Origin of the sequence: Microbacterium mitrae (genome assembly GCF_008017445.1) — a bacterium.
In the GTDB taxonomy this organism is placed as follows: Bacteria; Actinomycetota; Actinomycetes; order Actinomycetales; family Microbacteriaceae; genus Microbacterium; species Microbacterium mitrae.
Genome location: NZ_VRSW01000004.1, coordinates 172,735 through 230,405, shown reverse-complemented (window position 1 = coordinate 230,405; position 57,671 = coordinate 172,735). Strand labels below are relative to the sequence as shown.

The window sequence follows — 57,671 nt, the reverse complement described above, 5'->3', positions numbered from 1 at the left end:
GCCGCGACGTACCCGCTATTGGCGCTGTAAAGATCAAAATTGAAAGACATGCCGCCATCGTGCGCGGCTGAAGGGGCTCACGACGCGAAAAAGCAGCGTCTGGGGGAAGGTGCGCCCCAGCCGCGACCGGGGGAGGAACCTTCTCCCGCCGCACTCGCCGCCGCACCCGCGGTTCCGCCCGCAAGCCGCAGGTTCCGCGCCTGCACACACCCGTCGTTACGCCGTCACCAACAATTGAGACTTGCGCCGCAACGCGCCAGCAACAGAATGGAGTAATGGCCCCGCACGATACCCGCTTTCGCGTGGTCTTTGTGTGCACTGGAAATATCTGCCGCTCCCCCATGGCCGAAGTGGTGCTTCGCCATTACGCGCAGCGCGCGGGGCTCTCTCATCGCGTCGCCTCCACGAGCGCCGGAACCGGTGATTGGCATGTTGGGGAACGCGCCGATGAGCGCACGCTTGCGGCACTGCAGGCGCGGGGCTATGACGGAACCACGCATCGCGCCCGCCAGTTCACCACCGCGCAACTGCAGGACAGCGACCTCATCGTGGCGCTCGATCGTACGCACGAGCGGGTGCTGCGCAACTGGGCAACAGAGGAGAGCGACAAAGACAAGGTCGCGTTGCTGCTGAGTTTCGACCCTCACGCCGACGGCACTCTCGACGTGCCTGACCCGTACTACGCCGGGCAAGAAATGTTCGACGACGTGCTGGGTATGATTGAACGTGCGGTGAAGGCATTGTTTCAACAGCTGGAGCCGGCCATCCGCTCTACGTCTTGAACGGGAGAACTACCCTGACTTCTCTGCCGGCACAGCCGCTTAGCCCACTCGACGGACGCTACCGCGCGGCCGTCGCCCCGCTGTCTGACTTCCTCTCTGAGGCAGGTCTCAACCGCGCACGTGTGGAGGTCGAGGTGGAGTGGCTGATCGCCCTCACCGACCGCTCCGTGTTCGGCACGTCGCCGCTGAGTGATGACCACAAGGCGCAATTGCGCGCGCTGTACCTCGACTTCGGCCAGGCCGAGATCGATTGGCTCGCCGAGCGCGAAGCCGTCACGCGTCACGACGTGAAGGCCGTCGAATACCTGGTGCGCGACCGGCTGTCGCAGCTCGGCCTTGACGCTATCGCCGAGCTCACGCACTTCGCATGCACGAGCGAAGACATTAACTCCCTCTCGTACGCGCTCACCGTTAAGCGCGCGACGCTTGACGTGTGGCTGCCCGCGCTCCGTCTGGTGACCGCGAAGCTGTCAGACCTGGCCCGCGAGCACGCCGATGCGCCGATGCTCTCGCGCACCCACGGCCAGCCGGCAACGCCGTCGACCATGGGCAAAGAGCTCGCGGTATTCGTCTGGCGCCTGGAACGCGTCGCGCGCAAGATCGAAGCGAACGAGTTTCTTGGCAAGTTCTCCGGCGCCACCGGAACCTGGTCGGCGCACCTCGCTGCCGACCCGGAGCTGGATTGGCCGACCGTCGCTCGCGAATTCGTCGAGTCGCTTGGCCTGGATTTCAACATCCTCACCACGCAGATCGAATCGCACGACTGGCAGGTGGAGCTGTACGACCTGATTCGTCACGTTGGCGGCATTCTGCACAACCTCGCGACCGACATCTGGACCTACATCTCGCTCGGCTACTTCACGCAGATTCCGGTTGCTGGTGCGACGGGCTCGTCGACCATGCCGCACAAGATCAACCCGATCCGGTTTGAGAACGCGGAGGCAAACCTCGAAATTTCGGGTGCGCTGCTGAACTCGCTGTCGCAGACGCTGGTCACCAGCCGCCTACAGCGTGACCTCACCGACTCGTCAACGCAGCGCAACATTGGTGTCGCCTACGGTCACTCGCTGCTCGCGATCGACAACCTGCGACGCGGCCTCGGCGAAATTCTGCTGGCCCGCGATGTGCTGCTGGCCGACCTCGACAACAACTGGGAGGTGCTCGGCGAGGCGATTCAGACCGTCGTGCGCGCCGAGGTTGTCGCCGGTCGCTCCAGCATCAGCGACCCGTACGCGCTCCTCAAGGAGCTCACCCGCGGCCACAAGGTGGGCGGCGACGAGCTCCGCGCGTTCGTCGCGGGCCTCGAAATCGGCGATGACGCCAAGGCCCGCCTGATCGAGCTGACCCCGCCGACCTACACCGGACTTGCCCAAAAGCTGGTCGACGAGATCTAAACCCGCTTTCACGAACGACCCCGCTGGTTCCGCCAGCGGGGTCGTTTCGTTTGCCCTGGTTCCGCCCCCTTGACGGTCTGTGACACGATGCGCCGAGCGGGGCAGAAAGGGTGCCAGAATGGTGCCATACACTTACGTGCTCCGGGGTCGGTGTAATTCCGAACCGGCGGTGATAGTCCGCGACCCGAGGCCCTTCGAGGCCGAGGTTGATTCGGTGAAATTCCGATACCGACAGTTAAAGTCTGGATGAGAGAAGCACGAGTGCGTTTGCAGAGCGGTCGGCGGCGACCGCAACCGCCGACGTATTTCCCCCGGACACCTGGCTATCCGAAAGGGAAAGACAGTGGATGTCCTGCAATGGTTGATTGACCTCTTCAATTCACAGATCGTGTTGCCCGGCGGGCAAGCGCTCAACACCCGCGAAGTCGTCGGCAATGTCTTTGGCCTGGCGTCTGCTCTCGGCGCGATGCAACGCAAAATGTGGGCCTGGCCGGTCGGCATCATCGGTAACGCCCTGCTATTTACGGTGTTCATCGCCAGCATCCTCGACCCGAGCGCCTCAACCCCGAGCCTGCTCGGTCAGGCCGGGCGACAAATCATGTTCATCGCCGTGTCCATTTACGGCTGGCGACGCTGGCAGCAGTCCAAGCGGTCGGGCGGCGGCGGCGCCGGCGATACCGCCATCGTTCCGCGCTGGGCGGGCCTAAAGGTGCGCATCGGCATGGTCGCGTTCATGGCGATCGGAACCGTGGCCCTCACGCCGCTGTTCCGCGCGCTCGGATCATACGAGCCCGTCTGGGCAGACGCGTGGACGTTCGTCGGCTCGCTTCTGGCAACGTTTGCCATGGCGAAGGGATGGACCGAGTTCTGGCTGGTGTGGGTCGCCGTCGACGTCATTGGCGTACCGCTGCTGTTCAGTGCCGGATACTACGCCACCGCCTTCATGTACCTCTTCTACGGCATCTTCACCGCGATCGGCTTTGTGGTGTGGGCTCGCGCGCAGGCCAGGGAGAAACCATCGGTTGAGACAGCACACCTCGACCCGACGGTCACCAATCCCGACTCGGCAACTCCCAGCCCCTAGGTTCCGAACCCGAGGTTCCGCCCCTCAACGAAGAATCGGGCAGCGTGCTGATGCGCGCGGCCCGATTTCGTTGAGGTGACTACTTGTCGTCTTCTTTGTCGAGCAAGACGGGGCGGTCGATCTGCTTCTTGACGTCGGCAGGGTCGACGGCCAGCAGCAGCATCGACAGCAGCAGCAGCACGACGATAAAAGTGGAACCTGTCATCACCAGAGTGAGAGTCCACACGTTTTCGCCCTGGAACATTCCCGACGACATGGCGGTGACGAAGCCGGCGAACAGCGCAGCACCGAAGGCGATGCTCAGCAACTGCACCGGACGCATCAGCTCGCGGCGCGACGCTTTCTTATCGGTCATGACGAAACCTCCTGCGCAGGCGCCGGTTGTGGCGTGACTACGTCGTTCTTAGGTGAGAACCCGGCGATGCCGAGATACACAGCAATGATGGCCGCGTAGCCACCGAAAACACCGACGGCGATGGTGATGCCGGTCAGGGTGCCGCCCTCTTGGATCGCCTCGTTGAAGTATTCCAGCGCAAAGGTGGGCTGAATAAGAGCAATCGCGATGGCGAGCACCGCGGTGATGATCGCAACACCAAGCGAGTCTTTCGCCTCGGCGGCGTGCGGGCCGCGGCGCTCGTGAAGCGCCCACCAGCCTTCGACAATGGCGGTCAAGGCAGCCCACGTGATCACCATCATGAAGAACATCGTTGTGGTGCGCGCCATCGGCGACGAGGCAATAATTCCCGCGCTGCCGTTGATGAGAGCCAACAGAATCGGAACCGCGCGGCGGCCGGCTGGGTAGACAAGCCACGCCGACAATGCCCACACCAAACCCGTCGCCACGGCGAAACCGCTGAACGCAGCGAGGCCGATTGGGGCGGAGTGATCGCTCGTGAAGGTGATCATGATCGCAGCCATGGCGGCGAAAAGAGCGCGTGCACGCTGAAGGTGACGCACAGTAAACGTCGGGGTCTTGGCGGCGGGCATGTTGTCCTCACGAATCGCGGTCTCTCCAGTCTACCCGCGCCCTCTCTGTACGCTCGCCCGCCAAAATCCGCCTCGGTTTGAGCAGAAGTTTCGATAATTGTGTGGCGAATTGCGAAATGTCCGCCGAAAGGGGGACAGACATTGGGGTGTGAAACTCTCTAAGTTTGTTTGTGGGGGATCAACCGACGCGGTGTCCCGGCCTTCGGGCTGGGCACCGCGTCAGTCCGTTTCGGGGTACTTTTCGCGAAATGGTGCGGCGTAATCAGGGGCATCCCGGAGATAACCCCCACATTGCTGAGACTTTCTGCGCGGCGCCGACACCTACTGTTAGATGGATTCTGTGCGCCCCAGCCGCACCTCGACCACCGGAGCCAAGGACCAACGATGCGTACCACTCGACTTCTCCTCGCAGCTACCGCCACCGTGGCGCTCGCACTTCCACTTGCCGCCTGTTCTGGCGGCGGAGATGGCGGCAACGAGCTCTCGTGGGAAGACTCGCCGCTCGCCGAGTACTGGAACGCGGGCTACGACCCGAACAAGACCGAAGAAGAGATGCAAGCGGAGATGGACGCGCAAAACATCGAGCGTGAAGAGCTCATTGCGCAGTGCATGACCGATGAAGGGTTTGAATACAAGCCCATGGAAAACTCTGGCGGAAGCGTCTCATTTGGCGAGGATGTCGAGTGGGAGCCAGACAAGAAGGAATGGGTCGAGAAGTACGGCTACGGCATCATCAACAGCCCGTACAACGAGCAGATGGCCGAAGAACCCCAGCCCGAGCAGACGGAGTGGGTTGACCCCAACCAGGAGTATCTCGACACCCTCTCGGAGTCTGAGCGGGAGGCCTACTCGGTCGCGCTCTACGGCGAGCCGATGACGGAAGAAGAGATGGAAGAGGCTGCCTCTAGCGAAGACGGCGGAATGGTCGAGTACGACTGGACCCAATACGGCTGCCAGGGTTACGCCGACAACGAGGTGTACGGCAGCTCGCAAGACATTTGGACGCAGTTCGAAGATCTCACCACGCGCATGAGCGAGCTCTACACCAAGGTCGAAGAGTCGCCGGAGATCGAAAAGCTGGAGGCCGACTGGTCTGCGTGCATGGCGGAGGCCGGCTTCGACTTCGCGAAGCAAATGCAGGCTCAGGAGAGCTTCTACGAGGAGCTCAACAAGCTCTACGAGGGCTTCACCGAAGAAGACTGGGCAAACGGTGACCCCATGAAAGACAACAAGGATGCCCAAGAAATCGGAAAGCGCGAAGTCAAGACCGCTCTCGCCGACCTCGAGTGCCGCAACCAGACCGACTACCAAGACACCCGCCTGAAGGCTCAGTTCGCTCTCGAAGAGCAGTTCGTCAAGGAGAACAAGAAGGAACTCGACGAGTTCAAGGCAGCTCAGGAACAGGCCGCTAAGGGATGAGTGCCAAGCGCCACAGTGATGCCGCAGCGCCAGGAGATGGTTCTGACGACGAAACGACGGTGATCGCCGAGCTCGAAGACGACGCGCCGCGCACTGAGGTGTTGGAGTTTGATGAACTCACTGCCGCCGCAGGCGATGCGGAAAAAGGCAAGAAGGGCTCCGGCTGGAGCCGCGTGTTCCGCGGCAACAAGGGCCTGTGGATCAGCGCCGTCGTAGCCATTGTCGCCCTGATCGGCGGGTTGCTCATCGGGCATTTCATCACCTCGCCTGCCGACGCTGCGAACAATGCGAAGGCGCCAGACGCCGGCCTCATCACGGTTCCGGTCGAATACGGCAAGCTCTCCAACGACGTGACGATTCGCTCCGACATCAGCTTCGCCGACTCCGTCGACGTCAAGCTCGACACGTCATCGTTCAGCGGTGGCGCGATCGTGACCGGGCAGGTGCCGGCAGTCGGCACCGAGCTCAAGGCGCTGTCGATCGTCGCCGAGATTTCGGGTCGCCCCGTGTTCGTGCTGCCCGGCGACCTGCCGTCCTATCGCACGCTGCGCATCGGGGTCTCCGGACCAGACGTGCTGCAGCTCAAGCAAGCGCTGGCATCGGTGGGGATTGCTGCGGGCGACGTGAGTAACAACGTCTTCGATCAGGCACTGGCCGATGGCATCGCGGCGCTGTACGCCCAGGTTGGCTACCCGTTGCCTCCCAGCGATGAGGGCGCCGATGACGGCTACCGCGCAGCGCAACAGGCTGTCACCGACGCGCAAACCAACGTCAATCAAGCACAGGCAGCCTATGACAAGGCCGCTTCCGGCACCGTTGACCCGGTCGCGTTGAAGCAGGCGGATAACGCCGTCGCCTCGGCGAAGCGCACGCTGGCCGACCTTGAGGCGAAGACCGGTGAAGAACGTTCCGAGTCGGCAATTGGCGACGCCCGCGACAACCTGGCGCTTGCTCAGCTTCAGCGCGACCAGCTTTTCGTCGCCGCCGACACGTCAAGCGAGTGGTCGGCGCTTGAGTCGGCACGCGCCGGACTGAGCTCCGCTCAGGAGTCGTTGGAAGACGCTCGCCAAGCCGTTCAGCCCTACTTGCCATCGAGCGAGGTGCTCTACCTGACGCAGCTGCCCCGCCTCGTTAACGAGGTGAACATTGCCCGTGGTTCCGCTCCGGAAGGCGTCGCTATGACGGTTTCCGGCGCAACGCTAGAGCTGGCGGGGTCGGTTGCGGCCGCCGATGGCAAGCTGCTCGCCGTCGGAACCGTTGCCACGTTCGCGATGCCGGATGACTCCGAACACACCGCGACCATCACCAAGGTGGAGCCGGGCAAGAACGCTACCGACCGGTGGTCTGTGACGTTGGAGCCGGCACCCTTTACTGCGGAACAGATTCAGCAGGTGCAGGGCAGCAACGTTCGCGTGCAGATTCCGGTGGGCGCGACCGAGGGCGACGTGCTCTCTGTTCCGCCGTCGGCGTTGACCGCGGGCCCCGGTGGCGAGAGCCGCGTCGAGGTTGTTGTTGGTGACCCGCGTGACGGCGAAGACGCTGAAACGCGTCTCGTGACCGTCGAGACCGGCCTTGCCGCCGGGGGCTACGTCGAGGTGAAGCCGATCAAGGGTGAGCTAGAAGAGGGCGATCTCGTAGTGGTGGGTTCATGACCGACCCCGTCGTGGAGATTCGCGACGTCACACGGTCATTTCCCGGGCCGCCCGAGGTTCAGGCGCTCAAGGGCATCAACCTGACCATCGAACCGGGTGACTACGTCGGCATTGTCGGCCCCAGCGGTTCCGGCAAATCCACCATGCTCAACATTCTCGGCCTGCTCGATCGCCCCACCGTCGGTGAGTACAAGTTGTCTGGTGCCCTCACCAGCAACCTGTCTGAAGACGACCGTGCGGCGGCTCGAGCGCGCTTCATCGGCTTCGTGTTTCAGTCATTTCACCTGATGCCCAGGCGCACCGTGCTCGATAACGTGCTGATGCCGATGCTCTATAGCGGGGTTCCGCGTCGCGAACGCGACGACCGGGCACGCGAGGCCCTTGACCGCGTGGGGTTGAGTCATCGCGTCGATTTCTTGCCCGGCTCGCTGTCGGGTGGTGAGCGCCAGCGCGTAGCCGTGGCGCGCGCGGTGGTGTCGCGGCCCAAGCTACTGCTGGCCGACGAGCCGACCGGCAACCTTGACCAGCGCACGTCTGGCGAGGTGATGGAGCTGTTTGAAGAGCTCAACGCCGACGGTCTGACCCTCGTCATCATTACGCACGATCAGCACGTCGCCGATCGTGCGCGCCGCCGAATTGAGATTCGCGACGGCCGACTCACGGAGCTGGCATGATGTGGCCATTCAAGCGCAAGAAGCGTGGCGCCAAGAAGAACGCGGCGACGGAACCAGCGGCTGCGATTGAAGCGTCGCCGCAACTTCTGGAGCCGGTGAAGCGAGCGGATCGCTTTAACTTTCAAGACCTCGTGGTGGAGGCGACGACCGACATTGGTTCTCGCCCCGCGCGATTGTTCATGACGACGCTCGGCACGGTGCTTGGCATTGGGTCGCTGGTGGCGACGCTGGCGTTTGCGCAGACGGCGGCCAACCAAATTGCCACTCAGTTCAACGCGGCGGCGGCGACACAGGTGATCGTGACGCCGGGCGAAGCCAACCGCGGCCAGTCGACCATCGCTACCGGCACCCTGCCGTGGGATTCGCCCTCGCGGGTGGAACGTCTCGTCGGGGTTACCGGCGCCGCACTCACGGCCGATGTTGAGGGCATCACTGCCATCACCGCGGTTCCGATCAACGACCCGTCCGTTGCCGCGAAGACTCCTCCCGGGTTGACGGCAGCGTCGAGCGAGCTGTTGACGGTGCTGGGCGGCACCCTGCAAACCGGGCGAATGTTTGACGAGGGCCACGACGAGCGCGGCGACCGGGTTGCGGTGCTGGGCAAGAACGCGGCCACCCGCTTGGGCATCTCGCGCGTGGAGACGCAGCCATCGATCTTCATCGACGGCATCGCGTACAGCGTGATCGGCATTGTCGACACGCTCGATTCGCGCGGGTCGTTGCTAGAAACCGTGTGGATTCCGATGGGTTCTGCGCGCGAAGACTTCCGGTTGGTCGCGCCCGCGCAATTGCAGATCAAGATCGACTACGGCGCGGGCCCGGTCGTTGCCGAGCAGGCTCCCATTGCGCTGGCACCCGAGAAGCCAGACTCCTTCGAGGTCAAGGCGCCTCAAGGCGCGAGCGATCTCAGCAGCAACGTGCAGGCAGACATCAACATTGTGTTCTTGATTCTGGGTGCCATTTCGCTGCTGGCCGGTGGTCTCGGCATCGCCAACGTCACGCTGCTCAGCGTGTTGGAACGCACCGGCGAGATCGGATTGCGGCGCGCGCTCGGCGCGACGCGAAAGCAGATCGCCGGACAGTTCTTGGTGGAGTCGATCGTGATTGGCCTATTGGGTGGCCTGATCGGTGCGGCGCTCGGCGTCATCGGTGTGGTGATTGTCGCGGTGACGCAGGGCTGGACGCCCGTCGTGAATCCCGTCGTTGCCATCGTTGGCGCGCTTCTCGGCGCGGTCGTTGGGTGGGCATCTGGCTGGTATCCGGCTAGGCGTGCGGCCAAGATCGAGCCCGTCGAGGCACTGCGCTCGACGTAGCCGTGGGGGTGCTGCGCTCGACGTAGCCGTGGGGGTGCTGCGCTCGACGTAGCCGTGGGGGTGCTGCGCTCGACGTAGCCGTGGGGGTGCGCATGAGGGGGCGGGCGCGATCAGGCGCCCGCCCCCTCAGCTTTGCCGTCAGAGGGTGATGATCTTCTCGTTAGAGCGCGATCATCACGAAGTAGGCGGCAAATAGCGCGAGCGGCACAATGCCGCGAGCGCGTGTGGTCTTGCCGCCCCAGAACGCCCAGATGGTCGCTGCAATCATGGCGCCCACCAGCAGCAACTGGGTGAGTTCTGGCGCCAGCACCACGTGTGCCCCGGTGATCTCACCGATCACCAACACCACCGGAATCGTCAGGCCAACCGTCGACACCAGCGCGCCAAGGCAGAGGTTAACGACGCGCTGAAACTCGCCCGCCCTGGCCGCGCGCAGCGTGGTGAGCGTCTCCGGCATGAAGACGATGGCGGCGATCACCACACCAGAAAGCGCCAGCGGCACCCCCGCCTCGGTGAAAGCGGTGTTCATGAGGGTCGACATGTCATGGCTCATGAGAACAATCGGAACCACGGTGGCGACGAGCAAGAGCGTGCGCGCCACGAGTTCGCCGCCGTGGGTGCGCACGACCTCGCGCACATAGCGGTGTTCGTGAGCCGACTCGCCGATTTCGCGATAGTCGGCGGCGTGCGCGCCGAGTTGGCGCGCCAAGAACAGCCCGTAGCCCACGATCGAGACGGCGGCGACAACCAGTGCGAGGGTTCCGGTGTACGTGCCGCCGGGCAAGAAAGACGGAACCACGAAGGCAACCGCTGTCAGCAGCACGATCATCAGCAGGTAGCTGTTGGTTCCGCTCTGCTGCACCCGCGCGCCGCCGCGAGCGCCGACCACGAGCGACAGCCCGACGACCAGACCCAGAATGATCATGGTGACCGCCATCACCGAATCGCGGGCGATGGTGGCGTGCTCGCCGGGGCCGAGCAAGACGGAGGCGATGAGAATCACCTCGACCAGCACGATCGAGATGGTGAGGATCAGCGAGCCGTAGGGGTCACCCAGCCGGTGCGCAAGCGCTTCGGCTTGCGCCACAACGCCGAACGCGGCGACCAGAATGACGGCGACAACGCCGGCGAGGGCAAGCCACGTAATGGCGGGCGGGGCGGCGGCGAGCATCGGGGCGGCGGCCGCGAGCGCGAGCACGCCGAGCCAGCCGAGCGCCAGGCTGGTGAGAGCGCTGGGGGTGAGTACCGTGCGGAGAACAGTCATGAGCATCTTCCGTGCGGTCGTCCGCTGGGGGTGGGGGCGGAACCGGTCGTCCGGGCGCCTGCGATGGCACTAGTTTATCGAGGTGCTTGGCGCCGCTGCCCAGCGGGTGCCCAGGCTCCTGACGACGCTGCGTGGCACGTGGCGCCCGCGTGCTTCAGGCGGGCGCGACCGGTTGGCGAAGAATCGTGCGTAGTTTCTTGGGCGCCGTCTTTCTGGCGTCTGAGAGGTAGATCTCGTGATGCGGCCCGGTCATGCGCAGCCCGGCCGCGGGAATGTACTCGTTGTGCAGGCGCTCCAGCGTTGGCGCCTCATCGTCATACGACCCAATGTGCAAGATTTGCACGCTCAGACCCTCGTCGTACTCGGCGAAGGTCAGCCGATCAATCGCGGGCGCACCCTTTGCCGCGGCACGCGCGCGAGCCTCGTCTACCATGCCCGGCGTGATCCACTCCGGTTGGGCGATCATCATCGTCCAACGCCACACGTCTTTGTCGCGGGTGGTGAAGGCGGTGTAGTCGTCTGCGGTCCACAGGCCTTCCAGCGGCGCGACGGTATGTGTGCGCCCTAACTCCGCTTTCGCGAGCGCGCGCACCGCATAGCTCGTCATATAGAGCGTCTCGATCGCCAACCGATAGGCGGGGGCGGTGTTGGGGTTTCCTTCTCCGCTGATCTGCAAGAACGACATCGGCGGAACAACCACCTGCGCAAAGGCGCGGGCACCGGGCGCGTAGAGGTCGCGACGTACTTTTTTGAGGTCGTAGTTCTCCATGCGCGTCCTGTCGTGTTGCTAGCGTGCGGTGGCCACCCACATTCGGCCGCCACCAGAAATCGTAGCGACGGCGCCGTCGGTGAGGAAGTGCGCGGAACCACGAGCAAGGTGGTGCTCGGAACCAGCGGCAAGGGGGGGCTCGGAACCAGGGAGCGTGAGGGTGAAGTCGCCGTCGGTGACGACGAAAATCGAGGCGGAGGGCAGCGTGAGCGTGGCCTGGGCCGTCACCTCCCAGAGTTCGAAGGGTACGCCCTCGCCCGATGGCACGGATGCCGGTCGGTAGGTGCGTACGCCGTCGGCCAGTTCGATCGGTTGCAGGCGCGGATCGGCGACTTCGTCAAACACCAGCGTGTTCATCAGCTCGGCCTCGTCGATGTGCTTGGGGGTGAGCCCGCCGCGCAACACGTTGTCGCTCGGGCCCATCAGTTCTATGCCGCTGCCGTGAAGGTACGCGTGCACGTTGCCCGCCGGCAGCCACAGGCTCTCCCCTTCGCGGAGCGTCAGATGATTGAGCAGCAGCGCCAACGCGATGCCATCATCGTGTGGGAACGCCCGCTGCACGATGCCGATAACCGGAGCAATGGTTCCATCGACCTGGTCTGCCGCAACCAACGCGGCCACCAGGGTTTGCACGTCGGCTGTGCGAGACAGCGTGAAGGCGACGGTGTTTCTGAGGCCCTCGGTGGTGAGTAGCTCGCGAAACGCGCGCACGGGTTCCGGTTCTGGCGCAATCTCAGCGAGCTGGGTCAGGACCGCGGCGGTCTGGGCGATGGGGCGGAACCCGCACAGCGCTTGGAAGCCGTCGTTCAGCGCGACGATGAGCTCCGGCTTGGCGTACGGGTCTTTGTAGCTGCGATCGAACGCGGTGCGGGCGATGCCTGCTGCCTCTTCGCGGGCGAATCCGGCGGCGGCCTGCGCGGGGTTGGGGTGCGCTTGAAGCGAGAGGGGGTGTGCGGCGGTGAGCACCTTCAGCAGATACGGCAGCGTGGTTCCGCTTTGCTTCTCCCACTCATCGAGAGCCTCGAAGTCGTTCGCTTCGATCGGGCGAGCGGGAGCCGACGGGTGCGCGCCCAGCCAGAGTTCGGCCTGCGCGTCGGTGGTCTCCGGCCACCCCAGTGCTCGCGAGATACCCCCCGGCATGCCCCACGAGGAGGAGACGATGTCGTTGTGGATAGGAATCAAGCGCACAGCACACACCCTTCCATTCTGCCCGGTCGCGACGACCCCACCCGCCTCGCCACGTGCATTCGCATGGGTCTTGAAGCCAGGCGCGAATGGGGAAGCCCCCGAAATTCGGCGACTCCCCCACCGGTGCCGACGATGAGGCGATTCTCCACACGAATGCCACACCGATTGACACGGCATCGCCGAGCACAGGGCCCGGATCGACGCCTTTCCCACCCACCAAGGGAAGGTCTATGTGCAATCACACCACGAGATCGGCCGGATGTGGTGCCAGATTTGCAGTTTCACCGCGACGCGGTGCGCTGGTGTGGCGTGATGTTGTGATGCGGTGGTGTGACGCGGCGCTGGCGGCTAGGCCTCGGCGGTTGCCTGGTGAAAACGTTGTGCCCACCCGGTGGTGGTGCGCACCCAGGTCGAGGAGCGTAGCGCCGGCGTCTCGCCGACCGATCGCCACAGCAGCAGGATCGTGTTGGCGTCGATCTGCTCGGCGCTGATCACCTCGAGCGTGACGGGTGGGTCAAGAGGCGCGATGTGCGCAAGAATCTCGTCGCGGGTGAAGAGTCGCCCCGAGCGTCCGATCTCACGAAACTGCGTGTGTAACAGCGCGGCGACCCGGGTGGGATCGCTACGCACGTCCGCTGTGAGCAGCGCGCGTTCACCCGCGATGACGGTATCGATCGCCGATGCGGCGGGCTCAGTGATGAGGCGGGGTTCGGCGCCGGTGGGTCGGGGTGCGGCGGGGGCGGCCGGCGCGGTAGCCGGCGAATCAAGATCGTCGAACAGCGAGAACAGGTCGGCATCCGCCGGTGCGGGCGCCGCCGCGGGCGGAACCACGGGGGCGGTCGCGGAGGCGGCCGGCATGATCGCCGTGGCGGCCGGAACCTCGGGCGCGGCGCCCGTGACGGGTGCCGCAAATCCCGGGCCAGGGTTCGTGGCACGACCGGCCTGATAGGCGGTGGCCGCGGCGTTAGCGAGGGCGTCGGCCTTCTCGTTGAGGTGATGACCGGCGTGCCCCTTCACCCATTCAAAGGTGACGGGACGGCCAGCGATGGCCTCATCGATGGCCTTCATCAGGTCGACGTTGAGCACCGGCTTGCCGTCTTTTTTCTTCCAGCCGTTGCGCTTCCAGCCGGGCATCCACTTGGTGACGGAGTTAATGACGTATTGCGAGTCGCACAGAATGTGCAGGGTCGCGTCGAGGTGCGCAGTCTGCTGCAGCAAATCCAGCACGGCCATGAGCTCACCCATGTTGTTGGTTCCGTGCGGCCACCCGCCACTCGCCCAGTGTTGCTCGTCGACGTACCATCCCCAGCCCGCCGGACCAGGATTACCGAGTGCCGAGCCGTCTGCCGCCGCAATGATCTTCACCCCTTGATCTTTTCACGCGCATGAAGTCAGCACTGCGTGCACGTTGACGCGGCTCACTAGCCAGAAACTCAACCTGGGATTTTCCTGAGTATTACGATACCGGCGTTATCTAATGGTTCCGCGCGCGTCTCTTAGGCAAACCGTCTATTCAGAGGAACGGAACATGCAGAACAGACTTCTCGCAGCCCGCAAGGGACGAATATTTGCCGCGGCATCCACCGCGCTACTGCTGCTCGTGGGGAGCGTATTTGGGGCAGTAGCCGCAGCGAATGCCGCGCCTGTCGTCACCTACCCAGACGCCATCTCCAACATTGCGCTCGAACGCGATGACAACACTGACGGCCCGCTTCACCAGTGGAACCGCGTCATGATCAGTGCCGATTGGAGCGTGCCGGACGGCGCGATGGAGGGTGAAACCTTCGGGATGACGCTCCCGACGGAGTTTCGCCGCTGGGGTACCGGCGAATTCCCGATCATTGACCCCGTGACGAAGGCCGTCATGGCCAACTGCGTGGTCTCCCAAGACGTCGAAGCCGAGGTCGTGTGCACGCTGACGGCGGAGGTGAACGGCCAAGAAAATGTCGGCGGATCGTTCTGGATGAGCGCGAAAGCCTCCCGCACCACGACCGAAGAAACGGTGCGGTTCGAAGTCGGCGATCAAATTGTGATCGTTGATCTTCCCGGCGAGGGCGGGATCATTCCCGAAGACATGTCTGCTCCGCAGAACCCGTACAAGTACAGCGAACTGACCACTCAGCCTGGTCGCATCTCTTGGACGGTCGGCATCCCCGGAACCTACGTTCACAACGGCACGTTCACCGTCGCCGATCAGCTGGATCTGGAGCAGGAGTACCACTCCTACACGGGCGAGGTCGTGCTGTATCAGCGCGCCGTCGAAAACGGCCAGCTTGTCGGCAACTGGAACGAAGTCGCTCCGTCGAACTACACGATCGAGTTCACCCCCGACATGAAGTCGTTCAACTTTGTGGCCACGAATGTCGCCGAGGGCCCGAATGTCGCCTACCGTCTGCAGTACATGACGGAGGCCGACGGCATCGTCGTCGAGGGGGACGTCTTCGGAAACACCGCCACGGTTGGCACCACGACCACATCATCGACCTCGACCGTGACGCCTGATGGCGGCGGCGTCGGCACCGGCGAGCAGTACACCCGCTTCACGATCACCAAGGCTGTGACGGGTGAGCAGGCGGCGCTGGCGCAGGATGCGACCTTCACGGTTCGCTACAGCGTCAAGGAATCAACGGATGAGGCCAAGACGCTGAACGTTTCGGTTGGTCAGCCGGTGCGCAGTGATCGCATCCTGCTTGGGTACACGTTCGTGATCGAAGAGATCAACCTGCCGTCAATCGCGGGCGTCGAGTGGGGTGCGTGGACGCTGACCGGCGAGGGCGTGGTTCCCGGTGAGAATGGCACGTACGAGGTCACGCCGGGTAGCACGGGTGGGGTCGAGCTGACCCTGACGAACACGGCGAACCCGGTTGTGCAGCCGCTCGGCGCGGTCTCGTGGACCAAGGTCGACCCCGATGGTGCGGCGCTTGCCGGATCGGAGTGGGAGCTGACGGGGCCAAGCGGAACCATCACCGTGGTTGACAACGGCACGAACGACGCAGACGCAACAGTTGGCGCCCTGCAGGTTGTCGAGCTGGCGTGGGGTGAGTACACGTTGCGTGAGACGAAGGCTCCCGCCGGGTATGACCTGGCGACTGGTGCATTCACGGCCGTTGTCAACGCTGAGCAGTTGACGGCAACGTTCGGCGCGGTCACCAACACACCGACGGTGACTCCCCCGGTGACGCCTCCCGTAACGCCGCCGGTCACTCCCCCGGTGACGCCGCCGGTCACGCCTCCGGTGACGCCGCCGGTCGTGACTCCCCCCGGTGGTGTGACGCCGCCGGTCGTGACTCCCCCCGGTGGTGTGACGCCGCCGGTGGTTGTGACACCGCCGGTCACGCCGGGCGGGTCAGACCTTGCGATGACGGGCTTCGAGGCAACGCCAGCAGTGTGGGCGGGCGGCGTGCTCTTGCTCGCCGCGGGCGCCTGCATCATGCTGGGCCGCCGCCGCTCGGCCGTCGCGCACGCTTCCGAGGAGGGCTAGGCCCACCCGCTGAGGCCGACCCCTCGGTGGGGGATGAGCTCGCCCCGGCGAGCTCATCCCCCACCACTTTTTCCCCACCACTTTTCCCCACGCGGCAGCAGGAGATTACGCCCACAGAAGGAGATCTCCACAAGAAACACCTTCCCCCGGCGGAATCTCCTACTGTCGCGTCGGCGCATGACGCGAGGCAGCCAGCCCGAACACCCCGCGCTGGGCCAGCTCGAGGCAGCCACCCCAAACACCCCGGGTTGGAGCCAGGCACGAGGCAGCCAGCCCAAACACCCCGCGTGGGGGATGAGCTCGCCCAGTGAGCTCACCCCCCACCGCTTTTTCCCCCACGCCGCAGCAGGAGATTACGCCCACAGAAGGAGATCTCCACAAAAAACACCTTCTCCCAGCACAATCTCCTGCTGTCGCGTCGGCGTCGGGCGCGAGGCAGGCAGCCAGGCAGCCCAAACACCTACGGCCGGGCCCGGAGGGGCGGGCTACAACGAAACACGCCCCGGCTACAACGATTCACACCCGGCTACAACGAAACACACCCCACTCCTCAGGGGAGCGGTGTGTGTTTCAGCCTGTGGGCTAATACCAGAAGCTCAAGCGGGGCTCGGTGGGGGTACGGAACATCGCGTCAATGCGCCCGGTGACGCTGTCAGGGCCGGTGGCGCCGGCGTCGCGCACGGTCACCCGGCCGGCCGATACCAGCGTTGCGGCGGATGTTCCGCCGATGAACAGCGCCGACAGCTCGACGGTCGTGAGGGTGGCATCAGCCTCGGCCGTCGCATCGCGCGTGACGACTGCCTGGCCGAAGTCGTCGACGTCGATCGCGAAGCGCCCTGCGTCGATTCCGAGTGGATCGGTCACCTCAAGAACGACGCGACCGGCGGAACCATAGGTGCGCGATTGCAGCGCAGTCACGATATTGAGAATGCGCACGTACTGGTGATCGACCACCGTGACAACGGCCGCGCGTTGGTCGGCGAGCATCCATCGCACCGGCTCATCGACGCTGCGCAACGACAGGGTGATGTCACCGATGAGGTCGTGTTCAAACAGGTACCGCCACATCGCAGCGTAGGCCTCGTCGGTCGCCGTCATCAGCAACGAAACGTCAAGAGCCGTCTTGGTGTAGTCGGCGTCGTTCTCGCGCAGTGAATACACGACGAGGCCCTGCACCACGCCGTCGCTGTCGCGGTATTGCACAAACCGCAGCGCCTCGGTGTTCTTCACACCAGGAAGTGTGCCGGCAAAGCGATCCCAGTGCATGCCTGTTGGCACAATCTCGCCTGGCGATGCCAACCGAACACGATCGTGAAGCACGGGCGCGAGCTCGCGAAACTGCTCGCGCGAGAGGTAGTCAAGCCTGCCCGCGGTGGCGGGCGCCGAAAAACCAGCTCGCTTGCGGTCGATAACCCAGGTTGCGGCCGGCGCCGACGGCGCAAAGCCGTAGCGTTGGTAGATCGATGATTCGCTCACCGTCAGCACGGCGACCGAGAGCCCTGCCGCCACGGCGGCGCGCAGCTCACCCTCCATCATTTGGCGCGCAATGCCGCGGCGCCGATGAGTGGCAGCGACCGTCACAGCGGTGATGGCGAAGGCTTCAACTGCCGACTGCCCCGGAACCGTCAGTTGCGTAACGAACGACCCGAAGGTTCCGACCGGCAGTTGCGGCTGCGCGGTTGTGGGGTCGAACACCCCGATGTTTCGCCGTGCGACAAATGCGCCATAGCGCGATGGCAGGGATTTTTCGTCGGGCTCGGCGTCAAGGAAGCCACGCGAGACGCTGCGAAGCCAGTCGGCAAGAGCCACGACCTCAGGAAACTCGCTCGAGATTGCCGGCTCCGCCGGCACGTCATCGGCAGAGGCGGGCGTTGGGATGAGTCGCAGGTCAAGACCGTGCGCGGCCAGCGCTTCGGCTGCCGCAGCGTCTGGGCCAGCCTCGCGCAACGCGCTCTCAAAGTGTTGTTGCGGCGTCTGAGTCACAGTGCCTCCCTGGCCATCATTGATCGGAGAATTCACGCTAGCACGCACCTCAGACACGGCGTTGGGGGTGTCAATTTCGCGCCGCCACTCCTAGACTCACGCATGTGACGACTCTTGTTTTGACTGTTATCGGCGACGACCGTTCGGGCCTGGTGGCCGACCTGTCGGAGATCATCGCGAGCCACGGCGGCAGCTGGGCAACCTCAGAAATGGCGCATTTGGCCGGCAAATTTGCCGGCATCGTGCTGGTCGACATCGCCGACGACAACGTCGACGCGTTGACCGACGCGCTTGCGCCGTTGCAGCAGCACCTCGCCATCACTGTGCAGCGCGGAACGCCGTCACCGATTCCCGCGGTGAACCGCCTCACCATCGATTTTGTCGGCGACGACCGCCCCGGAATCGTGCGGCAGATCACCGATGTCATCAGCACCGCGGGCGCCAGCATTGAAAGCCTCTCCAGCGACGTCGTCGAAGCGCCAATGGCCGGTGGCAATCTGTTTATCGCCACCGCAACCGTGCTGCTCGATGACGCAGAGGCCGACAGCCTGCAGACCAAACTCGAAGACCTCGCCGACGAACTCATGGTGGAATTCACCTTCGGGCGTTAACGCCCCGGGCTTCGGCTGATTAAGAGATCGGCGGAACCATAGCGCCGCGCTCGCGAGGCTGGCTTGCGTGCCGTGGCGCCCTGCCACGAGGCTGGCTCGCGATGCCGCGGTACCGCCAAGACACTACACCCGCGGTACCGCCACAACGCCACACCCGCGCCTCACCCCGTCGTGCCGCGTTACCGTTCCAGCACGACGGCAAGCCCCTGACCAACGCCGATGCAGATCGCAGCGACCGCCACTCCCTCGCCGCGGCGCGCCAATTCGTGTGCGGCGTGGCCAATGATGCGGCCGCCCGAAGCCCCCAGCGGGTGGCCAATCGCGATCGCGCCGCCGTGGATGTTGACCTTTTCTGGGTCAAGCTCTGGCCACAACCGCAGACACGCCAGCGACTGCGCGGCGAAGGCCTCATTGAGCTCAACAACGTCGACGTCTGCCCACGTCTTCCCGGCCCGCTCGAGCGCCCGGTTGGCGGCTTCAACGGGCGCAATGCCGAAAATGTCGGGATCATTGCCAAACGCACCACGACCAGTGATGCGGGCGAGCGGTTCAGCGTCGAGCGCGCCCTCCGAGCCGAGCAGAATCGCGCTGGCACCGTCGTTCAGCGACGACGAGTTGCCGGCGGTGACGGTTCCGTTCGCCGCGAAGGCAGGCTTGAGCGCCGCCAGTGACGCCGCCGTCGAGTCGTCACGAATACCCTCGTCGCGCGTCAGCTCATGTCCGTCAACCTGCACGATTTCGCTGTCGTAGAAGCCGGCAGCCCACGCATCCGCCGCCAGACGGTGGCTACGGGCGGCAAACTCATCCTGCTCTTCGCGAGAGATACCGTACATCTCAGCCAACTTTTCTGCCGACTGCCCGTTGGAAATTGACCACGGCTCCGGCCATACCGGGTTGACCATGCGCCACCCGATGGCCGTGTTCCACATCGTCGCATTGCCGCCCGGAAATGCGCGCTCAGCCTTCTGCACCACAAACGGCGCACGCGTCATCGATTCGACGCCACCGGCCAAGACAAACTGCGCGTCACCGGCGTCGATGGCTCGGGAACCATGAATCACGGCGTCAACGGATGATCCGCACAAGCGATTCACCGTGGTTCCGGTCACGGACGTGGGAAACCCAGCCAAAAGCGCCCCCATGCGCGCAACATTGCGGTTGTCTTCGCCGGCCTGATTGGCGTCGCCAAAGATCACGTCATCAATGCGTGCCGGGTCAAGGCCACTGCGCTCGATCGTCGCGCGCATGACGACGGCCGCGAGATCGTCGGGACGCACGTCAGCGTATGCCTTGCCAAAGCGTGCAAATGGCGTGCGAACGGCGTCGTAGATGACAGTGGTCACGGGTGCCCTTCCGGTGGCGTTGGGCAAACGACGGCGTCTCTGCCTCTCTTATTCGACCCTATGGGTGCATCCGGTGGTGTCAAGATGAAGGCATGGCTTTTGTGATCGAAGCGCCCGAACCCCACTCGCTGCCTGTGTTGGGTTCTGACGAGAGCTTTCCGGTTCGGCGGGTGTATTGCGTCGGGCGCAACTATGCCGATCACGCACGCGAGATGGGGCATGACCCCGACCGCGAGCCGCCGTTCTTCTTCATGAAGCCCGCGGAGGCTGTTGTCGCGTGCCCGCCTGGTTCCGTCGCCGTTGTCGCCTACCCGACGCAAACCGCGAATCTGCACCACGAAGTTGAGCTCGCCGTCGCGATCGGTGCCCGCGCGGCCGCCGTTTCGCCCGCTGAGGCGCTCGACGCCGTGTGGGGTTATGGCGTTGCCGTTGACCTCACGCGCCGCGACATGCAAGACGAGGCCAAGGCGTTGCGGCGCCCGTGGGATCTCTCAAAAGGATTCGACGAATCGGCGCCGATCTCGGCGCTCGTGCCGGCGTCTGCGGTTGGGCATCCAGCCGCCGGCCGCATCACGGTTGCCGTCGATGGCACGACGCGCCAAGACGGCGATCTCAACCAACAGATCTGGACGGTACCCGAGGTAATCGCCGCGCTCTCGCAGGCCATCACGCTACTGCCCGGCGACATCATCCTGACCGGGACCCCCAGCGGCGTCGGCCCGATTGAATGCGGTCAGACGGTAACGGGCAGCATCGACGGCATCGGAACCATCGCCTTCGGCGTCGAGTAGCGGCGGAACCAGGGGAGAGTTGCTAGAACCCCAGGAGGGAGGCGGCGGCGCTGATGGTGGCGAGCACGGCGACAACGGTGGCGAACCGGCGAATCGGTACGTTGTTGAGGGTCGTGGCGAGCACAATCGCGACGAATGAGATCATCAGCACCGCGAACGAAATGAGTGAGAGGCCGATGACGCGCAGCGTTTCAGCGCCAGGGCTGCCGGTATAGACCGTCCATCGCGCGGCACCGAGCCAAACCACGGCGACAATCAGCGCGAGCGTCGTCAGCCACATCGAGACCATGCCGATGCGCCGCCACAGAATCTCGCGCGGCGTTGGCGGGTCATTCGGGTTGCGGTCAAGTCGATTCATCGTGGCAACACCTTACCTGGCGGCACCGCCGTGTACCCGCCGGCACCGAACTCTCTCGCGTCACCCGCTGAAACGTGGCCGCTCGCACGCGCATGCACTCGGTAGGCTGAGGGCACCGAAATCGGTGAGAGTAAGGCGGCGCTGTGCAATACGTATCCACACGCGGAACGGCCATGGGTCCGTACCAAGACGTCATCGTTGAGGGCCTGGCGGCCGACGGCGGGCTTGCCGTGCCCGAGTCGCTTCCGCAGATCGGCGACCGTCTCGAAGAGTTGCGAGCCCTCACCTACCCCGAGCTTGCCGCCACCGTCATCGGCCTGTTCGCCACCGATGTACCGCCGACGGAGCTTGCGCGCATCGCCCACGAGTCGTACAACACCGAGAAGTTTCGCTCGGCTGACATCGTTCCGCTCAAGCAGATCAACGGCGGCATGACGCTGGTTGGCCTGTCTGAGGGCCCAACCCTCGCCTTCAAAGACCTCGCAATGCAGTTTTTGGGCGGCGCGCTTGACTACGTTTTGACGCAGCGCGGCGAGGTGCTCAACATTGTCGGCGCCACGTCTGGCGACACCGGCTCTGCCGCCGAATATGCGATTCGCGGGCGAGACACGCTCTCGGCCATCATCCTGTCGCCGCAGGGCCGGATGAGCGATTTCCAGCGGGCGCAGATGTACTCGCTGCTTGACGACAACATTCACAATGTGGCCGTCGAGGGCAATTTTGATGACTGCCAGCACCTCGTCAAGCTCGTCTCGCAAGACCTCGATTTCAAGCGCAAGCACCATATTGGTGCCGTCAATTCCATCAATTTCGGCCGCATTTCCGCGCAAATCACGTACTACGTGTGGGCGTGGCTGCGCGCCACCGATGCCGTGTCAGCGACCGACCGCGCCGGTTTCGAGGTCTCTTTCGCGGTTCCGTCTGGCAACTTCGGCAACATCCTGTCGGGCCACTACGCCCGCAGCATGGGGGTTCCGATTCGCCGGCTGGTGCTCGCCACCAACGAAAACAACGTGCTGCACGAGTTCTTCTCCACCGGCATTTACCGGCCGCGCTCGGCCGAGCAGACGCCGGCAACCTCCAGCCCGTCGATGGATGTCTCGAAGGCATCCAACCTCGAACGCTTCGTCTACGAGGTCGTCGGCCGCGACCCCGAGCGCACCGCCGCGTTGTGGCGCGAATTGGATGAGACCGGAACCTTTGATTTGTCGAGCGAATTGGCTCGCTTCTCGGAGGAGTACGGCATCGTCAGCGGAACCTCAACCCACGCGCACCGCATTCACACCATGCGTGCGACGTTCGAGGATGCCGGCGTCGTGATCGACCCGCACACCGCAGACGGCGTGTACGTGGCCGCATTCTTCGTGGAGCCTGCCGTGCCGATGCTGGTGTTGGAGACCGCGCTGCCGGAGAAGTTCGCCGCGACCGTGACCGAGGCGCTCGGTGAGGCACCCGTGGTGTCAGCCGAGCATCAGGCGCTGTTGGCGCTGCCGCAGCGCACCACCGATATTGCCAACGATGAGGCGGCGCTGCGCGCGTTTATCGAGGCCAACGCCAAGCACTAGGCGGTAGCGCGCGCCGTGGTTCCGCTTCTCGCGAGTGCCGTTACAGCCAGTGGCGCTTCTTGAACACCACGTACAGGCCGATGCCGAGCGCCGCCATCAGGCCGATCGCGAACGGGTAGCCCCACGCCCAGTGCAGCTCGGGCATGACCTCAAAGTTCATGCCGTAAATGCCGCCGATCAGGGTCGGAGCAAACAAAATGGCGGCCCATGACGAGATGCGCTTCATGTCTTCGGCCTGCGAAATGCTCTGCTCGGTGAGGCGCTTCATTTCGTCGTTTTGGCGCTGCGCGACCAGGGTCGCCTGCACGGCCAGCGCGTTTTCGAGAATCGAGCGGAACGCGCTGGCACGCTCCACAATGCGCAGCACGTGATCGAGCACATCGCGCAGCGCCCGCTGCAGTTCCAGCGGCACTTCGTATTTGTCGGAACCACGCAGCAGGTTTTCGAGCATCGGAACCAGCGGCTGGGTGGCGCGCTGAAAGTTGATGACCTCGCGCAGCAGCTTGTAGATGCGCAGCGAAACGCCCTCGTCACCGGCGAAGAGCTGATCTTCAATCTCATCGATGTCGTTTTCGAGGCCGGCGATAACCGGGGCGTACTCGTCAACAACCTCATCGAGAATCGCGTACAGCACCGCTTCCGGCCCCATCCTCAACAGGTCGGGCGCGGCTTCGAGGCGCTGACGCACCTTGGCAAGGTTGGGCGATTCGGCGTGACGGATCGTCACCACAAAGTCGGGGCCGACGAACACGTGAAGCTCGCCGAACTCAACCTCTTCGACGTCGTCGAGGTATCGGGCGGGGCGAAGCACGACGAACAGTGTGTCGGCGTACCGCTCAAGCTTGGCGCGCTGATGGCCGGCCAGGGCGTCGTCAACCGCGAGCGGGTGCAGCGAAAACTCTTTCGCCAGGCGACGAATCTCGTCTTCATCCGGGCGGTACAGCCCGATCCACGCCATGCCGTCGCGCTCACGCATCAGCGTGAACGTTTCATCCAGGTTGGTGGGGTTGGGCGTGCGGTGCCCAGCGACGTAGACCGCGTTATCAACAATGGCCATCATGTCTCACCTCGAGTTCGCTCGTATTGCGACGCGGAGGCGTCGCAAGAAGGGTGTGCTGCTCACACAGCAAGCCACTGCTCGCGGATGATGACCTAGTTGATGGTCGGGTGCACCACAGGCGAGCCAATGGCGTGGGGACTATCACCACACATCGTGCATCACCTGCTTTCGGTAAATCGGGGCCATTGCCCCGTTTACTTTAGGCCGTGCGTCTGGGGTGCGCCTAATCGGCGCCGCCGGTGTTACGTCTGAGCGAGCTCGGGTGTGATCAGGCCGTGCCGCCGGCAACGAGGAGGCCGCCGTCGAGCGTGAGAATCTGCCCCGTGATCCACGCCGCGTCTGGGGAGGCGAGGAAGGCGACAGCCGCCGCGATGTCGGCGGGGGTTCCGAGGCGCGCCAGAGGATAATCCTGCGTCACCTCTTCTTCTTTGCCCTCGTACAGCGCGCGCGCAAAGTCCGTTTTCACGACGGCCGGTGCGACCGCGTTCACGCGGATTTCTGGCCCGAGCTCGACGGCGAGCGTGCGCGTGAGGTGCGCATTTGCTGCCTTGCTCACGCCGTACCACCCGATTCCCGCCGACGGCACTTGCCCTGTGACCGAGGAGACGCCAACAATCGCACCCCGACGCTCGCGGAACGAGAGACCCGGATGCTTGATGACGTCTTGCACCCATGCGAGCGATGCCACGACATTGACTTCAACGATCTTGCGCGCGGCATCCAGGTCGATATCGACGATCGAACCGTAGACCGGGTTGATTCCGGCGTTGTTTACCAAGATGTCGAGGCCACCCCACTGCTCGGCAACGGTTGCAAGGGCCTCGGCGCGGTGATCCGGGTCGTCCGCCTTGCCAGCGATCGCGAGCACGGTTCCTGGTTCAAACTGGTCGGCTGCCTCGCGAAGCGTTTCCGGCTTGCGGGCGGTGATCACCACGCGCGCGCCCTCCGAGACGAGGCGCTGCGCGATTCCCAGTCCGATTCCGCGGCTACCGCCCGTCACGATCGCGGTCTTGCCCACCAGCCGCCGCGTCGCGCCCGCCAGCGATCCTTCCGCGGACGTGGTTCCGCTCGCGTTGTTCTGCCCCGTGTCACTCATCTCGCTCCTTCGCGCAATGACCATGCCCCGACTCGCAAGGGAGAATCTCGCCAGGAGCGGCATCGGCGCCGAGCAGTGAGACCGCAGCCTTGAGACAGAGCGAGGGTCAATCGACTCGAATCAATAGTCAGTTGGTTTCATCCGATGCTAATCGGATTGCCGGGCCCGCCCGGGCCGACTATAACGGCGATAGCGTCAGCTACTCACGCGTCAGTCAGACGCCATCGCGGCGTCAATCGCGGCGTCGACGTGGAGTGACGTGGTGGGAAACACGGGCGCGGCAACGTCATCGGCACTGATCAGCAGCTCGATCTCCGTACACCCGAGAATGATGCCCTGCGCGCCCCGCGCGATGAGTCGGTCGATGATCTCGACGTAGCGCTGCCGGGATTCCTCACTGACAATTCCGTGCACCAACTCGTCGTAAATGACGGCGTGCACCGCGGCGCGGTCGGCGGACTTCGGAACGATCGTGGCGATGCCGTGGGTCGCGAGTCGTTCGGCGTAAAACGGGCGTTCCATCGTGAATGCAGTGCCGAGCAGGCCAACGGTCGACACCCCCTCAGCGGTGATCGCGGCCGCCGCGGCGTCGGCGATATGCAAAAACGGAATATCGACGGCGGCGGCGATTCGGTCGGCTACGAGGTGCATGGTGTTGGTCGCGAGCACGAGCAGTTCGGCGCCCGCCGCCTCGAGGGCCTGCGCCCGCGCGGCCAGCAACGCCCCCGCTCCGGCCCAGTCCTCGCGGGCTTGCATTGCCTCGATCTCGGCAAAATCCAGTGAATCAAGAATGATACGAGCCGAATGATAGCCACCGAGGCGCGCGGCAACCCGCTCGTTTGCAAGGCGGTACCACTCGAGAGAGGACTCCCAGCTCATCCCCCCGAGGACGCCGATTGTTTTCATGCGCACAGCCTATCCCCCGGTTTCAGCATCCAACGATGGGCCCATTTCGCGCCGGCTCAGGTGCGCGAAACGCGAGGGTCGTTCGGCGGAACATGCGATCCCGGCGAACGGCACCCTCATGGTTCCGTCGGCAACGAGCGCCAGGGCGGCTGCGTCAAGGAGGCGGATCAGTCACCAGATTGCAGACCGAAACCCGCGGTGAAGAGCGGATCGACGGTGTCGAAGGGTACATCCTCACGCGACGCTTCGACGGCCGCCATCGAGACGGAAATGTCGAACGGCAGAGTGCCGGTCCCGCTTGGAGGGACGCGCGCGGCGCGTTCGCGGACTTGCGCAACCCGCCGAACGACGTCAGCCCTCCTCGTCGCTGTCACCTCGCCGTCTTGACTCGTAGGCGAGCGCCCATCGTGTCAGCCGCCCCGTGTTGTTTTCGGCGACCGCAATTCGTCCGTCGGCCAGAATTACTGAACCGCACTCGATTGCGTTCAACACGAGTTCGTCGCCATCGAGGGCCACCAGGTGAGTCCGCAGGAGGCGATCTCATAGTTGAGCGGGAGTAAGACCTCGCTTGGCTAGAAACTCGATTAGCTCGCCATCAGACAAACTGACGCGCCGCCCTTCGCACAACTCTGCGAAGATCACGAATTCGGTGTCTGTTAGAAACGCCGGTTCCCAAGGTGTGTGGCTCGGCGCAGATGCTAGCTGAGCCGTGGACGCCTCGACAACCTCAACATTCCATCCTTCGTTCGTACCTCTGCCGAGGAGTAGAGGATGAGCAGCCTCAAGTTCCAGGTCATTCCCCCAAGGATTGCCCAGGCCGAAGAGGTGATCCAGGCGAGTCCAGATCATTTCGAGCAGGAGCAGGAGGGGGCTCGCCGATGCCGAGAAGAAGAATGGCCAATGTCCATCGACCATCGGCGCCGAGTACGGGTTGCCATTTGCCTTCACGAGCGCGAAGTCGCCCGAGACGATCAATTGCGGCAGCCCGCTCGGACCGAAGCCACGGGAGCCCTTCGTCTTTCTGAGCAACTTGATGAAACCGCTTCGCAAACCCGCCTCAGTTGCGTAACCATGGAAGCCATAGGCGATTCGGAGAACGGAGAACTGCTCCAGGAGCAGAGTGTGATAGACCTGCTGGTCGTGCAGTTCGAGTTTGTGCAGCTCCGCTCGGTCAGGCGCAAGTCGACCGGTCACTTGTGCAAATGATCGAAGCGCGGGCGACGCATCGATCTTGAGGTCAGGCCAGCGCTCAGCCTGCTGTCGGACGTTGTTCAATTCGAGGCTCTTTACTGTCGCAAGCAAAGCAATGCTCTCTGCAAGCTCGGCGCCTTTGAGGGTCTTCTTGACCTCGACTACCGCAATGATGTCTCTCACATGCCAGACGAACGCGCCCGTATAGGGAATTGGCTCCCCGTCCCCGCGGACGAGCATGCGATCGATCTGACCGGATCGGTTTGTACCATCCGTTGCGAACCCCGTGACGACCCGCAATTGGAGATGGCGGGGAAGTCCTCTCGCCAGGATCTCCTCACTTAGCCCTTCATACATGTCGCCGATCGTCGGTCCGTGCGTCACGGAATGGGAATCGAGCTTCGGGAGCTCGATGTCCAGAAACTCGCTCAGCAAGTCCGCCATTGAACGGATCATTTCGCTCCTCCCAGCACGCCAAGATCATGAGAACTCAATAGCTCCCGGGCTACGATAGTTGACCGGTCGGCCGACACCGACAGCCTCATGCAGGGGATCGTCGGGCGCGCCGAGCCTCTCGAGATTGGAGCCGCGTACCATCCCGATTGCCTTGCGGCATCGGACCGGGCGAATGTTGAGCAGCAGCCCGGTCGTCGCTTCCGACATTCCTCGGCCATTGTTGTCTACATCTCGCTGGAGCGTTGGCGTCCGACCGTGGACTGACCGACCTCAAACGCGAGAGTGCGACCAGTTGTGCCGAGCGCGTTATTCTTCCCTACCCAGCAGACCATCTCCCAGAATCGGTCAAGGGCGTCGGCAACGCGGCCTTGGAGCGCGACGTGGAACTCATTCCAAGCTGCCTGGTTTGAGACATCGGCCATAGCCACGGAGTACTTCAGGTTGACGGCTGGGTCAGTCAGGGTGATCGACTCGACCCTCGACCAATAGGCCCAGGGCGGGTCGTCCTTCTGTGTGCGCTCGGCGAGGCGGTCCAGATTATAGAACCGCCCCTCGCGGGCGTATCGGTCGAGGACAGCAATGAGGGCAGGGATGACCGGATCAGCTTCTACGCTGGCGACGTGACCCTGTACGAACTGGCTCTTGTCGAGCGTCCTCGCGCGGATCGCGGTCATAACTCCGTCGTACATAGCCACGATGTCGTGGCCCTTCATCGCCTTGAACGGTGGCCATGCGCCTGTTTCGTCGATGCCGATGACCCCACGGATGAGCTTGAGATGCTTCTCGATGCCAATGGACAAGAGGCTCAGGATTGGGTCGAGCGTCGTTTCGATGAATGGGGCATCCCGGAGGGACTTGATTCCGTAGGCGAGCAGGTTGCGGGTAGACGTCATCTCGTTGATGAGGTCAAAGGTTTGCTCTCGGCTGAGTCCGTCGATGGCCACTCACCCATGCTGGCATGCATCGCTCAATCGCCCGCGTCGGCCGCTGGCGTGCCGTCCAGGTGGCCGCTCAGCTATCGCTCTCCGGCGCGGCATTTCACCCGCCCCGTCGACTCTCTTGACGACGGGCCCCGATGAACGCGAACACGCGCTCATCGGTGAGTTCATCCAAACAGCGCGCACCCGCTACGACAGGTGAAAGGCCCAAGTGTTCGGCAACCACCCGCAGGACGCTGCCATCTCAGCATCGAACCTACACGCGATCCGGCGACATGAAATGACCGTGTGAGCATCAAGTGACAATCCACCCGCCACACGCGCATCTCAAGACCGCCTACGCCCCGTAGGGCGGCGGTGCATCGTACGGGGGTGGCGCGTCGTACGGGGGCGGAGCATCGGAACCATAGGGAGCGGGCGCGCTGGCCGCTCCCCCACCGCCGTAGGCGGGTTCGCCGCCGGCCATGTCGGTGAAGCGGGAGAAGTGACCCTGGAAGGCAACCTCAATCGTTGCCGTCGGGCCGTTACGGTGCTTGGCGACGATGAGGTCTGCCTCGCCCGGGCGCACGTCTTTGTCGTAGGCGTTCTCGCGGTGCAGCAAGATCACCATGTCGGCGTCTTGCTCAATCGAGCCCGATTCACGCAGGTCGCTGATCGCGGGCTTCTTGTCTTGACGCTGTTCCGGACCACGGTTCAACTGCGACAGCGCGATAACCGGAACCTGCAGCTCCTTGGCGAGGAGCTTGAGGGCACGCGAGAACTCCGACACCTCTTGCTGACGCGACTCGACGCGCTTGCCGCTCGACATCAGCTGGAGGTAGTCGATGATGACCATACGCAGGCCCTCGCGCTGCTTGAGACGGCGGCACTTGGCGCGAATCTCAACCAGCGACATGTTGGGGCTGTCGTCAATGTACAGCGGCGCCTCGCTGATGCGGCCGCGTGTGGCGGCAACGGTCGTCCAGTCGCGGGAGTCAAGCTGACCTTTACGAATGGACTGCAGCGGGATTCCGCCCTCGGCGCTGAGAAGACGCATGGCAATCTCGGCGCGACCCATTTCAAGGGAGAAGAAGATGGACGGCATGTTGTGCTTGATCGACGCCGCGCGAGCAAAGTCGAGCGCGAGCGTTGACTTACCCATGGCGGGTCGCGCGGCAACCACGATCATCTGACCGCCGTGCAGTCCGTTGGTCAGCTCGTCCAGGCCGCGAAAGCCGGTCGGAACGCCGGTCATCGCACCGTCGCGACCGCGGGCAGCCTCGATCTCTTCGAGCGCGGCATCAACGGCAACCTCAAGCTGCACGTAGTCTTCTGCCGTCTGCGTGCCGGTCACGCCGTAAATCTCAGACTGCGCCGTGTTCACCAGTTCGGTGACATCACCCTCACCCTGGTAGCCGAGCTGCACAATGCGGGTTCCGGCGTCGACGAGGCGGCGCAACAGCGCACGCTCGGTGACGATGCCGGCGTAGTACCCGGCGTTGGCGGCGGTCGGAACAATGGAGGTCAAGGTGTGCAGATAGTCCGCACCGCCGGCTCGTTGCAATGAGCCCGTCTTGATGAGCTCGTCGGTAACGGCCACGACGTCAGTCGGCTCGCCGTGCGAGTACAGCGACAGAATCGCCTCGTAGATGACCTCATGCTTGGGCACGTAGAAGTCGGTGCCACGTAGCGACTCGATGACATCGGCGACAGCGTCTTTCGACAGCAGCATGCCACCGAGCGTTGACTGCTCGGCCAACAGGTCGTGCGGGGGTGTGCGTTCAGCCTCTCGCCGACCGCCCATGCGCTCGTCCGAGATGTCTGCAATCGACACGAAGCACTCCCCTTTCATCACGGCACAACAAGGCAATGATCCAGAGACGTGCCGCTTTGTTCTCTGGATCGCAGTACACCACGAGCCTCAGACATTGCGTCAAGAATGCGACGCGCGCGGGAGTAGCTGTGGGTGCGCCTCAACGCTATGCCGCCAATGTCAAGCCGTCAAAGAGACGAACCCTCCACCTGTGGATAACTCTGTGGACAGCCTGGGAGGAACTCGGGCGATTTTGTTGATAACCCCTGGGGATAACTGGGGATAACATTTCTAACGTTTGTCGCTTTAACCCGCATGACCTGGGATTAATTCATGCACAAGGCAACAGAATCTATCCCCCTCAACTACACATTTAAGGTTAGCGAGCGACGCGCCCGGGTGTGCACAGTTCGGTGGACAAATGCCGCAATTTGTGGCCTCGGAGGCCTGTACGAAAGCCCCGGCCAGCCTCTACAATCGTTGATCCAGTTTTCTCGGTCACAATTCTTGTTTGGACTTTGTCCATCAAATCGGCGCGCTATTCAACCGCGGTGAGAGTGAACACGTCGGTCATCAGGGAAAAGATCTCCGTCTGTGCCTGCGCGACCGCAGCCGGGTCATCACCGGAGGCCATCACCACCACCGTCAGCGTGGTTCCGTCGACCGCGACAGCCCGCCAGCTTCCGGTCAGCACACCCATCGATGATCCCCCTTTGAACGCAACGTGGGGCCACGCGGCGGGGTCAATGGCGATGCCAGGATTCGCGGTGAGTGCGGCGTTCACTTCGGGGTCATCAAGCTCTGCAAGAGCCTCGTGAACCGCAGCCACGTCTGCCGGCGACGCAAACCAGTCCAGGTCTTGCTGCCAAATCGCCCCCGGGTTGACCGTCGCCAGGTCGATGGCCGGCAAATCGATCGTCAGCGACTCAAGCATCAGTCGACGATCCGCCACCGAACTTGCCGCCCACCGCTCGATCACGGGGTACTCGGTTCCAAACCCCAGCTGAAACATCTCGCGCGTCATCAAGAACGGCGTGAGCGCTGTCGGATCGTGATGACCGCTGTTTAACACGGCGCTCTCGACCGCATCACGGCCGATGCGCTCGATCAGCATGTCGGTTGCGGTGTTGTCGCTGATCGAGATCATCTTGAGGGCAGCTTCACGAACCGTGACCTCGGTGCCGTTGGGTTCGTTCTGCAGCTCACCACTGGGAAGGCTGCGGTTCTCGTCGCTGACCGTGAGCACGTCGTCCCAGGTGATCGTCCCCGCAGACACCTGCTCGTGTACGGCGAGCAACACGTAGAGCTTGAACATCGAGGCCATCGGCGCAAGCGCGGTGGAGTCGTGTTCGAGGAGCACTTCGCTGGCCCCGTCAGGCGAGGTGCGAACGACGGAGTACCGCACGGTGAAGCCCAGGTCATCGAGGCGCTCCTTGACCTCGTCAAGGCTCTGCGCGGGGTCAGGAACCTCCGCCGGTGCCAGCACGAAGCCGTCGATCAGCCCGGCGGCGGTCAGCGACATTTGAATGGCAAAGGGGTCACCGACGGCTCCTGTGACCTGCGCGACTGCCTGCGACTCGGAACCCTCGTACGCGGTGACGACGATGGGCTGCGCGGGGCGAATCTGCACATTGAGCAGTTCGACGACGTCGGGGAGCGCGACAGCATCGGTAAACGTTGAATCGAATGCGCCGTCGAGGTCAGCAACAGTGATGTCTGCGTCTTGATTGATGAGGTCGATCATCCATTGCACGCGCTCGCCGACGGGTGTCGACGGTATCGTCACGGCCACCGGGGGAGTAGTCTCCGGTGGGCTCGGATCAAGCGTCGGCTCGGTGGCGGTGCAGGCCGAAAGTGCGAGCGCCGCGGCTGCGACCAGGGCCACGGCCCCCATCAGGCGTGACATACGGCCAGGTGTTCGAAACATGTATCCCCCTCGTGCGATGGCCAGGCAACGGCCAATGGTGGGGCCTGCGAAGCCCCGCCTCCACCTTCACGTGCGCACCTGAGTGACAGCCGAAAGCTGCGCACATCGGCACGTGGTTCCGCGCGTCGCTGTGCGTGGTTCCGGAACCACGGCGTGCGTCGCCAGCATTTGGTTCCGGAACCACGGCGCTCGTCGCAAGCATTTGGTTCCGGAACCACGGCGTGCGTCGCAATCATGCGGTTCCGCGCACCGGGGTGCAACGCAAAAGGCCGCCCTCCCGAAGGAGAGCGGCCTTTCAGATCATCGCGCCTTACTTGGCGGCGACAACCTGGAGCTTGATCGTTGCCGAGAGCTCGTCCTGCAGGCGGACGACAGCCTCGTGCTCGCCGACGACCTTGATGGCCGAAGGGATCGTGATCTTGCGCTTGTCGAGGTCACCGAGACCAGCAGCCTTAACGGCGTCTGCGACATCGGCGGGCTTGACCGAACCGAAGAGGCGGCCTTCGCCACCCGTCTTGACGGCCAGGCGAACCTTGGTGCCCTCAAGAGCGTTCTTCAGTGCGACAGCCTCTTCGTGGTTGTGGATCGCACGAGCGTCGCGAGCTGCGCGGATCGAGGTGACCTGCTTCTCGCCACCCTTGGTCCATGCCACGGCGAAGCCCTGGGGGATGAGGTAGTTACGGGCGTACCCGTTCTTAACCTCAATCACGTCACCGGCGCTTCCGAGCCCGGTAACTTCGTTCGTCAGAATCAGCTTTGCCATCTTCGTACCCCTTACCGGCCAGCGCCAGCGTAGGGCAGGAGTGCCATTTCGCGTGCGTTCTTGATTGCCTTGGCAATCAGACGCTGCTCCTGAACCGAAACGCCGGTGATACGACGGGCGCGGATCTTCCCGCGCTCCGAGATGAACTTACGAAGCGTTGCAACGTCCTTGTAGTCAATGACGCCAACGCGGATTGCCTTCGCGGGAGCGGCGTTCTTCGCGCCCTTCCGCGGCTTGCGGCGGTCGCCGCTAGACTTTCCAGCCATGGTTTTCCTTAGTCAGTAAACGTTTGTGATGATCGCGTAGATCAGAATGGGGTGTCGTCGCCGTAGGCGCCAGGTGCGCTCCATGCGTCAGCTCCCGCAGAGCCCGGGGTTGCCCACGGCTCCTCTGCGACCTGCTGACGGGGTGCGCCACCGCCGAAGTTGGAACCGCCGCCTGCGCCGCCGCTGGCAGCACGGGTTACCTGTGCCGTTGCGTAGCGGAGCGAGGGACCGATCTCGTCGATCTCCAGCTCAATAGCGGTGCGGTTGTTGCCTTCTTTGTCCTGGTACGAACGCTGACGCAAACGGCCGGACGCGATAACGCGCATGCCCTTGGTCAACGATCCAGCGACGTGCTCGGCGAATTCACGCCATACACTCGCGCGCAAGAACAGCGCTTCGCCGTCCTTCCATTCGTTCGCCTGGCGATCGAAGGTGCGCGGAGTTGAGGCGATCGTGAAGTTTGCCACGGGCAGGCCGTTCTGCGTGTAACGCAGCTCGGGGTCTGCCGTGAGGTTGCCCACGACGGTGATGACGGTTTCGCCGGCCATCGTCGTTACGCGTCCTTCTTAACGGCCTTGGGCTTGCGAGCGGCCTTCTCTTCGGCGCGCTTTGCCTCGGCAGCAACTTGAGCAATAGCCTCTTCAGCGCGCAGAACCTTCGTGCGCATGATGAGTTCGCTCAGCTTGAGCTGGCGGTCGAGCTCGTTGGTTGCCTCGCTCGTAGCGGTGAAGTTAACGACGGCGTAGATGCCCTCGTTCTTCTTCTGGATTTCGTAAGCAAGACGGCGCTTGCCCCAGACATCGACGTTCTCGATGGTGCCACCGGACTCGGTGATGACCTTGAGGAACTTGTCGAGGTTGGGGGCTACCGTGCGCTCGTCAATCTCCGGGTGAAGGATCACCATGAGTTCGTACTGGTGCGTCACTGTCCCACCTCCTTCGGACTTGAACGGCTGTGAGGACTTTCCCCACAGCAGGAGGGTGTGTTGCACGTGTCCGGGCATAGATCTGCCCAGACAACCTGAACAGTCTAGCAAACTCTGCCGGTCACTCATTCCGCGGGGTGGTTTTGGTGTGTGGGTTGGGGTGGTTTGAGGTGCACGGGCATGGGAACGCGCACGGGAGAGCAGGAAATCACGCCGAGAGAAGGAGATACAGCGCATATTCTCCTTCCACCGACGTAATCTCCTGCCCTCGCGTTGCGTGGTTCCGGAACCACGGGCCTCGGAACCGCCGCGGCGCGTGGTTCCGGCGCCGCGGGCCTCGCAACCACGGGGCTGGGTGATCGGCGGTAGCGTGAGTTGCGCTGATTGTGGGGGAGGGCGAAGTTGCTGACTGTGCCGTTTGCTGTGCGCGCGCTCACCGATCCGATCGACCGGTCAGCGGCGCGGGCGTATGCGCAGCGGGTGCGGCCGACGTATCCGGCTGATCTCTACCCGGGCGGTCAGTGGCGTGAGATGCTGGCGCCGATCGCGCTATTGATGAGCAGCGTTGGCGTCCTGGTCGCCGGCTTTCTCTGGGTGACCGACGCCGCGGTTCCGATCATCGGTGGCTGGATTCTGCTGGTGTGGGTGCTCATTCCGGTGTCGCTCGGTTTCGCGATCGCTGCCGCTCGCCGCCGGCTCGCTGGCCGATGGTTCCGATTGCAGCAATTTGCAAACGCGAATCGGCTGCAGTTCACTCCGGCGTCACCCGGCGGTGCGCGGGGTCGTTCCGGGTCGAAGTTTACGGTCGGTGGCGCGCGCGTCGATGTGCTTAATGTTGTGTCGGCGCCCGGCACTCGCAACCTCATGGTTGGCACGCTGCGCGTCGAGACCGGCAGCGCCAAGCAGAAGACGGTCGCCGTGACCGAGTTCGTCAGGATGAGCCTGAGCCGACACCTGCCGCACATCGTGCTCGATGCGAAAAGCAACAACGGCATGGGGCAAAACGGACGCCTTGGGGCAGAATTTGATCGCCACCAGCGCCTGTCGCTCGAGGGCAATTTCGACGACGATTTCACGCTGTATTGCCCTGCCGGGTACGAGGCTGACGCGCTATATCTGTTCACGCCAGACATCATGGCGCGCATGCAGGATCACGCCGCCGACTGGGATGTCGAGATCATCGACGACGAGCTGTACCTCTATTCACCGCGAAGGTCGCTCGGAACCAACCCGCAACGCTGGCAAGAGTTGGGCACCACGGTCAACGCGCTGGCGCAAAAGCTTGACCAGTGGGAGCGGTGGAGCGAATCCCGCGGCGCCGCTCCGATCGACCGTCTCGGCCGCGCTGACCGTACCTTCGTCGCGTACGAGGGTCGGCGTCTGAAGCAGCGGTTTCCGTGGTGGATGTGGATTGCGATTCCTGCCGGCCTGGCGTTGGCGATCTTCGGCGTGGTGCAGCTGGGCATCGACATCGTCGCCGGCATCAGCGACCTCCTGCGCATGCTCTTCGGATAGCGCCCGGCGATCTGTCGGCGCCGGTGGGGGCGGGTTGTAGATGCGGTGGAGGCGAGCTGTTTTGGTGCGGGACGCGAGAGAAGGGGATTACGCCGAGAGAAGGGGATTACGCCGAGAGAAGGAGGTACGGCGCATATTCTCCTTCCGTCACCGTAACCTCCTGCCCTCGCGTCGCGTGGTTCCGGAACCTCGGGGCTTACGGACCGGAACCTCGGGACTTGCGGACCGGAACCTCGGGACTTGCGGAACCATCGGCTGCAGGGGTGAAACCGCGGGACTGCGCACGTGAGACCACGGGACTGGGCGGGTGCCGTCAGCGGGCACGGGAGAGAAGGAGATTACGCCGAGAAAAGGGCGCAAACTGGCTAATCTCCTTCTCTCAGGTGAATCTCCTTCTCCCGCGTCACTCCGAGTCCCGCGTCACTCCGACTGCGGTGCCACCTGGTTCCGGAACCATCGTGGCGGGACTGGCGAGTGCAGCCAGCGGGCACGGGAGAGCAGGAAATTACGCCGAGAAACGGAAAAGCGGCCCACAATCTCCTTCCACCGCCGTAATCTCCTGCCCTGGCGTTGCATGGTTCCGAACCACGGGGCTCGGAGCCGCTGAGATGCGTTGGGACCACGTCGCGCGGTTCCGGAACCATCGGGGTGGAACTGGCGGGTGTCGCCAGCGGGCACGGGGGAGCAGGAGATTACGCCGAGAAAAGGACGCAAACTGGCTAATCTCCTTCTCCCCGGTGAATCTCCTTCCGCCCCGTCACTCCGAGCCCCCCGTCACTCCGAGTCCCCCGTCACTCCGAGTCCCGCGTCATGCTCAGGGCGGCGTTGCCCCACAAAACAAGAGCCCACCCCACAAAACAAAACCACGCCCCACAAAAGATGTCACCGCCGCCCTCGGGGTGGGGCGGCGGTGACTGCGCGGGCGTCGCAGATCGCGACGCGTCACGCGCTTAGTTGGTCGCGGCAGACGGAACCGAGGCCGGGGTCGCGGGCGTCGGCGGCGTTGCAGGCGTCGGTACCGAAGCGACATCGGGAGCGGAGACCGCCGTGGGCGTCGAGTCCACAACCGGTGCAGGGGCCGGAGCCGCGGGGGCGGACGGCGCCGTGACGACCGTGACCGAGGTGGGCGTTGCGACCGATGCGGCGGTGACCGTTGCGGTCACGGCGGCGCTAATCGCGGTGACCACCGACGCTGCACCGTCAGTCACGCGCAGGGTGACGGCACCATCAAGAACCGACTTGCCCTGCGGAACATCAACGCCAGGAATCTGCTGACCGTCGTCATCGCTCAGATCCATCGAGGCGGCAGCCGCGCTCGCACCGCCGGCGATCAGGCCGAGTCCGACGATGCCGGTTGCGCCGAATGCAATCCACTTCTTCTTGTTCATGTCTGTCTCCTTGTTTTGGGCTGTGCGGCCCTGGGCTTGCTGTGTGATTCCACTCTGTCGCGCCGGTCTAAGCGCGATCACAGGCATTCGTGAGACGCCCCTTATGGTTCGCTCGGTTTCTTTAACCGTGCGTCGCCGGCGCCAAAATTGCCCGGAAAATCAAAGATTTCGACCGGTCCAAATCTCCCGACCCTCACAAAAGTTCTTCTGCGATTCGACTGCCTGCCCACCTCGAGACCGACCGCGACTGCGTGCGGAACCAGGGGAGCGGAACCAGGGGAATGGAACCAAGGGAGCGGAACGGCGCGAGCGAGCACCCGAATCACTCGTGGTGGATGTTGAGCGCGGCCGCGCAGCGACCGAGGCGGAACGTGACTGAGTGTTGGTGTGGGTATCGGCGCTGGGTGTGGGTGCGGGCGTTGGGTGCCGGTGCGGCGTTTCGACTCGCTGCGCTCGCTCAACGGGCGGCGGGGGACGGGGTGGACGTTGAGCGAGAGCGCGCAGCGCCCGAGACGAAACGGGGCTGAGCGTTGGGAGCCAGTGCAGGCGCTGGGCGTGGGTGCGGGTGTGGGCGCAAGGGGCAGGTGTGGGCGTTTCGACTCGCTGCGCTCGCTCAACGGGCGGCGGGGGACGGGGTGGACGTTGAGCGAGAGCGCGCAGCGCCCGAGACGAAACGGGGATTGAGCATTGGGTGCTGATACAGGCGCTGGGTGTGGGTGCGGGTGTGGGCGCAAGGGGCAGGTGTGGTCGTTTCGACTCGCTGCGCTCGCTCAACGGGCGGCGGGCGACGGACGACGGGCGACCGTCAACGGGCACCCGACCCGAAATGAACGTGAGGTCGGGGCTATTCGCCGCTGGCGGCGGAGGGCAACGAGATGGGGCTGGCCGGGTCGACCGGAACCGGGGCCGGTCGCTCAGGCGCGGGGGGAGCAGGGGGAGCGGAAGGCTCTGCCGTTGATGATCCCGGAATCGTCGTGCTTGACGGCGAGGGCGAAACAGACGGGGACGGTGTTGCCGAAGGGCTGGGAGTACTGCCGTTGCTGCCAACCAAGCCGATGGTTCCGGCGTCGACACCGCCACCGTCGAGAACGTTGCCGTCGTTGGTGTGGAGTTCCATCGCGGCGGCCGTCAGGGTTGCAGCACCAGCGATCAAGCCGACGCCAAGCGCGCCGCTTACGCCGTACAAGACCCACTTCTTCGTCGCCATCAGATGTCCTTCGGTTGTCGAACTGATACTCAGCATGCCCGGGCGTCGTAAGCCGGGCAAAAGTCAATCTTGAGAGTGTTCTTATTTTTCGAACTTCGCGGGGGCGCCAGCCCATTGTTCCGCCTGCGCGAGCAACCGATGTGCGCGCTCGATGTGACCGCTTTCCAACGCGCTCGTGGCATGTCCCAGAAGTTGGGCGGCAGCCCGCCCGCGCACCGCCGGGTCAGAGCCCCAGCGCGCACTCGCCGCCGCAACCAACTCAGCCAGTCGCCGCACCGCGGGCGAGCCAGCCCCGCCATACGTCGCCGCATCCATCGCCACCGCCGCCGAAACACCCGAAGCTCCCGCACTGGCCTCTACCGCGAGCGCCCACGACGCGACGGCGTGCGACAAGAACGCAGCGGGGTCTTCGGCGACATCGCCCACCCCGAGGGTGTCGACGTCGATCACTCCGGTGATGTCGTCGCCGGCGCCGTTAAGAAAGAGTTGTCCGAAGTGCAGGTCGCCGTGAATGGTCGCCTCACCCGACGACGGCGTCGCCAGCAGCGCGGTTTGAAGCGCCGAAACTCGTTCGGCGAGCGCGGGGTTGAGCGAAATCACCCGAGCGGCGTACCAGTCAACGCGCGACAGGGCGGCGCTTCGAGCGCGGTGCTCGGTGGTGGTCGCGGCGATCGCCACACGCACGCGTTCGACGGCATCAATCAGCCCTTCGGCCGTCCAAACAGCGCTCGTGGCCGGGGTTCCGTTCGCCTCGGCGATCACCAGCAACCCCGTCGGCGACCACGCCCGAACCTGCGGCGCCGCAACGCCAGCATCACGCAACGCGCGATGCGCCGCGACGATGCGCTCGACGTGCCGGGGCCGCACAATCTTGATCCACAGCACCCCCTCGGCACTCGACACCCGCAGCACGGCACGACGCCCGGGGCGATACGCCACCATTTCGGGCTCGCCCACATCGGCGACGCCGAGGCGAGACAGCAGGGTTTGCACGGCGGAACCAAAGGCTGCGGCCGCGAGCGCGGGCAGGTGTGGGTCGGCGGGGTGCGTCCAGATGCGGCCGACGCCTTCCTGCGCCAGCCCGGTTTCTGCCGCCACGGCGATGCCGGACGTATCGACATAAGCCGTCACCGTGTGGGCGCCGTCGTGCACCTGAAAGCCGGCAACGGTTCCGTCGCCCAACGGCTCGCGCGAAAACTCGTGCAGCTGCGATTCGTCAAGCTCCAGTGCTTCGCACAGCAGCGCGGCCTCCGCGCTGAGCTGCGCCGCACCGTTGTCGCGCGCCGCAGCACGGTCGAGCGTCGCACCGTTGTCGCGCGTCGCACCGTTGTCGCGCGTCGCACCGTTGTCGCGCACCGCAGCTCCGCTGAGAGCCGCAGCAGAGGAGTCACCCGGATCGGTCATAGCAATAGTTGACCACGCCCGAATAAGCCGACCATAAGAGTAAGAGCGCTCTTACGATGCACCCCGGTGCGCGCCACAAGTCGCCATACTGGCTGTGTGAGCGCATCGAACACCACGCCGACGACGCCAGGCAAACGCCAGCGTATCGTCTCGGTGCGCACCCGCATTGTCGCCACGATCACCCTCGTTGCGGCCCTCGGATTTCTCGCCGTCGGGGTCACGCTCTACGTCGTCGAGCACGGCAAAATCCTCGCGCAAATTGATGAACGCCTCGAGGCAAACCTCGAATCCGCGCGCTTCATTGTTGAGCAGGGCGCCGTGACCAACGGAACCACGGAGCCGTGGCCAAGTGCCACGGCGGCACTGGAGGCCGTGGTGCAGCGGATGAGCCCAGACGACAACACCGGCGCCGCCGGCATCGTCAATGGTCGCGCGGCCCTGGTTCCGGGCGTTCCGCTCGATGTCGACCTGCTCGTCGCTCCCGGCTTTATCGACCACATCGACGCGACGATCAGTGATCAGCCCCGCCGCGGCACCTACGCCGAGGAGGGCGTGACGTGGCGCTACGTCGGCATTCCGATCACGCTCGCCGGGTCGCCCGCGCCGGAGACGGTCGTGTTCACGATGGTGTACGACGTTAGCGCCGAGCTCGAAGAAATCAACGAACTCGCGGTGCTCTATCTGGTGACGGCTGGCATTGTCTTGGTGTTGACGGCGGGCGCCGCGTGGGTCGTCGCCGGGCGACTGTTGCGGCCGCTGCGTCAGATGCGCCGCACGGCCGAGCGCATTTCGGCACGATCGCTCAGCGAGCGGTTGCCGGTGCATGGTCGCGACGATGTGTCGGAATTGGCCGGAACCATGAATGCGATGCTGGATCGGCTGGATGCGGCGATGGACTCGCAGCGGCAGCTGGTCAGCGATGTGGGTCATGAGTTGAAGACGCCGATGACAATCGTGCGCGGCTATCTCGAAGTGATGGACACCACCGACCCCGCCGACGTGCGTGACACCCAAAATCTGGCGATCGACGAGCTGGATCGCATGGCGCAGCTCGTGCAGGATCTCGCATCATCGGCCCGGCTGCACGGGCCTGCGCCCATCTCACCCGTGGCTACCGACGCGAGCGATCTGCTGCATCAGATCATCCGCAAAGCGGAGGGGATCGATGGCGCGACCGTCACCGCCGGACCCATCGCCGATGTCGTCTTTCCGGTTGACCCGGCACGGATCACTCAGGCCCTGCTGCAGTTGGCGCAAAACGGCGTCACCCACGGTGGCGGTGAGCTCATCATCGGCAGCACGGTACGCGACGACACCGTGCACCTGTGGGTTCGTGACCACGGGCGAGGCGTTCCGCCCGAAGCCCGAGACACCATCTTCGAGCGTTTTCAGCGCTCCGACGCCGGCGGCAGCGGACTCGGGTTGAACATTGTCGACGTCATCGCTCGCGCGCACGGTGGTTCCGCCGGCGTTGCCGACCCTCCCAGTGGTTCCGGCGCCGTCTTCTATTTGTCTCTCCCGCGCCTCGCCTCAGCGACGGCTCCCGCAGAAAGGACTCCCGGCCATGGCGTCGATTCTCATCGCCGATGACGAAGAGCGAATCTCCGGATTCATCAACAAGGGGCTGCGCGCTGCCGGGTTTGCCACGCAGGTCGCCACGAACGGGTTCGATGCGCTCGCGCTCGCCCAAACCGGCGAGTTTGACCTGTTAGTGCTCGATATCAACATGCCGGGCAAAGATGGCTTCGCCGTTCTTGACGAGCTGCGTGGTTCCGGCAACCGCATTCCGGTGATCATGCTGACCGCGCGCGTCGAACTGCACGACACCGTGGCAGGCCTTGAGGCTGGCGCCGACGACTATCTCGGCAAGCCCTTTCGCTTTGATGAGCTGCTCGCGCGCATTCGACTGCGCATGCGCAAGGAGGATCAGACGGTCACGCAAGAGCTGTCGCACCGCGACTTGTCGCTCGATGTGCGCACCCGCCGCGTGCATGTGGGGGAGACGTCGGTCGAACTCTCCGCCCGCGAGTTTGCGCTGGCCGAGGAGTTCATCCGCCACGCCGGGCAGGTCTTGAGCCGCGAACAGCTCCTGAGTCGCGTATGGGGTTATGACTTTGACCCCGGCTCCAACGTGGCCGATGTGTACGTCGGATACCTCCGCCAAAAGATCGGCACCGACCGCATCGAAACCGTGCGCGGCGCCGGCTTCCGCCTGGTGTAGCGCCGCTGGGCGGGCGCGGCGGCGGCGTGGTGCGGCGCGGCGGCGGCGTGGTTCCGAGCCGCGGCGTGGTTCCGGCCTCTCGAGGCGCCAATCTCCTGTTGTGCACGAGGCGAATCCTGTTATGCACGAGTCGAATCCCCCGCGCCCGCGAAACCACGGCGTGTCGCGCCGAATGACGATTTTGCTCGTGCAGAACAGGACGGCGATCGTGCAGAACAGGGGAACGGAACCAGGCGGGCTATCGGAACCAGACGGGCTAACGGAACCAAACGGCGGATGGAACCAAACGGCGTACGGAACCATGGGGTTGCGCACGAGGCGAATCCTGTTATGCACGAGTCGAATCCCCCGCGCCCGCGAAACCACGGCGTGTCGCGCCGAATGACGATTTTGCTCGTGCAGAACAGGACGGCGATCGTGCAGAACAGGGGAACGGAACCACACGGCGTACGGAACCATGGGGCTGTGCACGAGTCGCGCACAGAACGACAGAACCAGGGGCGCCACTCAGGGCACCCCCGGTTCCGGCTGTGAGCGACAGGTACCGCTACGAGGCGATCTTGAGCTCGTTGCCGGGGATTGAGGCGAGCAGGCGGCGGGTGTACGGGTCGCGCGGATTGGTGAAGATCTCTTCACTCGAGGCCGCCTCGACCAGTTCGCCGTCTTTCATGACGCACACGTAGTCGCTGATCAGGCGCACGACGGCAAGGTCGTGCGAGATGAAGAGGTAGCTGAGGCCACGCTCTCGCTGCAGATCACTCAACAGCGTCAAAATCTGATCTTGCACCAGCACGTCAAGTGCCGAGACCGGCTCGTCACAGACGATGAGCTCGGGGTCAAGCGCCAGCGCGCGGGCAATCGCGACGCGCTGACGCTGACCGCCAGAAAGCTCCGACGGATACCGGTGCAACATCGAGTTGGGCAGCGCGACCGACTCCATGAGCTCACGCACCTTCGCGCGCCGCTGCGCCGAGTTTCCGCGCTTGTAGAACTCCAGCGGCTCGGCGATGATGCGCTCGATCGTGAACATCGGGTTCAGACTCGAGTACGGGTCTTGAAAGATCGGCTGCACCTTCTGGCGAAACGAGCGAAGCTCTTTGCCCTTGAGGTGCGCGACATCCTGCCCGTCAAAGCGCATCACGCCCGCCGTCGGCTCAATCACCTTCAGCAGCATGCGCGCGGTCGTCGTCTTGCCCGAGCCCGACTCACCCACGATCGCGACCGTCTCACCGCGCGGAATCGACAGCGACACGTCTTTCACCGCGTAGAAGTCTTCTTTGCTGCCACGCTTGGGGTAAACCTTGGTCAGCCCCTCGATCTCGACGATGTTGTCGATAGGCTTCGCCGTCGCAGAACCACCGGAACCATCAGAGCCCGCGAAACCATCAGAGCCCCCGGAACCATCGGAACCATCGGCCACGCCCCGCTCGGTTGCAAAAACCTGCGGCTGCAGTCGCGCTGCCGCCACCGACGGCGCGGCCTTCACCAACGCCTGCGTGTACGGATGCTGCGGGTCGTTGAGAATCTGCTGCGCCGGCCCCTGCTCCACCACGCGACCGCGGTGCATGACGACGACGCGTGCGGCACGCTCGGCGGCCAAACCCAGGTCGTGCGTGATCAGCAGCACACTGGTTCCGATCTCCTGCGTCATCGTCGCAATCTGATCGAGAATCGTGCGCTGCACGGTCACGTCGAGGGCGCTCGTCGGCTCGTCGGCAATCAGCAGACGCGGGCGGCACGCAAGACCAATCGCGATCAGCGCGCGCTGACGCATGCCGCCGGAGAACTCGTGCGGATACTGCTTGGCTCGGCGCTCGGCGTCTGGCAAACCCGCCGCGGTGAGCGTTTCAACAACCTTTTCGTTCACGTTGTGGCGCGTCGCCTGTCCGTGCGCGAGCAGCGTCTCGGCGATCTGCGTGCCGATCTTCGCCACCGGGTTGAGGTTTGACATCGGGTCTTGCGGAACCATGCCAATTTGATTGCCGCGCACCTTGCGCAGCTCGTTTTCGCTCAACCCGACCAGCTCGCGACCGTCAAACGAAATGCTGCCGTTGGCAACGGTTCCGCCCTTGGCCAGCAGCCCGATCACGGCCATTGCCGTCGTTGATTTGCCCGAACCAGACTCGCCAACAATGGCAACCGTCTCACCGGGGTACACCTCAATATCGACGCCCTCAACGGCATGCACAATGCCGTCTGTGGTGCGGAAGTCGACCGCCAGGTCGCGCACCGTCAGCAGGGGAGAGCGGGTGTCATTTTCGGAGACCGTCATGTCATCGGTCATGCGATCCATCCTTTCGTCATCATGTCGCTCTACCTCGCTCGCGTGCGCGGGTCCATCGCCTCACGCAACGACTCACCAAACAGGGTGAAGCCGAGCGCCGTGATGGCGATACAAATACCGGGCAAGAAGGCGAGCTGCGGTGCGATTGCCAACTCCGCCTGAGCGTAGGTGAGCATGCGACCCCACTCAGCCGTCTCGGGGCGACCGCCACCGAGACCGAGGAAGCTGAGCGCCGCGGCGTCAATCACGGCGGTAGCCAGCGATAGGGTTCCCTGCACGATGACCGGGCCGATCGAGTTGGGCAGCACGTGGCTCATCGTGATGCGGCCACGGCCAAGACCGAGGGTCTGCGCCGAGAGCACGTAGTCACTGGAGCGTTGTTGCAGCATTGAGGCACGCAACAGTCGCGCGAAGATCGGCACCTGGCTGGCACCAATAGCGATCATCACCGCGAACTGGCTCTGCCCGAGGATGGCGGCAATCGACACGGCCAGCAGCAGGTTCGGAACCGACAGCAGAATGTCGACGAAGCGCATCACCAGGTTGTCGACCCAGCCGCCGAACATGCCGGCGATGAAGCCGAGCGCGAGACCACCGAGCAGACCGAATGCCGTCGAAATGACACCGATCATGAGCGACGCTCGCGCACCCCAAATGAGCTTGGAGAGCACGTCACCACCAAAGCGGTCAAGGCCGAGAGGAAACTCCGGAATCTCACCGGGCCCCGGAATATGCGTCGGCGTGATGTACTTCGCGCCGGGCAGTGCCGTCTCGGGGTAGGGCGCAAGCCACGGGGCGAGAGCGGCGATGATCACGAAGATCAGCACGATGGCGGCGCCGATCCAGGCCACCGGGTTGCGACGCAGGCGACGGAAGGTGTCTTGCCAGAAGCCGCCGGTGCGCTCCTTGGTTGCTGCCGTCGAGACCACAACGGTCTCGGGCAGAGTGGGCGTCGAGTCAGGCTCGCCGCCGGGGTGCGGAGGAAGTGTGTTTGTCATGTCGAGCCTCCTTACTGAACGCGCACACGCGGGTCGATCAGGCTGTATGAGATATCAACCAGCAGGTTGATGAGCGCATAAGCGATGGCGATAAAGATGATGAAGCCCTGCAGCACCGGGAAGTCTCTCGTGAAGATTGCTCTCGCGAGGAAGGAACCAATGCCGGGGAAGGCAAACACCGTTTCGGTCAAGACGGCGCCCGAAATGAGCAGGCCGGTCTGCAAACCGATCGTGGTGACCACCGGAAGCATGGCGTTGCGCATGATGAAGCGGTTGCGCAGCGTGCCGGTCGAGATGCCCTTCGCGCGACCCGTCCGCACGTAGTCGGCGTTTTGCACTTCGAGCACCGAGGCGCGGGTGATGCGCACGATGATGGCGAGCGGAATGGTTCCGAGCGCGATCGCCGGCAAGATGAGGTGCAAGAAGGCATCCCATGCGGCGTCGTACTCGCCGGTGATGATGCCGTCCCAAACGTAGAACCCGGTGACGTGAGTCGCATCAATGCGTGGGTTTTGGCGGCCGTCGCTGGGCAGCCATCCCAACTGCACGGCGAAGACGTACTTCAGCATGAAGGCCAGGAAGAACACCGGAATTGTGATGCCGATGAGGCTGAAAATCACGGCGGCGTGATCGCTCATCTTGCCGTGGCGGCGCGCTGCCCAGTAGCCGAGCGGAACGCCAATGCCGACCGCGAAGATCAGGGCAAGGATGGAAAGTTCAATCGTTGCGGGAAAACGGCGGAAGAACTCCTCAACAACCGGGCGACCGGTTCCGATCGAGTTTCCGAAGTCGCCCTGCAGGAGGCGACCCATCCAGGTGAAATATTGCTCGTAGATGGGGCGATCGAAGCCGTACAGGGCGTTGATTCGTTCAACGGCTTCGGGGGTGGCCTTCTCACCGAGAAGGGCAACGGCTGGTCCGCCGGGGAGGGCACGAACCCAGAAAAACAGAAGAAGGCTAAGGCCAAAGAGGGTGGGGACGAGGAGCAGAATCCTCTTGCCAATAGTTCGCAGCACGCAAAACTCCGGTGTTGTGAGGGCTGAATAGTGGTGGGGAGAGCCGCGCGGTCCTCCCCACCACTCCGGCTTACTTAGTCAGGACGATTTCGCTGAAGACCTCGTCGTTGACCGGGCTGGCCGGGAAGCTCTCAACACGGTCGCTGAACGCGAGCGTCGGAGCGGGGTGTGCCAGCGGCACACCGGGGATGAACAGAGCAACCTGCTCGTTGATGTCCTGGTACAGAGCGGTCTGCTCGTCCAGGTCGGCGATGCCACGTGCCTCATCGAGTGCTGCGAACAGCTCGGGGTTGTTGAAGCCCCACTCGCTTGACTCCTGGCCAAAGAAGACGCCGACGAAGTTGTCGGTGTCGTTGTAGTCACCCGTCCACCCGAGCAGGTGGATGCCGTGGTTCGGCGTTCCCGTGGTGAGGTCGAGGTAGTCAACCCACTCGTTGGAAACCGGCGTGGTCTGCACGCCAACCTCAGCCAGCTGGGTCGAGAGAACCGTGAAGATCTGCTCGGGGTCTGGCATGTACGGACGCGAAACGTTGACCGGGTAGTTGAACTCAAGCTGGAGCGGGTTGGCTTCGGTGTAACCAGCCTCGGCCAGCAGAGCCTTCGCCTTCTCCGGGTCGTAGTCATACGTGGTGACGTCATCGTTGTATCCGTTGACGACCGGCGGCATGAACTGCGTTGCCTTCTGGGTGCCCTCGGGCAGAACCTGCGAGATCAGCGCGTCCTTGTCGATGGCGTAAGACAGAGCCTCGCGCACCTTCGGGTCTTGCAGCTCGGGAACGGCCTGGTTGAACGCCAGGTACAGGATCGTGAACGGCGGGCGCGAAACCATCTTGTAGCCCGCGTCTTCGAGTGCCTTCGAGTCGGCCGGACCAACGAGGTCGTAGCCGTCGATGGAGCCCGACTCGAGTGCCTGACGGCGAGCCGTCGGGTCGTCGATGACACGGAAGATGATCTCTTCGATCTGGCCCTTGTCGCCCCAGTAGTCTTCGTTGCTCACCAGGGTGACGTTCTCACCCGGCGACCACGACTCAAACTTGAACGGACCGGTACCAACCGGGTGACCCTCGCCGTACTCCGACATGGTCGGTGCTTCAGCGGTTCCGCCAACATCGTCAGCACCGAACTCTTCGAGAGCCTTCGGCGACTGCATCGAGAATGCGGGCAGGCTCAGCGACGGAACGAAGCCGGCGAACGGCTTTGCCAGGTTGATCGTGACGCTGTAGTCACCATCGGCCTCGCACGATTCGTAAACCGCCTTCGACGGGTCAGACGCGTAGCCCTTGTAGAGCTTGTAGTAGTAGTAACCGAGAGCCTCAGACGCAGCCAAGCCCTCCCAGTCGTACCAGCGGTCAAAGTTTGCGCAGACGGCTTCTGCGTTGAAGGGCTCGCCATCGTGGAACGTGACACCCTCCTTCAGCTGGAACACCGTGCTCAGGCCGTCTTCTGACGTCTCCCAGCTTTCGGCGAGCAGCGGAGCCGGGTCGGCCGTTCCGGGTTCGGTGCCAACCAGACCTTCAAAGATCTGACGTGCGACACGGAAAGTCTCGCCGTCTTGAGCGAAGGCCGGGTCGAGGGTGGCCGGGTCACTTGATGCGGCGAAAACAAACGTGGTGTCAACCGCGGCGTCGCCGCCGTCTCCGCTCGTTCCGCCCGTGTCGTCACGCTCGCTCTGGGCACATGCTCCCAGCGCGAGGGTGATTACAGCCGCTCCAGCGATGACAGCCGCAAGGCGTCCTCGTGATTTTTGCATTTGCTGTGGATCCCTCCTGGCGCGCCTCTTTGCGCACCGTCATGAGTGAGTACCGAACCTACCGGGCGCCCCGGCCCAGCGCCACTAACGACACCGAAGCGATACTCTTTGCGCAGTGCAGGGGCCGGTGCGTGCTCAGAAGCCCAATACCAAAGCCATCTCATGCTCAATAGAGTGAAGGCATGCACTGGCAGTCTGACGTTTCTGTGGCCGACTGGATTTCCCCGCGCCTCAGCGACGACTGGTCACGAGACTTCACGATGCATATGGCCGTGCCCCGCGGCTTTGACGCCTACGCCCGCATTTTTCATCCCGCAACACGGCGCACGGTGCCCGGCGGCGTGGTTCCGTCTGCCGACGACATCGCGCGCATGCCGCACGACGAGGCGATGCGGGTGCTGGAGCAGTTTGTCACCGCGCGGGTGACGTGGGCCGAGACGGCCGAGACTTTCGGAACCACGATGCACGCGTTGGCGCAGTGGCATGCGGTGACGGGGGCGACGGAACCATACGGCGCCGATGGGCGCGTGAATGGCGCCGAGTACCAGGGTGGCGAAGAGGGATTCTTGGAGCCCGAGTTGCTCACGGCCGTGGTGCAGACAGCGGTGGAACACACCACCACGCCGCGCGCGGGGTTTGCCGCGGTGTGGGAGGGGTGGGGGGATCTGGTGGGTTCGATGCGTCAGATCGGCCAACGTGCCGCGAGATTTGGTGATGACGGCGCGATGATCGGCGACATTGAGACCACACCGCATGAGTCGTTTTTGGCGCGCATTCGTAAGTCGATGATGAACAACCCGTTTGGCAAGGAGACCTGGCACCCTGGCATCTTGAGCGACGATATTTCGCGCGGGCCGCGGCTGTCTCTTCCCAACCGCGACTATGTGCTGTTCGCGATGTCGCCGGGGGTGTTTATGTACCCGACCTGGCAGGAGTCGGTGCTGTGGCAACACCCCGATCACACCGCCTTTACGCACGGGCCGGCGCTGTTGTGGCCAGAAGATCGGGCCTGGGTCATTGTGAGCGAGATCGACTGGGATTCGACCGTCGTCGGCGGCAGTGAAGAGCTCATTTCTGCACTCCTCAACGATGACCGACTTGAGGCGTGGCGCCTGCCGGCGGAGTCGCTGTTGACGGCGGATGCGGACGAGATCAACGGCTGATCTTCAGGCTGCTGACTACGATCGAATCGTAGGGGGACACAACATGACACGTGATGAACGCTGGGCTCGCGGCCCGTTGCATCCAGAAATTTTGACCGGAACCATCAGCCCGCAGTGGGTCGCTGAGTTCAAGCAAACGCCGTACGCGCCGACCAACGCGACCGCATGGTGGGCGCTGGGCGCGTTCTTCTTTCTCGGTTTTGGTGGACTCATCGTTGGCGGGGCGCTTTCGCGCGGACACGCCTCGGCAAACGGACTCGGCGCCGGTGTGGTTATGGGCCTGGTTGGCGCCCTGCTTGCCGGACTCGTGGCGTGGTACACGTATCGGATGCGGTTTGATCAGGCCATGCGGTTGTGGGCCTTCGCGCGCGCCAACGACCTGACCTACGTGGGCCGACACACCGACAAGTACAACGGCATGCTGTTCGATGTGGGTGGCGGCCGACTGCACACCAGCGTGCTGCGCACGAACACGGTGCGCCCGGTGGAGTTTGGCAACTATCAGTACACGACCGGTTCGGGTAAGTCGCAGCAGACGCACCACTGGGGCTATGTCGCGGTGCGGTTGGAAAACCTGCTGCCCCACATCGTGCTGGACGCCGAGGGCAACAACGGCTTCTTTGGTTCCAATCTTCCGATCCGCATCGACCGAGACCAGCACCTGAGCCTCGAGGGCGACTTTGATCGATACTTTCGGCTCTACTGCCCGCAGGGCTACGAGCGCGATGCGCTGTACCTTTTCACGCCCGATGTGATGGTGCGATTTATCGACAACGCCGCCGAACTCGACGTTGAGATCATCGACGACTGGGTGTATTTCTACGCAAAGAACCCGCTCGTGGGGCTCGACCCGCGCATGTGGGCGTGGTTGTACTCGGTTGTCGACTCATTCTTGGTGAAGGTTGATCAGTGGGAGCGCTGGCGCGATGACCGCCTGCGCCTCGAAGCCGAGCAGTACGGCGCTGGATATGGCGGGGCTGCGGGTGGCGGGTATGGGGCTGGTGCTGGTGGGCTTGCGGGTGGCGATTTCTCCGGCGGGCAGGTTTCCGACCCGGGCTATGCGCCCGCGCCGTTTGCTGGTTCCGTGCCGCCGGCCGCCGCGTATCAGCCCAACGTTGGCGCAGCCATGGGCATGACGGTGGCGCAAGCCGCGCATATGGTTCCGCCCGGCACACGCCCGCCAAACAACCCGTATCTCGGGCCGAAGGGGGTCGCCATGGGTGGCCGCCGCCTGCGCCGGGGTGTGCCATGGGCATCGGTTATCGTTATCGCCACGATGATCATCTGCTGGATCTTCTTCCAAACCATGATCCTGCGCTAACCCGCGGTTTCGCGCCCCCGCGCCCTCGCGCTTCCTGCACCTCCCGAGCCCCTGCACCGTGGTTCCGGGGCCTCGCCGCGTGGTTCCGGGCCCCTCTTCGGCCCTGCGGGCCCACGCGGCAGAAGGAGATTACGCCCGCGCAAGGAGAATCTGGCCCAAATCTCCTTCTCCCGGCGTAATCTCCTGCCCTCGCGTTGCCGACAGGCAGACCAGCGGGCCGGAACCACGCCACAGGCCGCCGGGCAGGAAGCGGAACCATGGGTGCCGACTCGCCGGGGAGTCGCCAAGGCCCAACGCGGGCAGTAGGCGCGACCTAACGCGACCGTTTCCGAGTCACTTCAGGCTGCGAGCCCACGCGGCAGAAGGAGATTCCGCCCACACAAGGAGAATCTGGGCGAATCTCCTTCTCCCGGCGCAATCTCCTGCCCTCGCGTTGCCGACAGGCCGAGCAGCGGGCCGGAACCACGCCGCGGGGCAAGGGTTCCTCCGCTGTCACTTCAGGCTCCGAGCCCACGCGGCAGAAGGAGATTCCGCCCGCGCAAGGAGAATCTGGCCAGAATCTCCTTCTCCCGGCGTAATCTCCTGCCCTCGCGTTGCCGACAGGCCGAGCAGCGGGCCGGAACCACGCCGCGGAACCACGCCACAGGCCGAAGACCACGCCCCAGGAACCGCGCCACAGGTTGCGGAGGGGCGGCGGGGTGCCAGTACATTTATTTCCTTACCTTGGGAGATCGAATGTCTACACCCAGCTACTACCGCCACGGCCTGCAGCGCATGGTTGGCCGCAATCCGCATGAGGGTCACCGCGGCGCGACGACGCTTGAGCTGTTCTTTGACCTGACCTTTGTTGCCGCGTTCGGCGTGGCTGGTAATGAGCTCGCCCATGGCATCGCCGAGGCTCATTATGGCAGTGCGATCGGGGGTTTTGCCTTCGCGATGTTTGCAATCGTGTGGGCGTGGATCAACTACTCCTGGTTTGCGTCGGCGTTCGATACCGACGACTGGCTGTACCGACTGCTGACCATGGTGCAAATGGTGGGCGTGGTGATTCTCGCCATCGGGTTGCCCGCGATGTTCAAGTCGCTTCACGAGGGCGGTGCCATCGACAACGGCGTGATGGTTGCCGGATATGTGGTGATGCGCATCGCCATGATTGCGCAGTGGCTGCGCGCTGCGCACGGCAACCCGCAATACCGCGCCGTCGCGAAAAGCTACGCCATTGTGGTGGGCAGTGCGCAGGTTGCCTGGGTTCTCATTCTGCTGTTTCCGCTCGATGCGTCGGGCTTCGCGATCGCGGCGCTGTTTGCCGGCGCAATTGATGTTGGCGGCCCGATCATCGCCGAATCGCGCGGCGGTCGGCGCGGCGGCATGACTCCGTGGCACGCGCACCACATTGCCGAACGCTACGGTCTGCTCGCCATCATCGCGCTCGGTGAGACGGTGCTCGGAACCCTCGCCGCCGCCCGCGTGCTCACCGACACCGAGGGCTGGACGCTCTCCTCGATCATGGTGATCGGTTTGGGCATCGTGGTCTCATTCGGTCTGTGGTGGGCGTACTTCCTCGTACCGAGCGCCGCCGTGCTGGCGGTGCGGCGCTCGAAGGCGTTCGTGTGGGGCTACGGTCACGTGCTTGTTTTTGCCTCCATTGCGGCCATCGGCGCGGGATTGCACGTCATCGGATACGTCTACGACGACCACTACCACGTGAGCAACACGGTCGCGATCGCGTCGATCGCCATCCCCGTCGTCGTCTTCATGCTCTCGCTCTACCTGCTGCACTCGTGGCTGGTTTCGGCGTTCGCGAAGAACGCGTGGCTGCAAACCTCCGCCCTCGCGCTGCCGGTGTTGGCGATCATTTTCGCGGCCGTCGGCTGGCCGCTGTGGGCGTGCCTCCTCGCACTCGCGCCGATGATGATCGTGCTCTCGTTCGAGCTCGGAGCTTGGCGCACGCTGGACGCGCAGGTCGCCCGCGCCGTGGCGCGCGCCGAAGCGTTCCAGAAGTAGCGGAACCAGAAGAGCGGAACCACGAAAGCGGCACGCAGAAGCGGGGCCTCAATGCCTCCGTTTTCGCGCGGTTCCGCTCTGCGCAGCCACAATTCACTTGGTTCCGCCCAAGCCGCAACTCAGAGCGGAACCAGGGATGCCGCAGCTCAGGTGAGCAGCCCGAAGTGCGCCACCTCGGCGTCGGTGAGCATGCGGGATCGAATCAGGAATCGCTTGCCGGTGGGGCTTTCGACGCTGAATCCCGCGCCGCGGCCGTCGACGATGTCGATGGTGAGGTGCGTGTACTTCCAGTATTCAAACTGCGATTCAGACATGTAGACCTCGATCGCGTCGAGGCCGTCAACGTGAATCGTTCCGAGGTGTACGTCGACCGCACCGAGTTGGTACATGCCGACCGGGTAACACATGGGCGCGCTGCCATCGCAGCAGCCGCCGGACTGGTGAAACATCAGCGGGCCGTGCTGGCCGGTGAGCTGCCGCAGCAACTCACCGGCCTCAGCCGTCACGGCGACGCGAGAGTATTCGGTCACTTCGTGCTCCGTTCGCGTGGATCGGCGGTTCTCGTGTAAGTCAGCCGTTCGCTCGAATCGGCCGTTCGCTCAAATCGCCCGTTCGCGTGAATCGGCCGTTCGCGTGAATCAGCCGTTCGCTCGAATCGGCCGTTGGTGCCGGTTTAGAAGAAGCCCATCGGGCCTTCTGCGTAGCTGACAAGCAGGTTTTTGGTCTGCTGGTAGTGCTCGAGCATCTTGAGGTGGTTTTCGCGGCCGATGCCCGACTGCTTGTAGCCGCCGAACGCGGCGTGCGCCGGGTACTGGTGGTACGTGTTGGTCCACACGCGCCCGGCCTCGATCGCCCGGCCCGCGCGGTATGCGGTGTCTCCGGAGCGGCTCCAGACGCCGGCGCCCAGGCCATAGAGCGTGTCATTGGCGATGGAGATCGCGTCATCGAAGTCGGTGAAGCTGGTGACCGAGAGCACCGGACCGAAGATCTCCTCCTGGAAGATGCGCATGTCGTTGGTGCCTTCGAACACGGTCGGGGCAACGTAAAAGCCGTCGGCGAGGTCGCCGCCGAGATCAACGCGCTCGCCACCGGTGAGGAGTTTGGCGCCGCCCTCTTGGCCGATCTGAATGTAGGAGAGAATCTTCTCCAGCTGGTCGTTTGAGGCTTGCGCGCCGATCATGGTTTCGGGGTCGAGCGGGTTGCCCTGCACGATCTTGCCGACGCGTTCCAGTCCGTCGCTGAGGAAGGAATCGTAGATCGACTTTTGCAGGAGCGCCCGCGACGGGCACGTGCACACCTCACCCTGGTTGAGCGCGAACATCGTGAAGCCTTCGAGGGCCTTGTCGTAGAACGCGTCGTTGCTCTGCGCGACATCTTCGAAGAACACGTTGGGCGACTTGCCACCGAGTTCAAGAGTCACCGGAATGAGGTTCTGCGACGCATACTGCATGATGAGCCGGCCGGTGGTGGTCTCACCGGTGAACGCGATCTTGCGAATCTTCTTGTGCGACGCCAGCGGTGCACCGGCCTCAATGCCGAAGCCGTTGACAATGTTCACGACACCGGCTGGCAGCAGGTCACCGATGATGTCGAAGAGAAACAGAATCGATGCCGGGGTCTGCTCGGCGGGCTTCAGTACGACACAGTTGCCTGCCGCGAGCGCGGGCGCGAGCTTCCACACCGCCATGAGAATCGGGAAGTTCCACGGAATGATCTGCCCAACCACACCGAGCGGTTCGTGAAAGTGGTACGCGACCGTGTTTTCGTCCAGCTGGCTGAGCCCGCCCTCCTGCGCGCGCAGCGCTCCGGCAAAGTAGCGGAAGTGATCGATCGCCAGCGGAATATCGGCGGCCAGCGTCTCGCGCACCGGCTTGCCGTTCTCCCACGTCTCGGCGACCGCGATCGACTCGAGGTGTTGTTCCATGCGGTCGGCGATCTTGTTCAGCAGGTTCGCGCGCTGCGTTGGCGAGGTCTTCTTCCACCCCTGAAACGCCTGCCACCCCACGTCAACCGCACGGTCGATGTCTTCAACGGTGCCGCGGCCAACCTCACAGAACGGCTTGCCGTTGACCGGCGAAATGTTCTCGAAGTACTGGCCCTTGATGGGCTCTACCCACTCGCCACCGATGTAGTGCCCGTAGCGGGCGCGATAGTTGGCGAGGGATCCGGCCCGCCCGGGAGCGGCATAAATGCTCGATACGCCTTCTTCAACAATGGTCATGAGCTGTCTCCTTTGACATCGGGGTATTCACAAGCTGACGATGTGAATCACGTTGCCCAGAAGCTACGCCCCGCAACGTTGCACTCCCTTGCACGCTGCGCCCTGGTTCCGGCTGTCGCAGCCGTTATGCACGACCGAAAACCGTGTGCACGCAATATTCGCCTCATCCGTCACGTCAGCATCACCAGTCACACGGATGCGTGCATAACGGCTGCTGCGGGCCAGCGGAACCAGCAGTCGCGCGGAACCAGCAGTCCTGCGGAACCAGCGGGCCTGCGGAACCAGGGGCTACGGAACCAGCGCGGCGGTGGCGGAGGCGGTCGCGCGGGCGGAGCGCGCGGCACGCCAGCGTTGCATGCGCGGCAGAATCAGCCCGATGAGTGGGCCGACACCGAAGGCGAAGATGACGGTTCCGACTCCCACCGGGCCGCCGAGCAGAAAGCCGATCAACAGCACGGAGCCTTCGATGACGGTGCGCACGAGCCACACCGGACGACCGGTGCGACGCACCAGGCCCGTCATCAGGCCGTCGCGCGGGCCAGGGCCAAAGTCGGCAGAAATGTAGACGCCGGTCGCGACCGCCAGCACCACGAGCCCCACCAAGAACAGCAGTGAGCCCACGATCCAGTTGGGGGCGGCGGGCAGCACGTGAAGCGTCACCTCGGCGGCCGGCCCGACGATCAGGGCGTTCAGCACCGTGCCGATACCGACGCGTTGGCGCAGCGGAATCCACAGCAGCAGCACCACGACCGACAGCGCCACCACCACGGCGCCAAAGCTCAGCGGCACGTGCATCGCGGTGCCGACGGCGAGCACATCCCACGGCGCCAGGCCATTGCCGCCGCGAATCATGAACGCGAGGGCGACGCCATACAGAATCAGCCCGACGAGCAGCTGCACAACGCGCTCGGTGGTGTCACGCACACCGGTCAGGTGCACCGGCAGAAACATCGCTCGAAGGATTCGCATGAACACATGGTGCTCCCGCCGACTGGCCGCAATGGCGGTCCACTTCACGCAAAGTGGACTGTCATAAACATGCCAATTTGAGCGACGATGGAACCATGACGTCACGTTTGGTGGGATTGCTCGGCTCGTGGGATGACGGCCGCGCCGTTGCCGCGAGCCTCGCCGACCGCATTCGCTCGCTCGTGCTTGATGGCCGGCTCACCGTTGGCGAGAAGCTCCCCAGCGAGCGCGCCCTCGCGGCGGAGCTTCATCGCTCGCGCGCCACCGTCTCCGCCGCCTACGAACGCCTCGCTACCGCCGGCTTCGTGGTGCGCCTGCACGGCGGCAGCACGCGCGTGACCCTGCCCCACGGCACCCGCGTCATGCCCGACAGCGATACCGCGCTGGTCGATTTCACCATCGCATCCACAGGTTCCACCCCCGGCCTGCACGCCGCCACCGAGCGTGCCCTCAATCGCCTTGCCGAACTGCGTGGAACCAGTGGGTACCTGATTGCCGGCATGCCGGAGTTGCGCGAACGCATCGCCGCACGCTTCTCGCAGCGCGGCTTGCCGACGTCGGCCGATGAGATCATCGTGACCTCCGGCGCGATGCACGCTCTGGCGCTGCTGTTTGCGACCTTCGGCCAGCCGGGCCGCACGGCGCTCGTGGAGCAACCCACGTTTCCGCACGCGTTCGAGGCGTTGCGCCGTTCCGGACACCGCATTCTCACGACGCCGGTGACGTCCGCAGGGTGGGATGTGCGCCACCTCACCACCACGCTGCTGGATGCCCGGCCGCACCTCGCCTACCTCATTCCCGACTTTCAAAACCCGACGGGCGCCTCACTCACCGACGACGAGAGGCGGCAAATCACGGCCACTGCGCGCAGTTCGGGCACCCTGCTGATCGCCGATGAGACGTGCGTTGAGCTCGACATTGATCGCCCGTTCACGCCGCACCCGTTCGCGGCGCATGGCGCGGCCATCACGGTGGGGTCGTTGTCGAAGCTCGCGTGGGGTGGGCTGCGCATCGGCTGGATTCGTGCCAGCCGCGACCAGGTGGAGCGCATCTTGTCGGTGCGCCCCACGATTGATCTGGGCACTGCCGCGCTAGAACAGTGCATCGCAATCGAGCTGTTTGACGACATGACGACCCTGCGGCGACACATTCGCGCGCGCCTGGCCGCCGGCCGCACCGCGCTGGAAGCGAGCATTTCGGCGATGCCGGGGGTCGAGGTTCCGCGAGTCGCCGGTGGCCTCTCGGCGTGGATTGACCTCGGCGAGCCGCTCTCAACCGCGCTCTCTCTGGCCGCGCAGGATCGCGGCCTGCGGGTTCCGGCCGGCCCGCGGTTTTCGGCGTCTGGCGTGCACGAGCGATTCATGCGCGTGCCCATCACGCTCGCGCCCGATGATGTGTCGGCGGGCATGGCGATTCTCGCCGAGGCGTGGGCAGAGATTCACGCCGGCACGCGCTCGTCGAGCCGTGCCGGGCACCTCACCGTCGTTTAGGTTTGCTGCTCGGCCGCGAGGCGTTCGATGCGGGTGACGAGCAGTGAGCGCTTGGGGGAGCGGGGCGGGAGCAGTTCGAGCGCCAGTTGCAACACCTCAAGATCGTCGCGACCGGCGTCGGTATCGGCGTATTCGAGCAGCACCTCGGCGCTCGCCTCGGCAATCAGCGCCTCGCGCAGCGCCGTGCGCACGGTGTTGCGGAACTCCTCGACGCCGGAGGCGACGGAACCAGCGAGCGCGTCGCCGCTGTAGGCCGCGAGCGCGACGCGATGCGCTCCGCGATCAAGCAGTGAGAGCACGTGGTGCGCGTCAGACTCGATGGCTGGCTTCAGGCGATAGGGGCGCGACTCCAGCTCGATGAACGGCGCAATTTTCGCGAGCACTTTGCGCAGGCGCACCATTTCGGGACGGAGGGTATCGATGCTGGCGCCCTCACCGTAGACGAGTTCGGTGAGGCGCTCGGCCGATAGCCCCTGACGATGCACCACCAGCATCAACAGAATTTCGGAATGACGTGCGCCGAGGGGCGTGAGAACGCTCGTTGCGTCGCCCTCGACACAAAGGTAGGCGCGCTCGTTGCCAAGCACGCGCAGGCTCGCGCGCGATGCTCGCGAGGCGGCCCGGCTGGGGGCGGGGCGAGACGTGCGCGGTTCTGCGCGGCTGCGCAGGCGGGCGACCAGCAGTTCAGACTCCACCGCGCGCGCCGTGGCATCGACCAGCAGCTGTGCCTGCGGCGTCACGG

At 64.2% G+C, this 57,671-nt stretch carries 49 protein-coding genes, 1 pseudogene and 1 riboswitch (2 of these 51 only partly in view); of the genes and pseudogenes, 18 read left to right on the top strand and 32 right to left on the bottom strand.

Going from position 1 to position 57,671, the window contains the following annotated elements:
• Positions 1 to 50, bottom strand: partial view of a hypothetical protein gene (locus tag FVP60_RS11650; protein WP_147826449.1) — the 5' end (the start) only. It extends 229 nt beyond the left edge of the window; 50 of the gene's 279 nt are visible here — the first part of the coding sequence; the start codon lies at positions 48 to 50; the stop codon falls past the left edge of the window.
• A 225-nt stretch (positions 51 to 275) separates the two neighbouring features.
• Between FVP60_RS11650 and FVP60_RS11645 the strand changes: the two genes are divergently transcribed.
• From FVP60_RS11645 to pnuC, 3 genes are all read left to right on the top strand, one after another.
• On the top strand, positions 276 to 782 hold the full coding sequence (locus tag FVP60_RS11645; protein WP_187240662.1) for a low molecular weight protein-tyrosine-phosphatase: 507 nt from the start codon (positions 276 to 278) through the stop codon (positions 780 to 782).
• A gap of 14 nt (positions 783 to 796) precedes the next feature.
• Positions 797 to 2,176 (top strand): adenylosuccinate lyase, encoded by a 1,380-nt coding sequence (gene purB / locus FVP60_RS11640; protein ID WP_147826491.1) that lies wholly within the window; start codon positions 797 to 799, stop codon positions 2,174 to 2,176.
• 133 nt (positions 2,177 to 2,309) lie between these two features.
• A riboswitch (FMN riboswitch) is annotated at positions 2,310 to 2,438 on the top strand.
• Positions 2,439 to 2,519: 81 nt separating this feature from the next.
• Positions 2,520 to 3,260 (top strand): nicotinamide riboside transporter PnuC, encoded by a 741-nt coding sequence (gene pnuC, locus FVP60_RS11635; protein ID WP_187240661.1) that lies wholly within the window; start codon positions 2,520 to 2,522, stop codon positions 3,258 to 3,260.
• Positions 3,261 to 3,339: 79 nt separating this feature from the next.
• On the opposite strand, the gene FVP60_RS11630 is transcribed toward pnuC, so the two are convergent.
• Both FVP60_RS11630 and FVP60_RS11625 read right to left on the bottom strand, forming a co-directional pair.
• Positions 3,340 to 3,615 carry an amino acid transporter gene (locus FVP60_RS11630; protein ID WP_147826448.1) on the bottom strand — a complete coding sequence of 92 codons (276 nt, stop codon included), beginning with the start codon at positions 3,613 to 3,615 and terminating at the stop codon, positions 3,340 to 3,342.
• Positions 3,612 to 4,247: an acyl-CoA synthetase gene (locus tag FVP60_RS11625; RefSeq protein WP_147826447.1), complete on the bottom strand. Its 636-nt coding sequence runs from the start codon at positions 4,245 to 4,247 to the stop codon at positions 3,612 to 3,614. Before FVP60_RS11625 ends, FVP60_RS11630 begins: the two co-directional genes overlap by 4 nt.
• A gap of 384 nt (positions 4,248 to 4,631) precedes the next feature.
• Here FVP60_RS11625 and FVP60_RS11620 point away from each other — a divergent pair, with 384 nt between their 5' ends.
• From FVP60_RS11620 to FVP60_RS11605, 4 genes are read left to right on the top strand one after another with little or no spacing between them, the layout of a single operon-like run.
• Positions 4,632 to 5,666, top strand: coding sequence for a hypothetical protein (locus FVP60_RS11620; protein ID WP_147826446.1), 1,035 nt, complete (start codon positions 4,632 to 4,634; stop codon positions 5,664 to 5,666).
• Positions 5,663 to 7,318: a hypothetical protein gene (locus FVP60_RS11615; RefSeq protein ID WP_246132592.1), complete on the top strand. Its 1,656-nt coding sequence runs from the start codon at positions 5,663 to 5,665 to the stop codon at positions 7,316 to 7,318. The genes FVP60_RS11620 and FVP60_RS11615 overlap by 4 nt, the downstream gene beginning before the upstream one ends.
• Positions 7,315 to 7,992, top strand: a complete 678-nt coding sequence (locus FVP60_RS11610) for an ABC transporter ATP-binding protein (RefSeq protein WP_147826445.1) — start codon at positions 7,315 to 7,317, stop codon at positions 7,990 to 7,992. The genes FVP60_RS11615 and FVP60_RS11610 overlap by 4 nt, the downstream gene beginning before the upstream one ends.
• Entirely contained in the window at positions 7,989 to 9,305 is a 1,317-nt protein-coding gene (locus tag FVP60_RS11605; RefSeq protein WP_246132591.1) for an ABC transporter permease, read from the top strand. The genes FVP60_RS11610 and FVP60_RS11605 overlap by 4 nt, the downstream gene beginning before the upstream one ends.
• Positions 9,306 to 9,465: 160 nt before the next feature.
• On the opposite strand, the gene FVP60_RS11600 is transcribed toward FVP60_RS11605, so the two are convergent.
• The 4 genes from FVP60_RS11600 to FVP60_RS11585 all read right to left on the bottom strand — a co-directional run bounded on the left by FVP60_RS11600 (position 9,466) and on the right by FVP60_RS11585 (position 13,891).
• On the bottom strand, positions 9,466 to 10,569 hold the full coding sequence (locus tag FVP60_RS11600; RefSeq protein ID WP_246132590.1) for a calcium:cation antiporter: 1,104 nt from the start codon (positions 10,567 to 10,569) through the stop codon (positions 9,466 to 9,468).
• 154 nt (positions 10,570 to 10,723) lie between these two features.
• The gene (locus FVP60_RS11595; RefSeq protein ID WP_147826443.1) at positions 10,724 to 11,338 is read right to left on the bottom strand and encodes a GyrI-like domain-containing protein; all 615 of its coding nucleotides are present in this window, start codon (positions 11,336 to 11,338) and stop codon (positions 10,724 to 10,726) included.
• 18 nt (positions 11,339 to 11,356) lie between these two features.
• Positions 11,357 to 12,526, bottom strand: coding sequence for a mannose-6-phosphate isomerase, class I (gene manA, locus FVP60_RS11590; RefSeq protein ID WP_187240660.1), 1,170 nt, complete (start codon positions 12,524 to 12,526; stop codon positions 11,357 to 11,359).
• Between the two features lie 348 nt (positions 12,527 to 12,874).
• Entirely contained in the window at positions 12,875 to 13,891 is a 1,017-nt protein-coding gene (locus FVP60_RS11585) for a ribonuclease HI family protein (RefSeq protein WP_147826441.1), read from the bottom strand.
• 163 nt (positions 13,892 to 14,054) lie between these two features.
• Between FVP60_RS11585 and FVP60_RS13100 the strand changes: the two genes are divergently transcribed.
• A complete protein-coding gene (locus tag FVP60_RS13100) occupies positions 14,055 to 16,007 on the top strand; it encodes a SpaA isopeptide-forming pilin-related protein (RefSeq protein ID WP_187240659.1) in 1,953 nt (650 codons plus the stop codon).
• A 582-nt stretch (positions 16,008 to 16,589) separates the two neighbouring features.
• Here the strand turns inward: FVP60_RS13100 and FVP60_RS11575 are convergent.
• Positions 16,590 to 17,990, bottom strand: a complete 1,401-nt coding sequence (locus FVP60_RS11575) for a GNAT family N-acetyltransferase (RefSeq protein ID WP_147826440.1) — start codon at positions 17,988 to 17,990, stop codon at positions 16,590 to 16,592.
• 104 nt (positions 17,991 to 18,094) lie between these two features.
• On the opposite strand from FVP60_RS11575, the gene FVP60_RS11570 reads away from it, so the two are divergent.
• Entirely contained in the window at positions 18,095 to 18,601 is a 507-nt protein-coding gene (locus FVP60_RS11570; RefSeq protein WP_147826439.1) for a glycine cleavage system transcriptional repressor, read from the top strand.
• A gap of 179 nt (positions 18,602 to 18,780) precedes the next feature.
• Here the strand turns inward: FVP60_RS11570 and FVP60_RS11565 are convergent, their stop codons facing one another.
• Positions 18,781 to 19,944 carry a thiolase family protein gene (locus FVP60_RS11565; RefSeq protein WP_147826438.1) on the bottom strand — a complete coding sequence of 388 codons (1,164 nt, stop codon included), beginning with the start codon at positions 19,942 to 19,944 and terminating at the stop codon, positions 18,781 to 18,783.
• A 92-nt stretch (positions 19,945 to 20,036) separates the two neighbouring features.
• Here FVP60_RS11565 and FVP60_RS11560 point away from each other — a divergent pair, with 92 nt between their 5' ends.
• Positions 20,037 to 20,735: a fumarylacetoacetate hydrolase family protein gene (locus FVP60_RS11560; RefSeq protein WP_147826437.1), complete on the top strand. Its 699-nt coding sequence runs from the start codon at positions 20,037 to 20,039 to the stop codon at positions 20,733 to 20,735.
• A gap of 22 nt (positions 20,736 to 20,757) precedes the next feature.
• Here FVP60_RS11560 and FVP60_RS11555 read toward each other — a convergent pair whose 3' ends face one another.
• A complete protein-coding gene (locus tag FVP60_RS11555; protein WP_147826436.1) occupies positions 20,758 to 21,093 on the bottom strand; it encodes a hypothetical protein in 336 nt (111 codons plus the stop codon).
• Between the two features lie 143 nt (positions 21,094 to 21,236).
• Here FVP60_RS11555 and thrC point away from each other — a divergent pair, with 143 nt between their 5' ends.
• Positions 21,237 to 22,658 (top strand): threonine synthase, encoded by a 1,422-nt coding sequence (gene thrC, locus FVP60_RS11550; RefSeq protein WP_147826435.1) that lies wholly within the window; start codon positions 21,237 to 21,239, stop codon positions 22,656 to 22,658.
• A gap of 40 nt (positions 22,659 to 22,698) precedes the next feature.
• Here thrC and corA read toward each other — a convergent pair whose 3' ends face one another.
• From corA to rpsF, 11 genes and pseudogenes are all read right to left on the bottom strand, one after another.
• Positions 22,699 to 23,715: a magnesium/cobalt transporter CorA gene (gene corA, locus FVP60_RS11545; RefSeq protein WP_147826487.1), complete on the bottom strand. Its 1,017-nt coding sequence runs from the start codon at positions 23,713 to 23,715 to the stop codon at positions 22,699 to 22,701.
• Between the two features lie 271 nt (positions 23,716 to 23,986).
• Positions 23,987 to 24,814: an SDR family oxidoreductase gene (locus FVP60_RS11540; RefSeq protein ID WP_147826434.1), complete on the bottom strand. Its 828-nt coding sequence runs from the start codon at positions 24,812 to 24,814 to the stop codon at positions 23,987 to 23,989.
• 210 nt (positions 24,815 to 25,024) lie between these two features.
• Entirely contained in the window at positions 25,025 to 25,720 is a 696-nt protein-coding gene (locus tag FVP60_RS11535; RefSeq protein WP_147826433.1) for an aspartate/glutamate racemase family protein, read from the bottom strand.
• A 540-nt stretch (positions 25,721 to 26,260) separates the two neighbouring features.
• On the bottom strand, positions 26,261 to 27,367 hold the full coding sequence (locus tag FVP60_RS11525; protein WP_147826431.1) for a DUF6602 domain-containing protein: 1,107 nt from the start codon (positions 27,365 to 27,367) through the stop codon (positions 26,261 to 26,263).
• A 224-nt stretch (positions 27,368 to 27,591) separates the two neighbouring features.
• Entirely contained in the window at positions 27,592 to 28,311 is a 720-nt protein-coding gene (locus FVP60_RS11520) for a hypothetical protein (RefSeq protein ID WP_147826430.1), read from the bottom strand.
• A gap of 454 nt (positions 28,312 to 28,765) precedes the next feature.
• Positions 28,766 to 30,118: pseudogene (dnaB, locus tag FVP60_RS11515) on the bottom strand (replicative DNA helicase); the annotation flags it as partial.
• 517 nt (positions 30,119 to 30,635) lie between these two features.
• Complete coding sequence (locus FVP60_RS11510; RefSeq protein WP_147826428.1) at positions 30,636 to 32,024, bottom strand: serine hydrolase; 1,389 nt, start codon at positions 32,022 to 32,024, stop codon at positions 30,636 to 30,638.
• A 310-nt stretch (positions 32,025 to 32,334) separates the two neighbouring features.
• A complete protein-coding gene (gene rplI, locus FVP60_RS11505; RefSeq protein ID WP_147826427.1) occupies positions 32,335 to 32,787 on the bottom strand; it encodes a 50S ribosomal protein L9 in 453 nt (150 codons plus the stop codon).
• A gap of 11 nt (positions 32,788 to 32,798) precedes the next feature.
• Positions 32,799 to 33,053, bottom strand: a complete 255-nt coding sequence (rpsR, locus tag FVP60_RS11500; RefSeq protein ID WP_133541417.1) for a 30S ribosomal protein S18 — start codon at positions 33,051 to 33,053, stop codon at positions 32,799 to 32,801.
• A 41-nt stretch (positions 33,054 to 33,094) separates the two neighbouring features.
• Positions 33,095 to 33,601, bottom strand: a complete 507-nt coding sequence (locus FVP60_RS11495) for a single-stranded DNA-binding protein (protein WP_147826426.1) — start codon at positions 33,599 to 33,601, stop codon at positions 33,095 to 33,097.
• Positions 33,602 to 33,606: 5 nt separating this feature from the next.
• Positions 33,607 to 33,978, bottom strand: a complete 372-nt coding sequence (gene rpsF / locus FVP60_RS11490; RefSeq protein ID WP_147826425.1) for a 30S ribosomal protein S6 — start codon at positions 33,976 to 33,978, stop codon at positions 33,607 to 33,609.
• Between the two features lie 411 nt (positions 33,979 to 34,389).
• Here rpsF and FVP60_RS11485 point away from each other — a divergent pair, with 411 nt between their 5' ends.
• Positions 34,390 to 35,493, top strand: a complete 1,104-nt coding sequence (locus FVP60_RS11485) for a hypothetical protein (RefSeq protein ID WP_147826424.1) — start codon at positions 34,390 to 34,392, stop codon at positions 35,491 to 35,493.
• Positions 35,494 to 36,443: 950 nt separating this feature from the next.
• On the opposite strand, the gene FVP60_RS11480 is transcribed toward FVP60_RS11485, so the two are convergent.
• The 3 genes from FVP60_RS11480 to FVP60_RS11470 form a co-directional block, all read right to left on the bottom strand.
• Entirely contained in the window at positions 36,444 to 36,881 is a 438-nt protein-coding gene (locus FVP60_RS11480; protein ID WP_147826423.1) for a hypothetical protein, read from the bottom strand.
• 844 nt (positions 36,882 to 37,725) lie between these two features.
• Entirely contained in the window at positions 37,726 to 38,088 is a 363-nt protein-coding gene (locus tag FVP60_RS11475; protein WP_147826422.1) for a hypothetical protein, read from the bottom strand.
• Between the two features lie 81 nt (positions 38,089 to 38,169).
• Positions 38,170 to 39,492 carry a phosphotransferase gene (locus FVP60_RS11470; RefSeq protein ID WP_147826421.1) on the bottom strand — a complete coding sequence of 441 codons (1,323 nt, stop codon included), beginning with the start codon at positions 39,490 to 39,492 and terminating at the stop codon, positions 38,170 to 38,172.
• Positions 39,493 to 39,588: 96 nt separating this feature from the next.
• On the opposite strand from FVP60_RS11470, the gene FVP60_RS11465 reads away from it, so the two are divergent.
• Together FVP60_RS11465 and FVP60_RS11460 are read left to right on the top strand one after the other, a co-directional pair.
• Entirely contained in the window at positions 39,589 to 41,082 is a 1,494-nt protein-coding gene (locus FVP60_RS11465) for a sensor histidine kinase (protein WP_147826420.1), read from the top strand.
• Positions 41,057 to 41,713 carry a response regulator transcription factor gene (locus FVP60_RS11460; protein WP_147826419.1) on the top strand — a complete coding sequence of 219 codons (657 nt, stop codon included), beginning with the start codon at positions 41,057 to 41,059 and terminating at the stop codon, positions 41,711 to 41,713. Before FVP60_RS11465 ends, FVP60_RS11460 begins: the two co-directional genes overlap by 26 nt.
• Before the next feature lie 547 nt (positions 41,714 to 42,260).
• Here the strand turns inward: FVP60_RS11460 and FVP60_RS11455 are convergent.
• The 4 genes from FVP60_RS11455 to FVP60_RS11440 all read right to left on the bottom strand — a co-directional run bounded on the left by FVP60_RS11455 (position 42,261) and on the right by FVP60_RS11440 (position 47,761).
• Positions 42,261 to 43,997, bottom strand: coding sequence for an ABC transporter ATP-binding protein (locus tag FVP60_RS11455; RefSeq protein ID WP_246132589.1), 1,737 nt, complete (start codon positions 43,995 to 43,997; stop codon positions 42,261 to 42,263).
• A 29-nt stretch (positions 43,998 to 44,026) separates the two neighbouring features.
• Entirely contained in the window at positions 44,027 to 44,995 is a 969-nt protein-coding gene (locus tag FVP60_RS11450) for an ABC transporter permease (RefSeq protein ID WP_147826418.1), read from the bottom strand.
• A gap of 11 nt (positions 44,996 to 45,006) precedes the next feature.
• Positions 45,007 to 46,011, bottom strand: a complete 1,005-nt coding sequence (locus FVP60_RS11445; RefSeq protein WP_147826417.1) for an ABC transporter permease — start codon at positions 46,009 to 46,011, stop codon at positions 45,007 to 45,009.
• A 70-nt stretch (positions 46,012 to 46,081) separates the two neighbouring features.
• Positions 46,082 to 47,761, bottom strand: coding sequence for an ABC transporter substrate-binding protein (locus FVP60_RS11440; protein WP_147826416.1), 1,680 nt, complete (start codon positions 47,759 to 47,761; stop codon positions 46,082 to 46,084).
• A 182-nt stretch (positions 47,762 to 47,943) separates the two neighbouring features.
• Here FVP60_RS11440 and FVP60_RS11435 point away from each other — a divergent pair, with 182 nt between their 5' ends.
• The 3 genes from FVP60_RS11435 (at position 47,944) to FVP60_RS11425 (ending at position 52,249) form a co-directional block, all read left to right on the top strand.
• Positions 47,944 to 48,924, top strand: coding sequence for a hypothetical protein (locus tag FVP60_RS11435; RefSeq protein WP_147826415.1), 981 nt, complete (start codon positions 47,944 to 47,946; stop codon positions 48,922 to 48,924).
• A 43-nt stretch (positions 48,925 to 48,967) separates the two neighbouring features.
• Positions 48,968 to 50,245 (top strand): hypothetical protein, encoded by a 1,278-nt coding sequence (locus FVP60_RS11430; protein ID WP_147826414.1) that lies wholly within the window; start codon positions 48,968 to 48,970, stop codon positions 50,243 to 50,245.
• Between the two features lie 735 nt (positions 50,246 to 50,980).
• On the top strand, positions 50,981 to 52,249 hold the full coding sequence (locus FVP60_RS11425) for a low temperature requirement protein A (RefSeq protein WP_147826413.1): 1,269 nt from the start codon (positions 50,981 to 50,983) through the stop codon (positions 52,247 to 52,249).
• Positions 52,250 to 52,395: 146 nt separating this feature from the next.
• Here FVP60_RS11425 and FVP60_RS11420 read toward each other — a convergent pair whose 3' ends face one another.
• The 3 genes from FVP60_RS11420 to yczE form a co-directional block, all read right to left on the bottom strand.
• Positions 52,396 to 52,779 carry a DUF779 domain-containing protein gene (locus FVP60_RS11420; RefSeq protein WP_147826412.1) on the bottom strand — a complete coding sequence of 128 codons (384 nt, stop codon included), beginning with the start codon at positions 52,777 to 52,779 and terminating at the stop codon, positions 52,396 to 52,398.
• A gap of 143 nt (positions 52,780 to 52,922) precedes the next feature.
• Positions 52,923 to 54,470, bottom strand: a complete 1,548-nt coding sequence (gene exaC / locus FVP60_RS11415) for an acetaldehyde dehydrogenase ExaC (RefSeq protein ID WP_147826411.1) — start codon at positions 54,468 to 54,470, stop codon at positions 52,923 to 52,925.
• Positions 54,471 to 54,758: 288 nt separating this feature from the next.
• Positions 54,759 to 55,439, bottom strand: coding sequence for a membrane protein YczE (gene yczE / locus FVP60_RS11410; protein WP_222705932.1), 681 nt, complete (start codon positions 55,437 to 55,439; stop codon positions 54,759 to 54,761).
• Positions 55,440 to 55,534: 95 nt separating this feature from the next.
• Here yczE and yczR point away from each other — a divergent pair, with 95 nt between their 5' ends.
• Positions 55,535 to 56,929 (top strand): MocR-like transcription factor YczR, encoded by a 1,395-nt coding sequence (gene yczR / locus FVP60_RS11405; RefSeq protein ID WP_147826410.1) that lies wholly within the window; start codon positions 55,535 to 55,537, stop codon positions 56,927 to 56,929.
• Here yczR and FVP60_RS11400 read toward each other — a convergent pair.
• Positions 56,926 to 57,671: the 3' portion of a GAF domain-containing protein gene (locus tag FVP60_RS11400; protein ID WP_147826409.1), read on the bottom strand. Its footprint extends 592 nt past the window's final position; the window shows 746 of its 1,338 coding nt (coding positions 593–1,338); its start codon lies beyond the right edge, outside the window; it ends in the stop codon at positions 56,926 to 56,928. The genes yczR and FVP60_RS11400 overlap by 4 nt on opposite strands.

What these genes read in the sequence shown, in the direction of transcription:
- FVP60_RS11560 (WP_147826437.1), top strand. Translation starts at nt 20,037, where the DNA reads ATGGCTTTTGTGATCGAAGCGCCCGAACCCCACTCGCTGCCTGTGTTG.
- FVP60_RS11600 (WP_246132590.1), bottom strand. Translation starts at nt 10,569, where the DNA reads ATGACTGTTCTCCGCACGGTACTCACCCCCAGCGCTCTCACCAGCCTG.
- yczR (WP_147826410.1), top strand. Translation starts at nt 55,535, where the DNA reads ATGACGTCACGTTTGGTGGGATTGCTCGGCTCGTGGGATGACGGCCGC.
- yczE (WP_222705932.1), bottom strand. Translation starts at nt 55,439, where the DNA reads ATGCGAATCCTTCGAGCGATGTTTCTGCCGGTGCACCTGACCGGTGTG.
- FVP60_RS11450 (WP_147826418.1), bottom strand. Translation starts at nt 44,995, where the DNA reads ATGACAAACACACTTCCTCCGCACCCCGGCGGCGAGCCTGACTCGACG.
- FVP60_RS11430 (WP_147826414.1), top strand. Translation starts at nt 48,968, where the DNA reads ATGACACGTGATGAACGCTGGGCTCGCGGCCCGTTGCATCCAGAAATT.
- FVP60_RS11480 (WP_147826423.1), bottom strand. Translation starts at nt 36,881, where the DNA reads ATGAACAAGAAGAAGTGGATTGCATTCGGCGCAACCGGCATCGTCGGA.
- FVP60_RS13100 (WP_187240659.1), top strand. Translation starts at nt 14,055, where the DNA reads ATGCAGAACAGACTTCTCGCAGCCCGCAAGGGACGAATATTTGCCGCG.
- FVP60_RS11435 (WP_147826415.1), top strand. Translation starts at nt 47,944, where the DNA reads ATGCACTGGCAGTCTGACGTTTCTGTGGCCGACTGGATTTCCCCGCGC.
- FVP60_RS11595 (WP_147826443.1), bottom strand. Translation starts at nt 11,338, where the DNA reads ATGGAGAACTACGACCTCAAAAAAGTACGTCGCGACCTCTACGCGCCC.
- exaC (WP_147826411.1), bottom strand. Translation starts at nt 54,470, where the DNA reads ATGACCATTGTTGAAGAAGGCGTATCGAGCATTTATGCCGCTCCCGGG.
- FVP60_RS11440 (WP_147826416.1), bottom strand. Translation starts at nt 47,761, where the DNA reads ATGCAAAAATCACGAGGACGCCTTGCGGCTGTCATCGCTGGAGCGGCT.
- FVP60_RS11475 (WP_147826422.1), bottom strand. Translation starts at nt 38,088, where the DNA reads ATGGCGACGAAGAAGTGGGTCTTGTACGGCGTAAGCGGCGCGCTTGGC.
- FVP60_RS11525 (WP_147826431.1), bottom strand. Translation starts at nt 27,367, where the DNA reads ATGATCCGTTCAATGGCGGACTTGCTGAGCGAGTTTCTGGACATCGAG.
- FVP60_RS11615 (WP_246132592.1), top strand. Translation starts at nt 5,663, where the DNA reads ATGAGTGCCAAGCGCCACAGTGATGCCGCAGCGCCAGGAGATGGTTCT.
- FVP60_RS11605 (WP_246132591.1), top strand. Translation starts at nt 7,989, where the DNA reads ATGATGTGGCCATTCAAGCGCAAGAAGCGTGGCGCCAAGAAGAACGCG.
- FVP60_RS11620 (WP_147826446.1), top strand. Translation starts at nt 4,632, where the DNA reads ATGCGTACCACTCGACTTCTCCTCGCAGCTACCGCCACCGTGGCGCTC.
- FVP60_RS11455 (WP_246132589.1), bottom strand. Translation starts at nt 43,997, where the DNA reads ATGACCGATGACATGACGGTCTCCGAAAATGACACCCGCTCTCCCCTG.
- FVP60_RS11625 (WP_147826447.1), bottom strand. Translation starts at nt 4,247, where the DNA reads ATGCCCGCCGCCAAGACCCCGACGTTTACTGTGCGTCACCTTCAGCGT.
- rplI (WP_147826427.1), bottom strand. Translation starts at nt 32,787, where the DNA reads ATGGCAAAGCTGATTCTGACGAACGAAGTTACCGGGCTCGGAAGCGCC.
- FVP60_RS11610 (WP_147826445.1), top strand. Translation starts at nt 7,315, where the DNA reads ATGACCGACCCCGTCGTGGAGATTCGCGACGTCACACGGTCATTTCCC.
- FVP60_RS11555 (WP_147826436.1), bottom strand. Translation starts at nt 21,093, where the DNA reads ATGAATCGACTTGACCGCAACCCGAATGACCCGCCAACGCCGCGCGAG.
- FVP60_RS11540 (WP_147826434.1), bottom strand. Translation starts at nt 24,814, where the DNA reads ATGAGTGACACGGGGCAGAACAACGCGAGCGGAACCACGTCCGCGGAA.
- FVP60_RS11630 (WP_147826448.1), bottom strand. Translation starts at nt 3,615, where the DNA reads ATGACCGATAAGAAAGCGTCGCGCCGCGAGCTGATGCGTCCGGTGCAG.
- rpsR (WP_133541417.1), bottom strand. Translation starts at nt 33,053, where the DNA reads ATGGCTGGAAAGTCTAGCGGCGACCGCCGCAAGCCGCGGAAGGGCGCG.
- FVP60_RS11510 (WP_147826428.1), bottom strand. Translation starts at nt 32,024, where the DNA reads ATGTTTCGAACACCTGGCCGTATGTCACGCCTGATGGGGGCCGTGGCC.
- FVP60_RS11535 (WP_147826433.1), bottom strand. Translation starts at nt 25,720, where the DNA reads ATGAAAACAATCGGCGTCCTCGGGGGGATGAGCTGGGAGTCCTCTCTC.
- corA (WP_147826487.1), bottom strand. Translation starts at nt 23,715, where the DNA reads ATGGCCATTGTTGATAACGCGGTCTACGTCGCTGGGCACCGCACGCCC.
- FVP60_RS11470 (WP_147826421.1), bottom strand. Translation starts at nt 39,492, where the DNA reads ATGACCGATCCGGGTGACTCCTCTGCTGCGGCTCTCAGCGGAGCTGCG.
- FVP60_RS11460 (WP_147826419.1), top strand. Translation starts at nt 41,057, where the DNA reads ATGGCGTCGATTCTCATCGCCGATGACGAAGAGCGAATCTCCGGATTC.
- FVP60_RS11645 (WP_187240662.1), top strand. Translation starts at nt 276, where the DNA reads ATGGCCCCGCACGATACCCGCTTTCGCGTGGTCTTTGTGTGCACTGGA.
- FVP60_RS11495 (WP_147826426.1), bottom strand. Translation starts at nt 33,601, where the DNA reads ATGGCCGGCGAAACCGTCATCACCGTCGTGGGCAACCTCACGGCAGAC.
- FVP60_RS11425 (WP_147826413.1), top strand. Translation starts at nt 50,981, where the DNA reads ATGTCTACACCCAGCTACTACCGCCACGGCCTGCAGCGCATGGTTGGC.